Source organism: Ottowia thiooxydans, from assembly GCF_040548795.1.
GTDB classification, from domain to species: domain Bacteria; phylum Pseudomonadota; class Gammaproteobacteria; order Burkholderiales; family Burkholderiaceae_C; genus Ottowia; species Ottowia thiooxydans_A.
The window spans coordinates 1-56,991 of sequence record NZ_JBEPSH010000016.1 but is presented as its reverse complement, the minus strand read 5'-3'; the positions used below and the strand labels follow the sequence as shown (position 1 = coordinate 56,991).

Here is a 56,991-nt window from a genome sequence, read left to right as displayed (position 1 = left end):
TGACGCCCACCTCGCGCACCGCCACGCCCACCTTGTTGCTGGCCGAAGATATCGCCAAAAATGTCGCCAAAGGCTTCGGCGAAACCGCCAAAACCTTCCGGGCCACCGCGCATGTTGGGATCTACCCCAGCGTGCCCGTATTGGTCGTAGGCCGCCTTTTTCTGCGGGTCGCTGAGCATTTCATAGGCCTCTTTGACCTCCTTGAATTTCAGCTCCGCGCCCTGCGCATCGCCCTGGTTGCGGTCAGGGTGGTGCTTCATCGCAAGTTTGCGATAGGCTTTCTTGATTTCGTCGTCAGACGCATTCTTGGGTACGCCCAGTACTTCGTAGTAATCGCGTTTTGTAGACATGGCAGATGGGTCGATTGACTTAAGCGCTCTTGCGTTGGTGGATTGAATGGCTCATTGGGAGCGTAAAAGCCTCGACCGTTGGCGATCGAGGCTTTTCAAGCTGGCCAATGGCGCTGCTCACGCGTTGGTTACTTGCCGTGAGCAGTGACTGAAGTCACCCGCAATCAGTCTTTCTTGACTTCTTTGACTTCAGCGTCGACCACGTTGTCATCTGCCGCAGCAGATGGTCCACCCGCATTGCCGCCAGGCGCTGCGCCTGCCGAACCTGCGGCGCCTGCTGCTGCTTGAGCATCAGCGTACATTTTCTCGCCCAGTTTCTGGCTGGCAGTCATCAAGGCTTCGGTCTTGGATTCGATCGCGGACTTGTCTTCACCTTTGAGGGCTTCTTCAACGTCCTTGATGGCGGCTTCCACTTGTTCCTTCTCGCTGGCTTCGAGCTTGTCGCCATGCTCGGAGAGCGATTTGCGAACGCTGTGTACCAAGGCATCGCCCTGGTTACGAGCCTGAATCAGTTCCAGCTTCTTGTGGTCTTCAGCGGCGTTCAGTTCGGCGTCCTTGACCATCTGCTGGATCTCGGCTTCGGACAGACCCGAGTTGGCCTTGATGGTGATCTTGTTCTCCTTGCCAGTACCTTTGTCCTTGGCAGAGACATGAAGAATACCGTTGGCGTCGATGTCAAAGGCGACTTCGATCTGCGGCATGCCACGCTGTGAAGGTGGAATACCTTCCAGATTGAACTCACCCAGCATCTTGTTGCCAGTGGCCATCTCACGCTCACCCTGGAAGACCTTGATGGTCACTGCCGGTTGGTTGTCTTCCGCAGTGGAGAAGGTCTGTGCGAACTTCGTCGGGATGGTGGTGTTCTTCGTGATCATTTTGGTCATCACGCCGCCCAGGGTTTCAATACCCAGGGACAGGGGAGTGACGTCCAGCAGCAGCACGTCTTTGCGATCACCGCTCAGCACCTGGCCTTGAATGGCGGCACCCACTGCCACGGCTTCGTCAGGGTTGACGTCCTTGCGGGGCTCTTTACCGAAGAATTCCTTGACCATGTCCTGCACTTTGGGCATGCGGGTCTGGCCACCGACGAGAATCACGTCGTTGATATCGCTCACGCTGACGCCAGCATCCTTGATGGCGGTGCGGCATGGGCCGATGGTGCGCTCGATGAGCTCTTCCACCAGGCTTTCCAGCTTGGCGCGGGTCAGCTTGATGTTCAGGTGCTTGGGACCAGAGGCATCTGCCGTGATGTAGGGCAGGTTGATGTCTGTCGCAGCGCTGCTGGACAGTTCGATCTTGGCTTTCTCAGCCGCTTCTTTCAGGCGCTGCAAAGCCAGCACGTCTTTGGACAGATCGACGCCCTGGTCTTTCTTGAACTCACCAATGATGTAGTCAATGATGCGTTGGTCAAAGTCTTCGCCGCCGAGGAAGGTGTCACCGTTGGTGGACAGCACTTCGAACTGCTTTTCACCGTCGACATCTGCGATTTCGATGATGGAGATGTCGAACGTGCCGCCGCCCAAGTCATAGACAGCAATCTTGCGGTCACCCTTGGCTTGCTTGTCCAGACCGAAGGCCAGTGCAGCAGCGGTAGGTTCGTTGATGATGCGCTTGACTTCCAGGCCTGCAATGCGGCCTGCATCCTTGGTGGCCTGACGCTGGCTGTCGTTGAAGTACGCAGGAACCGTGATCACAGCTTCTGTCACAGCTTCGCCCAGGTAATCCTCGGCCGTCTTCTTCATCTTGCGCAGGATTTCGGCGCTGATTTGCTGCGCAGAGAGTTTCTTGCCACGCACGCCCACCCACGCATCACCGTTGTCTGCTTTGGTGATTTCATAGGGCATCAGATGGATGTCCTTTTGCACCTCTGGCTCGTCAAACTTGCGGCCAATCAGGCGCTTGACGGCGTAGATGGTGTTCTTGGGGTTGGTGACGGCCTGACGCTTGGCGGGCGCTCCGACCAGAACTTCGCCATCCTCCTGGTAAGCCACGATGGAAGGGGTTGTGCGAGCGCCTTCGGCGTTCTCAATCACCTTGGTCGTGTTGCCTTCCATGATGGACACGCAGCTGTTGGTGGTACCGAGGTCAATGCCAATAATTTTTGCCATATTTATTCTCCGCTTGGAAATTTTGTAAATTCAATGCTCAGGAGTTGGTGGAGATGTGCTTGTTTTTCAAGCCGGCCATCTTCGCGTTCCTGGCAATACTTGTGGTTTATTACTTGGGTGCAGCGACGGTTACAAGTGCTGGGCGCAGCACTCGGTCTGCGATGAGATAACCCTTTTGAAGCACGCTCACCACCGTGTTGGCTTCCTGATCTGCGGGCACCATGCTGATGGCTTGCTGCTGACCGGGGTCGAATTTGCTACCGGTGGCCGGATTGATTTCCGCCACCTTGTTGCGCTCCAATGCGCTGAGCAGTTGCCTGCGTGTGGCTTCGCTACCTTCACGCAGTTGCTCGGCGGTAGCGTGTTCAATCAGTAATCCGGCTTCAAGGCTGTCCAGCACTGGCAGCAGGCTTTCGGCAAAGCCTTCCACTGCAAACTTGCGCACTTTCGAGATTTCCTCGTCAGTTCTGCGGCGCGTGTTCTGAACGTCCGCTTGTGCGCGCAGTGCCTGGTCGGTTAACTCGGACACCTTGGCTTTCAAGGTTTCGAGTTCCGCCAGAGTGTTTTCCAGCTGGGTTGCGGCGTCGTGCTCATTGGCAGCGGCAGCAGCTTCCAGCTCTTCTGGACTGAACGGCGCATCGGCCGGGGTATGAGGGTAAGGTTTGGCTTGGTCAGACATGCGGTTCAAGAGAAACGGTATCTACTCGGCTTTAAAAGTTGGAGGGGGTAAGCGAATGAGGTGAAAGTTCGCTGGAACAAAAAGTCAGTTCAGAGTTTGTCTGGCAAGCAAGACTGGAGATCTCTAGTGAGGCCCCGAGCTTTCTCAAGCGCACCGGAGAGTGCTGACTGGCTGATGTGCTCAGTAAACTTTCAATTCATGGACGTAAGTGGGAGCCAACAGGGCAAATACAAGGGTAAAAGACGTCAAAAAAGCCGGTTTTTATGCAAATTCAGCTTGAAATGGCCTTTTTTGTCTTTGTGATTGGCGTCGGCTGGCGGCGCGAGCAGGCAAAAACCGATGAGGCCAGCCTGGGCAGGCGAGCCTAAAGATGGCTCACGCAACCCCAACGGGCTTCACAAGCTTGCTGGAAGTAGCGCCAAGCCAGACAGGACATGGCGCTATGACGCCGTAACGCCATAATGATTCAAGGCAAGCAGCGTGGCTCCGGGCTGGTCAACCAGCATCAATCCATTTAAAAGTCGAAGCCAGGCCCATTGTTCCCGGCGACTTTGATTGAAGTTCGGTCTACCCTGCCGTCAGCGCCAGACGGAAAAAGGCGGCCTCATGGCCGCCTGATCAGTCCAGACCCAGAAGCTCAACGTCGAACTTCAGCGTGGCGTTTGGAGGAATCACGCCACCGGCGCCACGAGCGCCATATCCCAACTCTGCAGGAATGATCAGCGTGCGTTGGCCGCCAATTTTCATGCCGGCCACACCTTCGTCCCATCCTTTGATCACGTGCCCAGCGCCCAATGGAAACTGAAATGGGTCGTTGCGGTCACGGCTGGAATCGAATTTGGCACCCTGCTGGCCATTGTTATAGAGCCAACCGGTGTAATGCACGGTGACGCGCTGACCAGGATGCGCTTCGGCGCCGGTGCCAAGTTGGGTGTCGGCGTATTGCAGGCCGCTAGGTGTAGTGTTCATTTCAAGCAGGAAAGGTTGAAGTAATCAGGCTGAATATAGCGGCCCAATGGCCTCATGGTCAGCAAGCCTGAGTTTAACTCTCTGAAAATGCGACTAGATAGGCACGCCATGGGGCCGAAAATACCCGCTCTGTGCTATATCCGCGCCATCGGGCTGCGCTTGATGGCGCCTATTTTTTCTTGGCTTGCGATGCGACCCATTTGGTCGCGAAGGCCTGCAGATCCGACAGGCGTTTGATCAGATCCGTGCCCGAGGGGGTCAGGCTGTAGCCATCGGTTCCATGGGTGACCAGGCCCGCTGCACGCAATTCCTTGAGGCGCGTATTGAGGGTATTGGGCGTGATGCCGCCCACGCTGTCTTGGAGTAGCCTAAAAGTTTGAGGATGCCCGTCTCGCAATGCCCAGAGAACACGAATGGCATAGCGGGCTTCCAACAAGGCTAAAAGCTGGCCAGTGGCCGCGTTTTCCTTGGAACTCATTTCAAGCTTCTCCTCAACTCTCTTCGGTATGTGGCGTTGAATATAGCTCAATTTACTTAAGCGCTACACGTTTAATAGCTTGATCGTCAGCCTGAGCGTGGGTTTGGTGCTACAAAATCCGGACTTTCCCGGATAAGACGCCTCTTGAGCCAGATGGCCGAGGTCAGGTTCTTTGTTTGATTTTTCAGGGCCGGGGTGAGCGTTTCTATTAAGGATGCGCCGCCGACCCTCACCCCGCCCTACGCAAAAATCTTAATAAATAACCGAATTTTTATGTCTAAATTTATATATGAAACTGACTTTCAATTTCAGCTAGTCCCCGCATGTCTCTTAACGTCTACACCTCCGTTTGCCCCGTCGTTCCCGGATGGCCGGCCATCCGGGGGATGACGGCGGAGAAGAGCGACGTAAGGTTGGTAGATGCCTCCACCCAAACCAACTCACAGCCCCGGTTCTAGGGCTCAAGTCGGCAGGCGCGCCTGCATCAGTCTCTCCCACAGGTGGGGAAGAGGTGAGAAGTCAGGAGCTAAAACGCGCATATGCTGCCCATCAAGGGTTAATTAGTCGCGTGATCTCCGCTTTTACGGTGAAACACGTGTGCTTCGAGTGATTGCGCCGATTAATCCCCATCCGTATGGGACGGCCCTATCCCGCGGGGCGGCCATCCGCGGGGCGGCCATCCGCGGGGCGGCTTCCGGGTGATGAGCAGACGCAATGAGGCGAGGACGCTGAATCCTCACGAGTCAGCCTGTCCCTCATAGACTTTTTGCAGCAACCGAATCAAAGTACGCCGCTCCGCTGCCGTCAGCGCGCCAGCAGCCTCGGCTTCTAGTTCAAAAGCCGCACGTTCGGCCAAGCGCATGCGCTCGTACCCGGATGCGGTCAGGTGAAGGCCCAGCGCCCGGCCATCAGAAGGGTGAGGACGCCGCTCCAGCACACCGGCCTGTTCAAGCGCACCGATTTTTCCCACCAGGTTAGGTGGCAGAAGGTCCAGCACCCTGCATAGCTGCTTGGAGGTAATGCCCGGGTTATGGCCAATGACGGACAAAATAGAAAAATCGACTGGTCTTAGCCCGAATTCGGCCATGCGAGGCACGAAAAGACTGATGACGGTGAGGGCCGCCCTGCGGGCGTTGTAGCCCACCAGCGTCTTCAGGTAACTGGTGTCCACCTCATCGTCCGAGATGGACACCTCTTGTGTCTTGGATGAAAGCATGGATCGAATGCAAGCTGCCGTCACTGGCTGCGGCGTGGGGTCGGGGCAGGCCAAGCGTGCGCCAAACCCCGATTTTCAGATCCCAGATTCAGTGAATCAGCGCTTGCAAATCCCTATTTACTTCTCGACCTTGAATTCGCCACCGGTCACTCGCATCATCACGCCGGTATCGGCGGTGTAACCCCAGTGATCTTGCGCGGTCCAGTTCAGCACGCCGTGGGCCAGTACAACGCGGCCCATGTTTTCAAAAGCGTCGCGCAAGGCAGCGCGGAACTCGGGCGTTCCAGGCTTAGCTTTTTGGAGGGCAATGGGCAGGGCCTTTTCCAGGATCAGAATGGAATCATAGGCATGGCCAGCAAACTGGTTGCGTGAAGCGGGTCCATACGCCTTTTCGTACTGCTGCACGAATTTGATGGCTTCGGCCTTCGAAGGGTGTGAATCAGGCAATTGTTCGGCCAGCACAGCGGGGCCGGAGACCACGAAACCGCCCTCTACCTGCTTGCCACCCACTCGCATCAGATCGCGCGTAGCGGCCGCATGGGTTTGGTAGATTTTTCCTTTGTAGCCCCGCTCGACAAGCGCCATTTGCGGCATGGCAGCGCCGGAGCCTGAAGCCACCACCAGCATGGCTTCGGGGTTGGCAGACACCAGCTTGAGGGCCTGGCCAGTGACGCTGGTATCAGCACGTGCGAAACGCTCTACGGCAACCACCTTGATGCCGGCCTTCTCAGCCTGTGGTCTGAAATCGGTGAGCCAGGTCTCACCATATGCATCGCTGTAGCCCAGAAAGCCCACAGACTTGATACCCTGGCGCTTCATATGCTCAATGATGGCGTTGCCCATGACCGCATTGGACTGAGGCAGGCGGAACATCCACTTGTCCTTGCCCGGGGGCAGTGCCACAGGAGACCAGGCCACTTGCGGCGTTGCAGATTCTTCGGCCACCTGTGCAATGGCAGCGGCCACCGGTGTGGCTACCGAACCCATGATGATGTCCACCTTGTCATTGGTGACAAAGCGCTTGGCATGCGTCACACCCTGTGTGGGGTCGCTGGCATCATCCATCAGGATCACGTTGATTTTTTCACCGGCAATCTGTTTGGGCCACAGCTTGACCTGGTTGCCTGCAGGAATGCCCAGCCCGGATGCGGGGCCAGTCAAAGGCGCGATCACGCCGATGGTGATATCCGCCATCGTGCTGCCTGCGGCCACCATCGCAATGGTGGCCACGAGAATGTGTTTCTTGAAGCGGGTCATGGTTTGTCTCCTTTTTGGCTTTGGTAAATGAATCGCACGTAAATCGGCAAGTAGATCGCAAGAACCCTGGGTATCGAGCTGAGAGACGTTTCCGTCTCAGCAGCACTTGTCCTTGATGAAATCAGGAACGGGTATGGCCTGCAGGCGGCCGCCTTCAGGGTGAATGCAGAACGCACGCGTTTCCCTGCCTTCGCACAGGATCTCATCGCCTTTCTTCACGATGTGCTTTTGGACGAAGGTCTTGGCGTTCCAGGTTTCGACGCTGGTATGCACGTGAATCAGGTCACCATAGGTGGCCGGGCGCATGAACTTGGTGTGAATTTCCAGTAACGGTGTGCCGATGATGCCGGTGGTCTTCCTCAACTCGCGCCATGGCAAGATGCCACATTGAACAAAGAAGTCGAGTGAAGACGCGTCCATCCACTTGGAAAAATTGGGAAAGAACACGATGCCGGCTGGATCGCAATCGCCGAACATCACCTTGACGTCGTAAATAGTGGTTTTGCTCATAGGCTTGCCTGGGTCGTTACTCATGAATGATGATGGCTTGCGGATACGCTTGGCTCACGCCACCGCCGGATTCTCCAGCAGCAACGCTATACCTTGGCCGCCGCCTACGCAAGCTGAGGAAATTCCGTACTTATGACCGGCGCGCTGCATCTCGCGGGCTACGGTGATGGTCAGGCGCACCCCCGTTGCCGCCAGTGGGTGGCCTAGCGCGATGGCGCCACCGTTGACGTTGAGTTTGGCCAGGTCCAGGCCCAGTTCCCTTGCAACCGCCAGCGTCTGGGCGCCCTGTGCTTCGTTGATCTCAAAGCAGCCAATGTCGTCGAGCTTCAGACCGGTTCGTTCAAGCAAAAGGCGAATAGCGGGGGCAGGGCCGATGCCCATGATTTCGGGGGGGACACCGACCGCTGCGGCGCCGACCACCCGTGCCAATGCCGCCTTGCCTGATGCTTTACGGTAATCCCCAGAAGCGACCACGGCAGCGGCTGCAGCATCCACCAGCGCAGATGAATTGCCACCGGTCTGAACACCATCTTCAAACACGGATCTGAGCTTGGCCAGCACTTCTACTGGAGAGATGCGCGGGTGGGTGTCTTTCGCCACTTCCGTCACCTTGCCTTGCAGGCGGATCCCGCGTGGCTTGTAGCCTTCAACTTCAAACTTCTCTGTGATCACAGGCACGATCTCGCCCGCCAGGAAGCCATTTTCCTGTGCAGCCACCGCCTTCGCGAACGAACTCGATGCAAACTCGTCAACCTGCTCACGTGTGATGCCGTACTTCCTGGCCAGGTTCTCGGCAGTCTGAATCATGTTAATGCCAGCCGCCGGGTCCTTGAGTGCTTCCCACATGTAGTCCTTGAAGCCCACGGGCGCGCCCAGCTTGAAGCCTGTACGGTTGTCGAAGGACGCAATGGGGTTTCGTGTCATGCTCTCTGTGCCAACAACCAAGGCAGCCTCACACGCGCCGCTTTGAATGTGTTCGCCAGCTTGCCGGAACAGCTCAAAACCGGTGCCGCAAATGCGCTGCGCCATGATGGCTGGCACTTCGACAGGCACACCCGCATAAAGGCCAATGTGGCGGGGCAGGAAGAACTGATCAAAGTCGCCTGGGGCCATGTTTCCGCAGACGACTGAGCCAATGTCGGACGCAGGAACCCCCGTGCGTTTGAGCGCTTCACGTGCGGCCTTGATGCCAAGATCTGTAGGCGAGATATGCCCGAGCACGCCACAGTAGTCCACCATGGGCGTACGCACACCGTCCAGTATCCAGACGTCGTCGAAGGCGTTGAAGAATCCCTTGTTTTTCATACAATTTTCCTGATGTTGCCCCTAGCCTAGGCCTTGCGTTTGATTCGTGCGACCCGCAGCGACCCGACTGTTTACGAATTTGCGCCAGGCTTGATGACAGTATGCGGGGTCGCGTCGTCATACAGCGCCTGGAGCAGGTCATCGCGCTCCTTCAGCACTGCCCGCTGGTTGATGCTTCCCTTGTCGGTGATCTCACCCTTGTCGATGGACGGCGGCTCGGACATCAGCATCAAGCGCGTTACCCTGTTGGCACTGCCGGTGGCGGTAAGAGAAAGATCGGTCACCAGGCTTTGGAATTTCGCCAAGACACGAGAGTCGCTCAGCACCTCGGAAAGCGGCGCGCTTGGCGGCAGATCGGTCAGGGTGCGCACCGCTTGCGTCGGGAAGACCAGGGCGCCAATTTCCTTGCGGTTCAGTCCCGCGATCACCACATCCTGGATATAGGGCGCACCACCTGCAATCACGCGGGCACGCAGCGGGCCTACGCTGACAAAGGTGCCTGTGGCAAGCTTGAAGTCTTCCGCGATACGGCCATCAAAGCGCAAGCCAGCATGGGGGTTGGCCGGATCAATCCACAGCACGGCGTCGCCTGTGCAGAAAAAGCCTTCATCATCGAAAGCTTCGGCGGTGGATTCGGGGGAGCGCCAGTAACCTGGGGTGATGTTGGGGCCGCGATAACGCAACTCCGTCTTGCCGTCTTTGGGGACCAGCTTGCATTCCATGCCGGGCGTGGGTAAGCCCAGATCACCTGCGCGGACGTCCGGGCTGGTTGGGAACAAGCCATAAGGGCTGGATTCGGTCATGCCGAAACCGCAAGTCATCACGATGCGCTGACCCACTTCGCGCTCGGCACTTTCAAAGAGCGCATTCCACACCGGCTGTGCCAGTGAAGCACCCGCATAAAAGAACATCTTCACGCGTGAGAGGAAGTTCTTGCGCAGCAGGTCATCGGTCTTCATCGCGTTGGCAATGGCTTCAAAACCGGTGGGCACGTTGAAGTACATGGTAGGCGCAATCTCACGGAGATTTCTGAGCGTCTCACCTACCAGAGCCGGAGTGGGTTTGCCTTCGTCGATATAGAGCGTACCGCCGTTGTTCAGAACCATTCCAACGTTGTGATTGCCGCCAAAGGTGTGGTTCCAAGGCAGCCAATCTATGAGAACGGGGCGCTCCTCAGTCAGTATGGGCATCGACTGGCGCATCTGCTGCTGGTTGGCGCACCACATGCGGTTGGTATTGATCACCGCCTTGGGCAGCTTGGTTGAGCCGCTCGTGAACAGGAACTTGACGATGGTGTCCAGCCCGGTAGCCGCCTGCGCTGCATCCACAGCCGGGGTGGGCTCTGTGGCCATCAAAGCCGCGAACGCAGTGCAAGGGCGGCCCTTTAAATGCGCATGCTCTGCGTTGCGGGACAGGACAACTTCAGCGTCTGCGGGCGCTGTCGCGGCAATCGCTGCGCCGTAGCGCTCACCATCGTCGGCCCATATCAATCCCGGCGTGAGCGTGTCAATCACATGCCGGAGCTTGCCGTAATCTTTGCTGATGGTGGAATAGGCGGGGGAGGCGGGCGAGTAGGGGATGCCGACGTAGAGGCATCCCAGGGCCAGCAAAGCGTGGTCCAGGCTGTTGTCGCTCAGGATGACCACAGGCCGTTCAGCACTCAGACCCCGATTGAGCAGTCCTTGGCCGATGCGGCGCGCAGCATCCAGTGCCTGAGCGTAGCTGATGTGGCGCCACGCACCCAGAGAGCCGTCGGTTGCGCGCTCGCGTTGAGCAATCAGCGTTTCGTCCGGGGTGGATTTCGCCCAGTGGATCAGGCGGTCGGACATGCGCTCGTCGAAAGTGTCCAGGCTGGCTTCTGCTGCCAGGTACTGGCTTTCGTTTTCCCCGTCTCGCAGGTTCACGCGGGTCACGCCGAAGGCAAGAGGGCGGTATGTCGGTTGGGCTGGAGCGGTTTCGCTGCCGGTCATGCTATGTCTCGCTGTCTATTTGTGTGAAATGCCAGAAGGCGCGGATCAGGATTTCTGCACCTTGCCGGCGCGGCCTTCCAGAAAGGCGCGAACGCGTTCCTTCGCCTCGGGTGCCGATTGCGCAATGGCTGACATCAGGGCCTCGGTAAAGAAGCCATGGTCGGCCGATTGTTCAGCAATGCGTGGCAGTGCGTGCATCAGGGAGTAGTTGGTAAGCGGCGCGTTCTGGGCCACGCGTGTCGCCAGTTCCATGGCTTTTTCAAAGGCCTGGCCCGCAGGTACCAGGTACTGGGCAAATCCCAGCTTTTCGCCGTCCTGTGCGTTGTAGACACGGCCCGTGAGCATCATGTCCATCATGCGCGAGGCACCGATCAGTTTGGGAATGCGCACGGAGCCGCCTCCGCCCACAAAAATCCCTCGCGAACCTTCAGGCAAGGCGTAGAACGTACTTTCGTCAGCCACGCGAATATGTGCGGCGCTGGCCAGTTCCAGCCCGCCACCCACGACCGCGCCATGCAACACGGCGATGACAGGCACCGGACCATGCTGAACGCACTCCAGGGCCGAATGCCACAGCCGCGAATGAAGCATGCCTTGGCCCGCGTCTCGCTCCTTCAACTCGGACAGGTCAAGGCCGGCGCAGAAATGCTCGCCTTCGCCATCAATGACCGCGGCTCGCACGGTGTCTGGCAGATTCTGGAAGGTGTCGCGGATGGCCAGAATGAGTCCATCCGACAGTGCATTGCGCTTTGCGCCGCGCGTAAGGCGAATCACAGCGACTTCGTTCTGTTCGCCACGGATCTCCAGTGACAGATCCAAGTATTGACTGGTCATTTCTATCTTCCTTTGCGTGCTGACAGCGTTGGTGGGGGCCGGGGGGCGCCCAAGGCGACGCCCAGGGTGATCTGTTGTGCGTCTTTTGCGGCTGTTTGACGCGATTATGGTTATAAACAATAACTAGATTCAAGCCGCAGAAGCAGTTTATTTCTAGGGGTTTACCCGTTTGGAGATCAGCTCTTCCACATCGTAGAGAGCGGTTGAATGCACCAGGTCCAAGCTCATGCAAAAATGATGTCGTCAACGTCATTAGGGCGTGTCATCCCAAAATAATTCAAAGGAGAGTTCCATGAGACGTCATTTCTTGATCGCGGGTGCGCTTGCCTGCACCGCTGTGCTTTCACCTCTTGCCGCATGGGCGCAGGCCGCTTATCCCAGCAAGCCAGTACGCATCGTGGTCCCCAATGCGCCTGGTGGCGCCGCTGACCTGACCGCGCGCACAGTAGGAGAAAAAATGGCCAAGGGTTTAGGCCAGCCCGTTGTGATCGACAACCGTCCGGGCGCCGGCGGCGTGGTGGCCGGGCAGGCCGTGGCCAGTGCCCCTGCTGACGGCTATTCGCTGCTCCTTATCTCCAGTGGCACAGCGGTCAGTGAAGCTTTGTTCAAGTCGCTTCCTTTCGACTCGCGCAAGGACTTCATCCCAGTGGCTCCTTTGGCCACCTTCGACTTGGTCATCGTGAGTTCGCCTACTGGTGAATTCAAAACCTTGGCTGAACTGATTACCTGGGCCAAAGCCAACCCCGGAAAACTCAATATCGGTACACCTGCCATAGGCACTACCCAGCATCTGGCGGCCGAGCTATTCAAGACTGCCGCGGGCATTGACGCGCAGGTGGTGCCGTTCAAAGGTACACCGGACGTCATCACAGCCATTCGCGGTGGCCAGATTCAGGTTGGGCTGGATATTCTGAGCCCGTTGCTCTCGCAAATTCAGGGCAAGGCGCTTCATCCGCTGGCGGTCACAGGCACCAAACGCTCACGCGTACTCCCCGATGTCCCCACAGCCCAGGAAGCGGGCGTCAAGAACTTGAACGCCGCCTCTTGGAATGGCTTGGCCGTTCCCGCGAAAACTCCGAAAGCGGTGGTAGACCGTCTGAGCAAAGAGATCAATGTGGCACTGCGTGATCCCGATGTACGCAAGAAGCTCGAAGCATTGAACCTGGACCCGCATCCTGGTACGCCGGCTGAAGCCGCCGCGATGCTTAACGGAGACATTCAGCGCTGGACTGAGGTGATCTCGCGCGCCAAGATCGAACGCCAGTAGTAGAGACACCTTCGCCAGAAGTTCACACCTTGCTTTGCAAACCCCTCATGGCGTCAAATGACCATCCTTGGGGGGAGATGCTGTCTGAGCCGCTTTGCTGCCAATAACCACGCTACGGGCGACTGGCTACTGGCGACATTCTCGCCTTGCAATGGACCTGTCATCGGCCTGCGCTTTTCGCTCAAGGTTTGAACACAGTCCTTAAACTTCGATCATCAGGCCGTACCCGTCGTCAGTTTTAATGACATGGGTGCCGCCAAAGTGTTGGCCTTCATCAACTTTGAAAGAGTGGCCTTCAAACTCGTTGATGTGGCTGATTTTCAAAAGAATGTCGACATGAAGCTTGTCAAGATCAAATTGAAATCGATAGTCTGTTAGGAATGGCTGAAATACCGGATGGCTATCCAGATTGAGTTCGACGTCATCGAAAAAATAGTACCTTATGCCAATCATTGTTCCATCGGCAGCAACAAGGTAGTCGTAAAAAAACCCTCCAAGATCCTCGTCGTCAGTGGTCACACAAGATGAACTCTCAGTCCATGAGGAACTGAGAGGAAGGAGGTAATGTTTCATAGTTATATGTCTCCCGGCTCCCTGGGAGGCTGCCGAACTTCCACCTGAAGCACCGAATTCGGTTGCACTCGGAATTTCTGCAACCTGATATTTTGGGCACCTTTTATCTCAGTTTTCAGACAAGTCTCTGCAACTGCTGCCCGCCCCGCTTACTAAGCTCCCGCGCTATCCTCCACGGCGCCCCACCTCCTAGGAGGGGCAACAACTTGCACGTCACATCGTCTTCGCTTCATGGTCAGCGATTCCTATGACCTGCGACGGCGAATCAGCCAGCCTCCCAAACTCAGAATCGAAGTTGCCAAGGTCATCAGACCGAGAGGTGAATTTGCGGGGACGGGGTGTGCTGGTATCGCCACCGGAGGGGCAGGTCGGCAATCCCCAATGATGGAGACATCGTCAATCGCAAAATCTGCACCATAGGGTGCGTTGGTGTTGTTGACTATTTCCAGTCGAGCGTTTGTCAAGCTCGGACTGGCTTGGAATGAAAACGAGTACTGTGTCCATGGCAACTTTCCATTGACGGGTCCGCTTGCAGAAGGAATGTTTCCTGTCTCTACACTGCTGACCACTGCGTCTGTGTCTGCATTGACAATGCGCACAGTGATGTTGGGCGCCGCATAGCCACCGACGTCATCTTCGGCAGCGGCATTGAAAATGTTCGCTATCCAAACGGATGCGCTGTAGCTAGACCCCGCGACGAGACCGCTGAACTCGTACGAATAAGCGACCGAACCCGCCATGTAGCCGTCATACATCAGAAAGTACCCGCCGGTATCGCCAGTATGGTCAGTCGCGTCCAGCCAGCCAGTCCACGATTGGTGATCTCTGGGGTTGGTCAAGCGGTAGTAATACCCCGCTCCGCGGATGATGGTGTTTGTCCCCGCGTCATACCCGTAGGGATAGGTAGATTCTCCTTCGCCGCTTGCAGCGAGTGCTGGGCCCAAGACTGCCGCGTTGGAGGTCGTCGTTTGAGGAAGAGATGTGCTGCTTCCGAAAGTTTGCACATATCGGGTTGAGCAGATCTGAGCTTCCTGAGCCGCTGCATCCCGGCTCCATATGAGCGCCGTGCTTGCCAATAGCAAAGCAAGGGAAATCTTATTGAACGATTGGGTTCGAACAGAGTAGATCTGGGCCTTCATGGTCTAGAGCTGGATGCGGCATGGTTGCAATCGTCCGACCTTACTGAGGGCCAATGAAAAGCGAAGGAATTAATTCACGTTTTGTAGATTTAATGCCTACTTCATTGCCAGCTCAGCGCGCAGGCAAAGGGTTAACCCGCGTAGTTCTGCAAGCGGGCGTAGAGGCCCCCCGCAGCGAGCAGTTCAGTGTGAGTTCCCTGTTCGGTAATCTTGCCGCGCTCCATCACCACAATTCGATCAGCGTGTTCAATCGTGGAAAGCCGGTGCGCAATCACCAAGGTGGTCCGCCCGACCATGACGCGCCGCATGGCCTGTTGCACCAGGCGTTCGCTCTCTGTGTCCAACGCAGAAGTAGCCTCGTCCAGAAGCAACACCGGTGCATCCTTGTAGAGGGCACGGGCAATCGCCAATCGTTGGCGCTGCCCGCCTGAAAGCTCGGTAGCGTTATGCCCCAGCACTGTGTCCATGCCCTGCGGCAGGCTTGCCACGTGGGCGGCGAGATTGGCATCTTCCAGGCAAGCAAGCACTCGGTCCCGATCTATGTGCGAGGCACCCAGGGCCACGTTGGCGGCTACGCTGTCATTGAGCATGGTCACATCCTGGCTAACCAGGGCAAACTGAGCTCGCAAGGCAGCAAGAGGCCAGCTTTTTGCGTCGACATCGTCCAGCAGTATCTGCCCGCCAGAAGACTGCACAAAACGAGGCAGCAGATTGACCAGCGTGCTTTTGCCTGACCCCGAAGGGCCAACGAGTGCCACGGTTTCACCGGCGTTGATGCGCAAGCTCACGCCATCAAGAGCGGGTGCAGCATCGTCGCGATAGCGAACGCTCACGTCGCGCAGTTCAATGTGCCCCTGCGCGCGTTGCGGAACCTGCTCGGCACCAGAAGTGTTGTCCACCTCAGACTCAACGCTGTCCATCAAGTCCAGGCCGCGCTCCAGGGCCGCCATGCCGCGTGTGATGGGGTTGACGACGTCGGCCAGCCGCCGGGTGGGCGCCACCAGCATGAGCATAGCCCCAATGAACGCGACGAATCCGCCCACCGTGATGGAGCGTCCATCGGCGCTTTGACCTTGAGAAAGTGCGATGCCGATCATCGTGGACAGTGCGACAGAGGCCACCAGCTGCGTCAGCGGCGTGGTAGCCGCCGAGGAGCGCGTGGCCTTGAGCGCCAAATCACGCAGGCGGCGGCTCAATGTTTCAAAGCGCTCTGCCTGTGCACCTTGCGCCCCATGCAGGCGAACCATGCGGTGTGCCAGAACGTTTTCTTCCACGACGTAAGCCAGTTCGTCGGTTGCTACCTGGCTTTGCCGGGTCACCTTGTACAGGTGGCGCGTCATGACTTTGAGTATCCAGGCCACGCAGGGCACCAGAACCAGCACGATCATGGTGAGCGACCAGTTAAGGTAGAAAAGATAGGCCAGCAGTGCAATGACGGTGAAACCATCTCTGGCCGCCGTGATGACCGCCTGCACCAACTGCGAAGCGCCATTCTGAACTTCGTAGACGATGGTGTTGGCCAATTGGCTGGCTGACTGCCGCGAGAAAAGTGTCAGATCCGCGGTCAAAAGGCGATCAAACAGCTGACGCCTGAGCACCAGCATGCCTTCTCCTGCAATTCGCGCCAGAGCGTACTGGCCGGCAAACTGTGTCAAACCTCTCAGCATAAATAGCCCGATCACGGTCACGGGAACCATCCAGATCGGCAATTCACCCTGCGTAAACCCACGGTCGAGCAGAGGTTGCAGCAGTGCAGGGATGGCCGGTTCCGTGATGCCCGTGGCCACGGTAGACCCAATGGCCAGGACCCATCCGGCCCGGTATTGCTTGAAATAGGACCATAGGCGCCGCAGGCGCTCTTTCATGGGGCGCTGGCTGGAGGGGCTGGGCTGGGGGTCGGGTGAGGCCATGGGGGAGGAGTCTAACTAGGAGGCTGTCGGACTTGGAGCGCCGTTAGCGAGAAAAGGCCCCAGCGGACAGTTTTTAGCGGGTGGCCGCCCCAGGGATTTACAGGCCCATAGCCAAGCTATGGGTCAAGAAGACCTTGAAAAATGGACCGCTGCGGCCATTTCGCAGCCGGCGATTTCCAAGTCCGACAGCCTCCTGTCGCGGAACCAATGGACCGAAGTCGTGTCGTATGAATGAATTTTGCAAGCGTGCGTCTGCGCGCTATACAGTTTGTCACGAGGGTTAATGCCGAGTGTGTAACATTCAACCCTGTATCTGGATCTCACAAGTTCACAATCGCATCGCATGAAACTTGACCCCCGTGTTGTTTTGTCTCCTGGGCTTCGCCGCCGCGGCCTTATTGTCGCCATGGCTGCAGCACCCAGCCTTCCGGCATTGGCGCAGTTTCGCGTTGAAGTCTCAGGCGTTGGGCTGACCCAGCTACCCATCGCGCTTGTGCCTTTTCGCGGAGAGGGGTCCTCTCCGCAAAAGATAAGTGCCATTATCCGTGCCGATCTTGAGCGAAGCGGTCGCTTCCGCTCTGTGGACACCACGGGCGACGCCATGGACGAAAATACGCGTCCTGACATGTCGATCTGGAGGCAGCGCAGCGCTGATTCCCTGGCCGGTGGCAGTGTGACGCTTTTGCCTGACGGCAGGTACGACGTTCGCTTCCGCCTCTGGGATGTCGTTCGCAACCAGGACCTGGGTGGGCAAGGTTACGTGGTTCCTCGCGCTGACCTGCGCCTGGCTGCCCACAAGATTGCGGATTACATCTACGAAAAGTTGACCGGTGAAAAGGGTGTGTTTTCCACCCGTCTGGCCTACATCACCAAGGCCGGCAGTCGGTATTCGCTCTGGGTCGCAGACTCTGATGGCGAAAACGCGCAAGCTGCACTCAGCAGCCCCGAACCCATCATTTCACCCAGTTGGTCACCCGACGGGCTGCAACTGGCTTATGTGTCCTTCGAGTCGCGCAAGCCTGTCATTTATGTGCACGACGTCTCTTCAGGCAAGCGCAGGCTGCTGGCGAACTTCCGAGGCTCCAACAGCGCGCCAACCTGGTCACCGGATGGCCGAAATCTGGCTGTCACCCTCTCGCGCGACGGCGGATCACAGCTGTATCTGATCAGTGCCAGCGGCGGCGAGCCCCGGCGCTTGACGCAATCGCAGAGCATTGACACCGAGCCTGTCTTCTCTCCAGACGGAAGCAATATCTATTTCGTCAGCGATAGAGGTGGCGCGCCGCAGATTTACCGTATGTCTGCCAGCGGCGGGGCTGCCCAACGCGTGAGCTTTAGCGGCAATTACAACGTTTCTCCTTCCATCAGTCCTGATGGCAGGTGGTTGGCCTACATATCGCGGGTGGGTGGAGCGTTTAAGCTTCAGGTCATGGAATTGGCCTCTGGAAATGTCGCGTCCATCACCGACACCACAGACGACGAAAACCCAAGTTTTGCTCCTAACGGCAAGCTCATCGTGTACGCCACCCGCCAAGGTGGCCGCGAAGCCCTCATGACGACTACGCTCGACGGCAAGATCAAAGCGCGTCTGGCAGGTCAGGGTGGCGAGCTTCGCGAACCCTCCTGGGGCCCGTTTCAGCGTTAATTTTTTTCTTCAGATTTCATCTCCAAGGAGTACCTTTCATGATCAAGCGTTATTTTGTGCTCGCTACAGTGGCCGCGGCGCTGGCGGGTTGCGGCTCCAGTGTCAAACTCGACCCTCCCATCCAGGACAGCGCCTCGTCAACCACCAGCGGCGCGGGCACGGGCGCTGGCACGTCAGGCACACAAGGGCAGGGCGCGGGCCAGAGTTCTGTGGCACCTGTTCAGGTGGATGCCAGCAAGTCTGATGTCGCCGGACCTACCGGGGTTGATCGCGTCATTTATTTCGACTACGACAGCTTTGTGGTGCAGCCTGCATTCCAGTCGGTTGTGGACCAGCACGCCCGTTTTCTTCAGGCCAATCGTGGCCGCAGCGTGGTGCTCGAAGGCAACACCGATGAGCGCGGAAGCCGTGAGTACAACCTGGCTTTGGGCCAAAAACGCTCTGAGGCCGTCAGGCGCGCTCTGACCCTGGTCGGCGCCAGCGATTCACAGATCGAGGCCGTCAGCTTCGGCGAAGAAAAGCCAGCAGTGTCGGGCTCTGGGGAAGACGCGTACGCCAAAAACCGCCGCGTTGAACTGCGCTACCGTTAAGCCTTGAACGTGTCCACATCAATGCCCTATTTTCGTGTCGCCGTTCTAGCGGCGGCCTGTTTCGCGGGAACTGCAGCGCAGGCGCAATTGTTTGGTGGCGACGATCAAGCACGTCAAGCCATTCTGGATCTGCGGCAGCGCTTTGACGCGGCCGTGAATGCCCAGAACCGCCTGGTAGACGAGAACACCCAGATGCGGCGCAGCATGCTCGATCTTCAACAGCAGATCGAAGCCATGCGCGCTGAGCTGGCGCGTTCGCGTGGGCAGGACGAACAATTTGCACGCGAGCTTTCCGAACTGCAAAAACGGCAGGGCGGTTCGCAGCAAGAGCTTGATGAGCGTATGCGCAAGTTGGAGGCTGCAGAAGTGGCACGTGCCGCATCCGCTGCCGCCGCCGCAACTTCACCGAGCGCATCGGATCCCGGTGCAACTCCGGGCGCGAACGCCAACGCCGCCGCATCGGATGCTGCGGAAAAGCAGGAATACGATGCGGCTTTGGCGGTGTTTCGGTCGGGTGATTTCAAAGCATCTCAAACGGGCTTTGCCAATTTCATCAAGCGTTATCCACGCAGCCAGCTGGCGCCCTCCGCTTTATTCTGGCTAGGCAACGCCCAGTACGCCACGCGCAACTACAAGGAAGCCATCACCAACTTCCGCTCGTTGCTGACTGCTGTGCCCAATCACACCAGAGCGCCTGAAGCACTTCTTTCCATCGCCAACTGCCAGGTTGAGCTGAAGGACACCCGTGCCGCACGTGCAACGCTGGAATCGCTGGTCAAGACCTATCCGCAGTCTGAAGCCGCCCAAGCAGCACGTGATCGCATCGCCAAGATGAAGTAATGCGTGTTGCTATCTCTTCTATCGCGCGGCCATGAGGCCATGAGGCCGTGCGATAGGAGCTGATCCATTGAATGTAGCTCCGCCTAGCACCATTGCTGTTCACTTAAGCACACAAATACCCGTTCGGGCTGAGCCTGTCGAAGCCGGGTACGACGCTTCGACAGGCTCAGCGCGAACGGACTGGGTTTAACTGAACAGCATTGCGCCTAGCGCGCGCCTTGCCCAGAGGCTGCAATCCGCGCTATAATCCCGAGTTCCCTTGCCGCACTCCATCTGACGCTGGAGGCGGTTTTTTGGTGGTTGGCAGCTTTGGTGTATCCAAGGCAGCCAGCACCGTATTCATCCACAAGGAGTTTGAATGCGTCATTACGAGATCATTTTGCTGATCCATCCGGATCAGAGCGAACAAGTTCCAGCCATGCTGGAGCGCTACAAAGGCATGATCACTGCCGGCGGCGGCAAGATCCATCGCGTTGAAGACTGGGGTCGCCGTCAACTGGCTTACCAGATCAACAAGCTGGCCAAAGCTCATTACCTGTGCGTCAACATCGAGGCTGATCAAGCCGTGATGGGCGAGCTGGAACACGCTTTCCGCTTCAACGACGCAGTGCTGCGCCATCTGACTGTGCAACGTCCCAAGGCTGACACCGGCCCATCTTCCATGATGAAGACGGTTGAGCGCGAAGAAGCTCGCAAGGCCCAGCAGGTCGAAGCCGGCAACTAAGCCCTAGCGGAAATAGTTGCGGGCGTGAACCGCACCGATCTCACAGCCTGCATCGTCGAACGCAGCGCACTCAGGTACACACCGGCAGGATTGCCGGCGCTGGATTTGAGACTCGAACACGAGTCAAGCGCTGAAGAAGCCGGTGTCAAGAGACAGGTGAAGGCCACGCTCAAAGCTCTTGCGGTTGGCGCAATGGCTGAGAGGTTGGGCAAGCAAGACGTTGGATCGCAGTGGCGTTTCACCGGCTTTCTCGCAACCCCCCGCAACGGCAAGCACGTAGTGCTCCATATCCAGGATTTTCAGCAAGATTTGTAAGGAGGCCCACATGGCCACGTTCAAGAAATTCAACAAGGACAAGCGCCCCAAGCGCAACACCCAGTCGCTGCTGTTCAAGCGCAAGCGTTTCTGCCGCTTCACCGTTGCTGGTGTTGAAGAGATCGACTACAAAGACATGGATGTCTTGCGCGATTTCATCGGCGAAAACGGCAAAATCATTCCCGCTCGCCTGACTGGCACGCGCGCCATTTACCAGCGTCAGCTCAATACAGCCATCAAGCGTGCACGCTTCCTGGCCATGATGCCCTACACAGACCAGCACCGCGTCTGAGGGAAAGAAGCACCATGCAAATTATTCTTCTCGACAAAATTGCTAACCTGGGCGGCCTGGGTGAAATCGTCAAGGTCAAGGACGGCTACGCTCGTAACTTCCTGATCCCTTCTGGCCGTGCTCGTCGCGCCACAGCAGCGAACAAAGCTGAATTCGAAGCCCGCCGTGCGGAACTCGAAAAGCAAGCCGCTGACAAGCTGGCAGCTTCTGCCGCTCAAGGCGAAAAACTGGCTGGTAAAACCATCAAGCTGACTCAAAAAGCTGGTGTGGATGGCCGCCTGTTTGGCTCCGTGACCAACAACGACATCGCTGACGAGCTGAAAAAGCAAGGCTTCGAAGTCCTCAAGTCGCAAGTTCGACTGCCTAACGGTCCTATCAAGACCGTTGGCGACACCACTGTTGCTGTGTCTCTGCACACCGACGTGGTGGTAGAGATCACTGTCTCCGTATACGGCGAAACAGCCTAATACTGAGTACGGTTCCGTCTCAGCCGCCACCCCACAAGGGTGGCGGTTTTTTTTTGACTTGTGCACAGTGTTTTGCACAGCATATGGGTGTCTTGTGCACAGTCCGTGCACTACTTATCCCCAGGCTATCCCGTGACACTGGGGTCTGGCCGGCGTAGTATGCGAAATCCAGGTTCAGTCTATTCATGTCATCTACCTTTCCCCCCAGCTTCCCAGATCTCAGCGACGACTCTCCTCGAGACCGTGACGTAGCGCAACTGCGCATCCCGCCTCATTCGATCGAGGCGGAGTCGAGCGTGCTCGGTGGCCTGTTGCTGGACAACAGTGCCTGGGATCGCGTAGGTGACGTATGCAAGGACACTGATTTCTACCGCTATGAACACCGCCTTGTCTACGCCGTATGTGGCAAGCTGATCAACGAAAGCAAGCCCGCAGACGTCATTACCGTCTACGAGGAGCTTCAGCGCCAGGGCAAGGGTGACGAAATAGGTGGTTTGGCGTATCTGAACTCGCTGGCGCAGTATGTGCCCAGTGCGGCCAATATTCGGCGCTATGCAGAAATCGTGCGCGAGCGCGCCATTTTGCGCAAACTGGTGACCGCCAGTGACGAAATTGCCACCAGCGCCTTCAACCCCCGCCAACCCGTGGCCAAGATTCTGGACGAGGCCGAATCCAAGATCTTCAAGATCGGCGAAGAAGGCTCGCGCATGAAGCAGGGCTTCCAGGCCATGGACACCCTGGTGGTCGACCTGCTGGACCGCGTGCAGGAGATGGCCGACAACCCTAATGACGTGACGGGCGTGCCCACCGGCTTCTACGACCTTGACCGCATGACCGCCGGTTTGCAAGGCGGAGACCTCGTCGTGTTGGCCGCACGGCCGTCCATGGGCAAGACGGCATTTGCCGTGAACATCGCAGAGCACGTGGCGCTCAACGAACAATTGCCCGTGGCCATCTTCTCCATGGAAATGGGCGCGGCTCAGCTCGCGGTGCGTATCGTGGGCTCGATTGGCCGCATCAACCAGGGCCACTTGCGCACCGGCAAGCTGACTGATGAAGAGTGGCCACGCCTCACTGAAGCCATTGAAAGCTTGCGCACCATCTCCTTGCATATTGACGAAACGCCAGGCCTTACCCCCAGCGAGCTGCGAGCCAACGCCAGGCGCCTGGCCCGGCAGTGCGGCAAATTAGGCCTCATCGTGGTGGACTACCTGCAGCTGATGAGTGGTAGCAGCAGCAACGAAGAAAACCGCGCCACTGTGCTGGGCGAAATCTCCCGCGGATTGAAGGCGCTTGCCAAAGAGTTGAACTGTCCGGTCATTGCGCTCTCACAGTTGAACCGAAGCGTGGAGCAGCGCACGGATAAGCGCCCCATGATGAGCGACTTGCGAGAATCGGGCGCTATTGAACAGGATGCCGACATCATCATGTTCATCTACCGCGACGAGTACTACAACAAGGATTCGCGTGAGCCCGGGGTGGCCGAGATCATCATCGGCAAACAGCGTAACGGCCCGACCGGCACCGTCAAGCTCGCCTTCTTGAACCAGCTCACACGCTTTGAAAGCCTGGCCCCAGGTAGTCAGGACGATTTTTAAACTAAGCTGTTTCTGGCTGGTATCTACCGTTTCTCCAACTAAAAAGCCGCGGCATGCCGCGGCTTCTTATTGGGTCATACCCCAAGGAAATCAGACGACCTTGGCAATTGACTCGCAGACGTAACCGATGTTCTTTTCGTTCAACGCTGCCACACACATACGTCCGGTGTCTGTGCCGTACACGCCGAATTCGTTACGCAGGCGGACCATTTGATCCTTGCTCAGGCCAGAGTAGCTGAACATACCGACTTGCGTGGTGATGAAGCTCATGTCCTGCTTGACGCCGGCGGCTTTCAAGCCTTGCACCAACGCTTTGCGCATGGCTTTGATGCGAACGCGCATGCCAGCCAGCTCTTCTTCCCACTGAGCGCGCAGCTTGGGGTCTTCCAGAACCATGGCCACCACCGCGCCGCCGTGTGTGGGCGGGTTGCTGTAGTTGGTACGGATCATGATCTTGAGCTGGGACAGCACGCGGTCTGCCTCTTCCTTGGTGTCGCAAAGCACAGACAAGGCACCCACGCGCTCGCCGTACAGGCTGAAGCTCTTGGAGAACGAGGTCGAGACAAAGAAGCTGAGGCCTGCAGCCACGAACTTGCCGACGACGGCGCCGTCTTCGGCAATCCCATCAGCAAAGCCCTGGTAGGCCATATCCAGGAAGGGCGTGAGACCGCGCTCTTTCACCACGGCAATCACTTGGTCCCACTGAGCGGGTGTGATGTCGTAGCCGGTAGGGTTATGGCAGCAAGCGTGCAGCACGGCGATGGTGCCGGGTGCGGCTGCTTTCAGGTCAGCCAGCATGCCCTCGAAGTTCAGCGCGCGTGTGGCGCCGTCATAGTAGCGGTACGTGTCCACCTCGAAGCCTGCCTGCTGGAACAGTGCGCGGTGGTTTTCCCAGCTTGGGTCTGAAATAAGAACTTTGGCTTCGGGCTTCAGCTTGCGCAGAAAATCGGCGCCAATTTTCAAGCCGCCAGTACCACCCAGGCCTTGGACAGTGGCCACGCGGCCAGCCTTGAATGGCTCGGAATCTGCACCGAAGACCAGTTTTTTTACAGCGGTGTCGTACGCCGCAATGCCGTCAATGGGGAGATAGCCACGTGGCTTGGGCGCGTCCATCAAGGCCTTCTCAGCCGCCTGCACGCACTTCAGCAAAGGCAATTTGCCGTTCTCATCGAAATAAACGCCTACGCCCAGGTTGACCTTGTTGGGGTTGCTGTCTGCGGCAAATTGCTCATTGAGACCCAGAATGGGGTCGCGAGGGGCCATTTCGACGGCGGAGAAAAGAGACATAGCGGAAAAGTCCTGTTGAATGCAAAGGCATCGAATCAGACGTATCCAAACGCGGCAGGACCGCATGCGGTACGCTGGAGGGGAAAACCCTCGAATTTTAGCTAGTAGCTTGAGGGACTTGCCAACTAAGATTGAAAATTGATTCAGATGTGCATGGTTTTTGCCGCGATTGGCCTCAACTATGTGGCAACTCGCTCCAAGCGCCGCATCTTCCAGGCGCCGCACCATCCAAGCGCAGCATCACCTTCCGAATATGACTTCTACTGCTGTGGCCGAAGTGCCATCCGAGGGCAAGTTCCTCAACTTTCCTGATTCCCCTTATCAGCTTTTCCAGCCTTATCCGCCTGCTGGAGACCAGCCAGCGGCCATTGATGCGCTGGTGGAAGGCGTGGAATCGGGTGAATCTTTCCAGACCCTGCTGGGCGTCACAGGCTCGGGCAAGACCTTCACCATGGCCAACGTCATTGCCCGGCTGGGGCGGCCCGCCATTGTGTTTGCGCCCAACAAGACCCTGGCTGCGCAGCTGTACAGCGAATTCCGCGAGTTCTTTCCCAAGAATGCCGTCGAATACTTCGTCAGCTACTACGACTACTATCAGCCGGAAGCCTATGTACCCCAGCGCGATCTTTTCATTGAAAAAGACAGCGCCATCAACGAGCACATCGAACAGATGCGCCTCTCTGCCACCAAAAGCGTGCTGGAGCGGCGAGATGTCGTGATTGTGGCCACGGTCAGTGCCATCTACGGTATTGGCGCGCCTGACGACTATCTGCAGATGCGGCTCATCCTCAAAGTAGGAGGCAAGCAGCCGCAGCGCGAAACCATCGCTCAGTTGGTGCGCATGCAGTACCAACGCAATGACACTGACTTCACACGCGGCTGTTTCCGTGTCCGGGGTGACACCATTGATGTGTTTCCTGCTGAACACAGCGAGCTGGCAGTTCGCATTGAATTGTTCGACGACGAAACCGAGAGCATTTCGCTGTTCGACCCTCTTACCGGCAGGGTTCAGCAGAAGGTGCCGCGGTTTGTCATCTATCCCTCCAGCCACTACGTCACCCCGCGTGAAAAGACCCTCGCTGCCGTAGAAACCATCAAGGCCGAACTCAATGAGCGCCTGAAATTTTTCGTCTCGGAGGGCAAGCTGCTGGAAGCTCAGCGCGTAGAGCAGCGCACCCGGTTTGACCTGGAAATGCTGGCGGAACTGGGTCACTGCAAGGGCATTGAGAACTACACCCGCCACCTTTCAGGCGCAGCACCCGGTGATCCGCCTGCGACCCTCACAGACTACCTCCCGCGCGACTCCATCATGTTCCTCGATGAGAGCCACCAGATGATCGGCCAGCTCAACGCCATGTATAACGGCGACCGAGCCCGCAAAACCACGCTGGTGGAATACGGTTTTCGCTTGCCCAGTGCCATGGACAACAGGCCGCTGAAGTTCGAAGAGTTCGAGCGGCGCATGCGTCAAGTGATCTTTGTCTCCGCTACCCCGGCGGACTATGAAAAGCAGCATTCCGGGCAGGTCGTCGAACAGGTGGTCAGGCCTACAGGCCTCATTGACCCCGTGGTCGAAGTTCGTCCTGCGGGCCACCAGGTAGATGATGTGCTGCAGGAAATCCGCATTCGAGCGGAAAAACACGAGCGCGTGCTGATCACCACGCTGACCAAGCGCATGGCTGAACAGCTGACGGAGTACCTGACAGAAAACGGGGTGAAGGTGCGCTACCTGCACAGCGACGTGGACACCGTGGAGCGCGTAGAGATCATTCGTGATCTCCGCCTGGGCGCATTTGACGTTCTGGTGGGCATCAACCTTCTTCGCGAAGGTTTGGATATTCCCGAAGTCTCACTCGTGGCTATTTTGGACGCCGACAAGGAAGGCTTCCTGCGAGCAGAGCGTTCCCTCATTCAGACGATAGGGCGCGCTGCCCGTAACGTCAATGGAAGAGCGATTCTGTACGCCGACCGCATGACCGAGTCCATGAAAAAGGCGATCAGTGAAACCGATCGCCGCAGGGCCAAACAGGTCGCTCACAATACCGAGCACGGTATTGTTCCGCGCGGAATCTTCAAGCAGGTGCGTGACCTCATCGACGGCGTTTACAGTGAGCGCAATGGCCGTGATGCCGAGCGTCTGCCCACCGGGCCATCTGCCATTAAAGAAGAGGCCTTGTCCGAGAAAGACCTGGCCAAAGAAATTCGCAGGTTGGAAAAGTTGATGATGGAGCACGCCCGCAACCTGGAATTCGAGCAAGCAGCAAGGACCCGAGATCAACTTGCCAAGCTAAAGAGCAGGGTGTTCGGCGCTGCTGGCGAAGGCAGCGCAGCCGCCTGAAGCGCCGAAAACTGATCAATCAGGCCCGTGCCTATGTGGGTCAGTTTCCTTTGCCTCCGCTTATGGGTCTTTTCGGGATACTTGGCAGCTACCTGCAGCTACCTGTAGCTAAACACCGCGCCTTCTATCGCGGTTCCGCATCTTGCTCCCTCTCCCGCATGCGGGAGAGGGCAGGGGTGAGGGCAAGCGAGGTCACCTTAACGCCGAAACTCGAGTGGCGTCAGCGGCTGACCCACCCCAATGCCTTAGACATTCAAGGCAACCCACAACCCAATTCAGCCCCGAACTTCCAGCATATTGCTGACACTCTTCACACCAGATACCCCTTTGGCGATAGTCTCAGCGCGCTCTTTAGCAGCAGCATTCGGTGCAGGCCCTTTGAGCGACACCACGCCATTGCTGGTATCCACATCGATCTTGATCGCACTCAGATCAGGATCCTTCATCAATCCGGCAGACACCGATGCGGTAATCGCAGCATCTCCAGCTGCGTCAGCAATGCGCGATCCAGCAGCGCTCGCGTCAGCACGCATCTCGGCTGCACCTTCCTTGATTTGCTCGCCGGTACGGGCAGCAGCCATCTTCGCTTCGTTGGCAGCAGCTGCAGCTTTCGCCTCAGCGTTTTCAGCACTCTGCTCCGTTTTCGCAATGGCCGAATCAAGTTGCTGGCCAGCGGTCCGCTCGTCATTCTTGTTGCAAGCAACCAAGCCTGTAGTGAGCGCGGCAGCGGTGGCCAAAATCATCAGACGGTTAAGACGTGTTTTCATTTGAGGTTTCTCCTACCTTTATTCATGAGCCGAATGTGCTCACTGGGTTCTAACTGTAGGCACCTCCCTTCGCCGAAGATGTCAGTGCTGGACGAAAGGTCTGTAGGAAAAAACCTGTTCGGATTGAAGGCGCCGCGGCGAAATTGAGCTTGACCCACGTCCATCTGCAGGCGCGGGAGGCCCTCCGCATGCACCTAAACGGTTCATCAGACGTCCAGGTGACCCGTCCTTGCGCCCCGAAAAACCTGAATTGCTTCAAGGCGTTACGTCATCAACCCCCTTATTCCAAATGTTTTGGCCTGTCAAGAGGGAGAATCAGTGTATACTTGATAAAAATACTCGGAATTAAATTGATCTGAGTTCCTGCAAAGGCTTAGGTCAATTTGGCTCCGGAAGAGCCTCTTTTGGGCTCCGGTATGGGGAATGGTCCCCGTCAATGTTCAACCCACGCTATCGAGGAGTTTGTCATGCGTCTTACAACCAAGGGGCGATTTGCGGTAACCGCCATGATCGACCTTGCATTGCGCCAGGATAACGGTCCGGTGACGCTGGCGGCTATCAGCCAGAGGCAGCAAATCTCGCTCTCTTATCTGGAGCAGCTGTTCGGAAAACTGCGCCGTCATGAACTGGTGGAGTCTACCAGGGGTCCTGGTGGTGGTTATTCTCTGGGCCGCAAGGCTGCAGACATCACGGTCGCTGACATCATTGTTTCCGTAGATGAGCCGATTGACGCCACGCACTGCGGCGGCAAGGAAAACTGTCATGGTGACGGTGGCCGTTGCATGACGCACGATTTGTGGACTTCGTTGAATGCCCGCATGGTTGAGTTTCTTGACTCAGTCACGCTGCAGAAACTGGTCAACGACCAGTTGGAAAAAGGCGTAGAAGTAGAAGACAAGCCTGCTACCAAGCGCGCTATCTCCAGCGCCCCGGTCGTCAAGCCCATTCGCGTGAACGCTCCCAACTCGGTCTTCGCGCTGGGTGGAATTGCTTCCAAGCACTGACCATGCGCTTGCGAGCGTGCAGTCACAGTTTTACAGATTTAACCTTTAGCCAGTCAAGCCAGCCATGAGCCAGACTCCTCACTTTCCTATCTATATGGACTACGGTGCTACCACGCCCGTAGACCAACGCGTCGTCGACGCCATGATTCCATGGCTGCGCGAACACTTTGGTAACGCAGCCAGCCGCAGCCATGCCTGGGGCTGGGAAGCCGAAGCCGCGGTAGAAAAAGCCCGTGGCCATGTGGCCGACCTGATCGGTGCAGATCCGCGTGAAATCGTTTGGACCTCCGGCGCCACCGAATCCACCAACCTGGCGTTGAAGGGTGCTGCGCAGTTCTACAAGGGCAAGGGCAAGCACCTCATCACCCTCAAGACTGAGCACAAAGCCACGCTTGACACCATGCGTGAGCTCGAGCGTCAAGGCTTTGAGGTCACCTACATGGATGTTCAGGAAGACGGCCTGCTTGACCTGGACAAGTTCCGGGCAGCCATCCGTCCTGACACCGTGCTTGCCAGCATCCTGTTCGTCAACAATGAAATTGGCGTCATTCAGGATATTGCTGCCATCGGTGCCATCTGCCGTGAAAAGGGCGTGCTCTTGCATGTAGATGGTGCGCAGGCCACTGGCCGTGTTGATATCGATCTCAAAGACCTCCCTGTTGATCTGATGAGCCTTACCGCTCACAAGACCTATGGTCCCAAAGGCATTGGCGCCCTGTATGTACGCCGCAAGCCTCGCGTCCGTCTGGAAGCGCAGATGCACGGTGGCGGTCATGAGCGCGGCATGCGCTCTGGCACGCTCGCTACGCACCAGATCGTCGGCATGGGAGAAGCCTTCCGTATTGCCAAAGAGCAGATGAAAGAAGACAACGCCCACGCAGCTCGCCTACAGAAGCGTTTGCTGGACGGCCTGAAGGACATCGAACAGGTGTTCATCAACGGTGACCTGGAGCGCCGTGTGCCTCAAAACCTCAACATGAGCTTCAACTTCGTCGAAGGTGAATCTCTCATCATGGGCATCAAGGGTTTGGCCGTGTCCAGCGGCTCAGCCTGCACCTCTGCCTCCCTGGAGCCCAGCTATGTGCTGCGCGCGCTGGGCCGCAGTGACGAATTGGCGCACTCAAGCCTGCGCATGACCATCGGTCGCTTCACCACCGAAGAAGAGATCGACTATGCGGTGGACACCATCCGCAAGAACGTCGCGAAACTTCGCGAACTGAGCCCGCTGTGGGAGATGTACCAAGACGGTGTCGACATCTCCACCATCCAGTGGGCAGCGCATTGATCAACGAACTCGGCGCTGGACATCCAGCGCAGCTTGTTCAACCAAGGAGAGAAACAAATGGCCTACTCTGAAAAAGTCATCGACCACTACGAAAATCCACGCAACGTCGGCAGCTTTGACAAGGGCGACGACACCATCGGCACCGGCATGGTGGGCGCGCCTGCTTGCGGCGACGTCATGAAGCTGCAGATCAAGGTCAATCCCGCCACGGGCGTGATCGAAGATGCTCGCTTCAAGACCTATGGTTGTGGCTCCGCCATTGCCAGCAGCTCGCTCGTGACCGAGTGGGTCAAAGGCAAGACGCTGGACGAAGCGGCTGAGCTCAAGAACAGCCAGATCGCTGAAGAGCTGGCGCTGCCACCTGTGAAGATCCACTGCTCCATCCTGGCAGAAGACGCCATCAAGGCAGCGGTCAACGACTACAAGCAACGGCACGCTTGAAACACGTGCGCTGGAACGCCAACGTCCAGTGCCGTTCAACTGTCGAACCCAGTCCCAGACACTCGTTAAAAGGCTCGGTCCCGTGATTTGTTAATCGTTCGTCATCAGCCTGCTCGCTGCCTGCCGAGGGTTTCGACTCTCGACAAGCCGAGTGCAGGCCAGCCCGAACGCCATTCAAACTTCATAAGCTCATTCTCCACATGTCCGTCTCCCTCACTCCAGCCGCAGCCCGGCACGTTAACAAGTATCTCGCCAAGCGCGGTAAGGGCGTGGGTGTGCGACTGGGCGTCAAGACCACGGGTTGCTCCGGCCTGGCCTACAAGCTGGAGTACGTGGACGATGTGGAACCAGGCGACGTTCTGTTTGAAGAGCAGGGCGTCAAGCTGATGATCGACCCCAAGAGTCTGGCCTACATCGACGGCACTGAACTCGACTACGTGCGCGAAGGCTTGAACGAAGGTTTCAGGTTCAATAACCCGAACGAACGCGATCGCTGTGGTTGCGGAGAGTCCTTCCGCGTCTAAGGCATTCATGCCTTAAGGGTGGAACAGGGCTCTATTTGCCTTGAGGCCAAGGCAAGGCGGCGCCTGCAACCGGCTGAAGCGGTCTTGCCCTTGGGGTTTCTCAGTTCGCTGAGAAGCGCTTTGCAAGAACAAGAAAGTAAGCCCATCTCCATGAACCTTCAGTCCACTGATTTTGAGCTCTTCGGCGTAGCCCCGCGCTTTACGCAGGACCTTGCGTACCTCGATGCGCGTTGGAAAGAGCTTCAGCGGCAGGTGCACCCAGACAAGTTCGCTACGCAGGGCGCAGCAGCTCAGCGCGTGGCGATGCAGTGGTCGGCGCGAATCAACGAAGCCTATCGCCGCTTGAAGAATCCACTCAAGCGCGCAGCTTATCTCTGCGAACTGAACGGCTCGCCCATCGAGGCAGAGAACAACACTGCCATGCCGGCGGCGTTTCTCATGCAGCAGATGGAATTGCGTGAAGGTCTGGACGACGCCAGCACGCCAGAAGAGCTGGCGCAAATTGCCAGCTTGTCTGAGTCCATGTGGAGTCAGGCGCTGGTAGATATTGAGCGGCAAGCAGATCTTGAGCAGGACTGGCCTGCTGCCACTCAAACCGTACGGGCACTGATGTTTCTCGAGAAGCTCGCCTCCGACATCTCGCGCAAGCGTGAGACACTCGCCGCCTGAGAATGGCTTTGCAAGATTTGAATTCGTAGAACATGGCGCTGCTTCAGATTTCCGAACCCGGCCAATCGCCCGATCCCCATCAACGGCGCATTGCAGTCGGTATTGACCTGGGCACCACCCATTCCCTGGTGGCTGCTGTCCGCCATGGTGCGGCGGAGTGCCTGCCTGACGATGACGGCCGTGTATTGCTGCCCTCGGTGATTCGTTACCTCGCGGGCGGCAAGCGCCAGATTGGCTATGCGGCCCTGGGCTCAGGCTCGGCAGAAGATGCCGAAAACACCATTCATTCTGCCAAGCGCTTCATGGGTCGTGCACTGGCCGACATTGAGCACAGCGAGAAGCTGCCCTACCGGTTCATTGATGAACCGGGCATGTTGGCCATAGACACCGTGCAAGGCAAAAAGTCTCCGGTGGAGATCAGTGCCGAAATTCTGGCCACGCTGCGCCAGCGCGCTGAAGACACCTTTGATGATGACCTCTATGGGGCCGTGATCACTGTCCCGGCCTACTTTGATGACGCTCAGCGCCAGGCCACCAAAGACGCCGCCCAACTGGCTGGCATCAATGTATTGCGGCTGATCAATGAGCCCACCGCCGCAGCCATTGCCTATGGCCTGGACAACGCCAGTGAAGGCATCTACGCCATCTTCGACCTGGGGGGCGGCACCTTCGACATTTCCATCCTGCGCCTGACGCAGGGTGTTTTTGAAGTCATTGCTACCGGCGGTGATTCAGCCCTGGGCGGTGACGATTACGATCGCGCCCTGGTCGAATGGGCATTGCCCCAAATCAATGCGCCCATGGATTCTGCGCAAGCCAAGGCTGCTTTGAAAGCTGCCGCACGCAGCGCCAAGGAAGCTCTGAGCAGTTCAGACGCCACGGTGTTCAGCGTCGCTTCAGGTTCGCAGAGCGTTGAGATACCGCTGACCAAGCAAGACTTTGAATCTGCCACTGCGCACCTCTCTGAACGTTGCATGAGTGTTGTGCGCCGCGCGCTGCGCGATGCAGGACTCACACCGCAAGAAGTGCAGGGTGTCGTCATGGTGGGTGGTTCTACCCGCATGCCACAGGTTCAGCGTGCCGTGGCAGAGTTTTTTGGCAAGCCACCCCTGGTCAATCTGAATCCCGACGAAGTGGTCGCCCTGGGCGCTGCGGTTCAGGCCAACCAACTGGCCGGAAACGACAGCGCGGGTGAATTGCTGCTGCTGGACGTGATTCCGCTTTCACTCGGTCTGGAGACCATGGGCGGCCTGGTGGAGCGCATAGTCCCGCGCAACCAGACTATTCCGGTCTCCATGGCTCAGGACTTCACCACCTACAAGGACGGCCAGACGGCGCTGGCGCTGCATGTCGTGCAGGGCGAGCGTGATCTGGTCCAAGACTGCCGCAGCCTGGCTCGCTTTGAGTTGCGCGGCATTCCCCCCATGGTTGCGGGCGCGGCGCGTATTCGTGTCACGTTCACGGTAGATGCCGATGGGCTTCTCAGCGTCAGCGCCAAAGAGCAGGCAAGCGGCGTAGAGGCCAGGATCGACGTCAAGCCTACCTACGGCCTGAGTGACGACCAGATCGCGACCATGCTACAGGAAAGCTTCACCACTGCAGAGTCTGACATCAAAGCACGCGCCCTGGCCGAAGCCAAGCTCGATGCTGACCGCATGCTGCTGGCTACCCAAAGCGCGCTTGAGGCAGATGGTGAACTCCTGGACGCTTCGGAGCGCGCCAACATAGATGCGCTCATGCTGTCATTGCGTGCCATTGCCGCCAACAGCACGGACGCTCAGACGATTGAGCAGGCGACCGAAGTTCTGGCTCAAGGCACCGAATCGTTTGCCGCTGCACGCATGAACCACAGCATTCAAAAGGCGCTATCCGGCAAGCGGGTGGACGCACTATAAGAAATCACATTCCCATGCCCGTCATCAAGATCCTCCCACACCCAGAGTACGCACCTCAGGGTACTGAAATCCAGGCCACGCCCGGCCATTCCATCTGTGAAATTCTGCTCGAGAACCACATCGAGATCGAGCACGCCTGTGACATGAGCTGTGCCTGCACCACGTGCCACGTCATCGTGCGGCAGGGGCTGGAGTCTTTGAACGAAGCAGAGGAAGAAGAAGAAGACCTTCTTGATCGCGCCTGGGGTCTGGAGCCCCAGTCACGGCTGTCCTGCCAAACCATCGTGGCGCAAAAAGATCTCACCATAGAGATCCCGCGCTACACCATCAATCACGCCAAAGAAAACCACTGAAGCATGTCCCGCCAGATCGTACTGGACACTGAGACCACCGGCCTTTCCGCAGAAGGCGGCGACCGCATCATCGAGATCGGTTGTGTGGAGCTTATCTCGCGCAAGCTGACCGGCAACAACCTTCACTTCTACATCAACCCTGAGCGCGACAGCCATGAAGACGCGCTGAAGGTGCACGGCATCAGCAACGAGTTTCTGCGCGACAAACCCAAGTTTGCGCAAGTCGCTCAGGACATTCTGGCCTACATCAAAGGTGCAGAAGTCATCATCCACAATGCCGCGTTCGACGTTGGTTTCCTGAACAAGGAATTCGAACGACTAGGCATACCCGGTATGGATGCCCATGTATCGCAGGTCACCGACACGCTGGCCATGGCCAAGCAGTTGTACCCCGGCAAGCGCAACAGCCTGGACGCCTTGTGTGATCGCCTTGAAGTTGACAACTCAGGCCGTACTTTGCACGGCGCCTTGCTCGACGCCGAGCTTCTGGCAGATGTCTACATCAACCTCACGCGCGGCCAAGACGCACTGTTGATTGATCTGGGTAATGTCGGCGAAGAAGAGAGCGGCGGCCAACCGCGTATGGATCTGTCTGTCTTCGTCTTGCCCGTGCTTGCTGCTAACGCGCAGGAGCTGGCAGCGCATGACGACATGCTCAAGCAGTTGGACAAAGCCAGCGGTGCAAAAACTGTATGGAGAAAAGTTGAAGCTGCTCCAGAGGCCCAAACAGTTGTGGCATAATCCCATCTTTCAGGTTTAGGCGATCAGCCTAGACGACGAAATCGGGTGATTAGCTCAGCGGTAGAGCACTGCCTTCACACGGCAGGGGTCGCAGGTTCAAACCCTGCATCACCCACCAAGAATATCAAGGACTTAGCAGAGATGCTAGGTCCTTTTTTATTGGCGGTCGGAAATATTCTTACGGGCATTGTCAGTAGAGCCATGCTGGATCTACACCGGGGTTCAATGGCTCACTCCGCTCTACGCAAAATCCCTTGATCGTACGTTGTGCAGGAAGTGCTGAAGTGAGGCTGCCTCACCCCGAGCTTGCTAACGATCAATGTCGAATTTCTGCGGCTTGGCAATGCTGATCTATCCCAGAGGGCTGCAACAGCTATGGGTTATTGCGATCTTCTTATACACGTATGACGGCTTTCGTCCTACAGAACCGGCGTGAAAGTGCGTTTAGTTTAGTACGTGGTGGTAACTTGAAATATTTACTCATCAATGTGATTGCCATTAATGAGGCTGGATTTGTACGATGAAAATTATTAATTCTGTTGAATTAATATTTATTCAAGTAATGGCTTTAATTTTTTGCTAAGTCTTATTTTGTGCACTGTCGAATGTTTGTCTGGCAAGAGAGAATTTATCAACTGGATGGCTTTTCATGAACTATGCTAGAGCGGATGCTCGTCGTCGCGGCCTACATCAGGAATTCACTCCTTTGAATCTTGCAAATGATTGGAGCGTTCCTAACTCTTTTAAGATCAGGTCCACTCGAAGCATGGTAATGGATGGCGCGCGTGATCTCAATTTATTTGGCTTTGAGATCAAGAAGGCCTACGGTGTGATTGAGCTAGTCGGAAGTCGCGCCGGGAAGCTAAGAACCGTCCTCGTTGCAGTTTTTTCCGATGATAAAAATGCCAACCAATCCGCGTTCAAGTTGAACGAAGAATATGTAGCGGGCCTATTGGCCTTGCCGGGTTCTTTGTTCGCGGCTGTACAGCAGCTAATAAGCGTGGACGGTGCATTTTTCCGAATTTGCAAAGATCCCAAGTTCAATGCCATATCCACCGACGCAACGTTTGGTGACGGCTCGTCCATCGATTGAGCGTTAGCTCCCTTCGTGGGGGCTCTCTCTTCTGCTCCTAATCTTTCGATCCACTCGTCCTTAAGCGCAGCCTGGACAATTCCGGTCTCCCCTGGGAGCGCCAAGCTCCAGCTTGGCAATTTCTGGCTCCCGCAAACGCCCCCATGCCAAGCTCCAGCTTGGCAATTTCTGAATCCCCGCAAACGCTGCCATGCCAAGCTGGAGCTTGGCGCTCCCAGGAGCAACAGCCTCTTCATCCAAGTTCACCCCCAACGTCGTTAAGCGCAGTGGGCAAGTCCGGTATCCCCTGGTACCGCCGAGCTCCTGCTCGGCAATTTCTGCACCCCCGCAAACGCTGCCATGCCAAGCTGGAGCTTGGCGCTCCCAGGTGCAACAGCCTCTTCATCCAAGTTCACCCCGAACGTCGTTAAGCGCAGTGGGCAAGTCCGGTATCCCCTGGGAGCGCCAAGCTCCAGCTTGGCAATTTCTGCACCCCCGCAAACGCTGCCATGCCAAGCTGAAGCTTGGCGCTCCCAGGTGCAACAGCCTCTTCATCCGATTTCACCCCGAACGTCGTTAAGCGCAGCGCGGACAAGTCCGGTATTCCCTGGGAGCGCCAAGCTCCAGCTTGGCAATTTCTGCACCCCCCCAAACGCCCCCATGCCAAGCTGAAGCTCGGCGCTCCCAGGTGCAACAGCCTCTTCATCCAATTTCACCCCCAACGTCGTTAAGCGCAATGGGCAAGTCCGGTATCCCCTGGGAGCGCCAAGCTCCAGCTTGGCAATTTCTGCACCCTCGCAAACGCTGCCATGCCAAGCTGGAGCTTGGCGCTCCCAGGAAGAACAGCCTCTCCGGCGAAGCCCCTCCTGAACGTCGTCAAGAGCAGCACGGCTAAGCCCGGTATCCCCCTGGGACCGCCGAGCTCCTGCTCGGCATCTTCAACCCTCACCAAGCCCCCATTCCAGACATGACCACAGGCTTCCGTCCGACACACCGTACGGCACGAGTACGACACAGATGTTTTCAGCGAAACCGCAGAGTAGAAATCAGCTGGCAACACTACCAGCGAACTTTTCCTAATCTCAAGTCAAAGGACTTTTTAAATGACTGCATCGAATCAACTGAAAACACTTCTCGCCGGTCTGGCCACAGTTGCCATGGTCGGTTCAGCGATGGCCCAGAGTACGCCTTCGACCACACCACCTCCTGGTGGGGTTCCCGCTTCCGGTGAGCAAACTTCCAGAGGCGCCACACCTCCTTTCGAAGCACCACGTGACAGCACAGGAAAAGCCCGCACAGAAACCAAAGCCAATGTGCCCGCATCAGGTGAACGCAATGCACGCGGAGCTTCAGGTATGTCTGGCGGCAAATCCACAAGCATGGATAAGCCGCGCACACCGACTGACGGCAAAACCCCCGCAGCGGGCGAGTCTCCTCAGTGGAGCAAAGACGGTAAAAAATAAGCCAGCGGGCTATGTGGTACCGATGACTGCACCTTGCCACAAACCTGAGCCCGTGTAGCCATCGCGTTCACCAAGGCAACGAAGCTAATCACATTCCAGCGAATTAGCCACACGCCTGCAGGCTTGGCCATCCGATCTGATTAGCCGTGCTCCGCTACCGTTGTAGCGCACGCCTAGAGTGTCCCAGCAACCACCCGCGTCGCATTGGCCGACCAAACGGGCTCGGTGGCGCAATGAGCGCTCTATGGCGGCGGATCTCCGATTCTCCGCATCCACTTCCGATGCGCTCTTGCCAGGCCACGGGTTGTATCCGCACACCCGACTAGCCTCCGCGCGATCATTGTCGATTTTGGTCGGAGTGGCCGAACCACTCTGCGTATTGGCATTGCGAATTGCCAGCCGGCATTCCGGTGAGTTTGCTGCGGCCGAACTGTTGCCCACACGTGCTGCCGGTGCCGTCACCGCGGGACTTCCTGTTTCCGTGGACTGCCGTCGGTGCTCCAGCAGATAGCGCTCATTCCTTTCCCGATCCATCTGGGTTTCTATAACGTTGTCATGCAACCGCACGACTCCACCAGAGTTGCTGGAAGCGCAAGGCGCGTCGCTGTAGACCGTCTTGCCATCGGCACCCTTGCACCTGTGAACCTGAGCATGAGAAGTACTGCTGGCCAATGTCACAAACATCACGGCTGCAACGCTCACTACAAGCTTCAGAAGTCCGTACAAACTGTTTGTCATCGCTCGCGTCCCTTACCTACATTGGTTCAAAAAAAACGGCACCCCAAAAGGTGCCGTTTTGCATGAGCTCACATCACAAGCAACTTACTTGCCCAGCGCAGCCCTGCGAGTTTCCTCCGCGGCCTTGAAGGCACCCGTCACCACCGTGAGCAACTCAGTGCGTGGAGTCAGTCGGTCCACCTGAAGGTTGCCGCCCTTGCCGCCGTAGTTGTCGGTGTACACCTGGCTGGCCGTGCGATCACCCAGCCCGATGGAATACAAGCCAAAGCCTTCTTCGTCCCAATATCTGTTGGGGAATGCGTTAGACGTAGGCGCGCCTTCCTGGCGGTCATTGCGGTTGTTGCCACCAGGCTGCTTCCACCATTCATCGCTCCACTCAAAGTAGAACATGCCGGTTACTGCAGGGTGCTTGAATGAAGCATTGATCAGTGGGCCCACTGCATTGGCAGTCGCTTTCACAGTCGCATCGTCAGAATAGATGGAGAGCCTGTCTCCATCTACACGGTGACCCGTGGCAGGAAGACCATACTCCGTCATGATGATGGGGCGGGCCGCCTCACCTTGCTTGGCTTTAAGCCATGGGTCCAGCGCGGTAGCCACTTGCTCGGCCTGGAACACGTTCACGCCGTAGTAGTCGATCGACTTTGCATTGTTCTTGCGGTATTCAATGGTCTTCTCTGCGAACACAGGGTCGTCGTTAAAGGCCCAACCAATCAACTTGTTCGGTGCGAGAGATTTGGCGCGGTCTGCGTACTTCTTCACCTGAGCCCAGTAGTGCACAGGGTAGGTGTGAATCTTCTCCCAGTACAGGGCCAGATCTTCAGGGCCTTCACACTTGCGCTCTTTCAAGGTGGTGGGCGCTGGGGGCACAGGGTCAGCGTAGTGGCAGGAGCCGCCCACTTCATTGAAGATCGTAAAGCCAATCACAGCTGGGTGATTCTTCATCTGCTCAATGGTGGCAGTGAAGTTCTCATCCCAGAAGCGGATTTCATTGGCCTTCTCAGGCAGATCAAACACAGACTTCACAAAGATCGTGTCGGGCATTGGAATGCCAACAATCACGTAAACAGGGTTCACGCCGTTGTTCCAGGCTGCATCCAGAAATTTCTTATGCTGACGCACCAGCAAGGAGCCCGGTGCGTTGACCTCTGCCGCTGATGGAATGGAGCCATCATTCTTGATGAAATTGGCAATCAGCGAATAGGTCCGCAAGGCGTTGAAACCGTGCGCGCGAATGGTCTCCATATCGCGCTTCCACACCAATTCAAAATCAAGAAAACCGCCCGGTGTGTCCCAGAAGACATCACCAAAGCTGGGGCCATCTTTATTGGACGAACCAATAGGTGCCGGGGAGTAGGCTACCCCCTTGGCCAGAAAGTCTTGGGCAGCCGAGCCGTTGACAGCAACCTTCAGGTTGGCCACGCCGGCGTCATCCATGGAAGCCGTCCAGTTGGTCGTAGAAGGCCCTGTTGCAGCTGGTACCGGGCTGGCTGAGCCTACAGCGCCATTCCACGCAATGGCTTCATCATCTCGCGCCAGCGCGTAGCCGCCGTTGCGCAGATAGTCCACCGTGGTGGACTTCGCGGTCAGCGGAACGTCTTGAACGGTCACTTCTGGCGCAGCCTGAACTTCCACCGGCCCATACACCACGGCGCCGTTTTCATCCAGAAACTTGATCTGCATGCTGTCCACACCCTCCGGTATGGCGGCTGCAGCTTTCTGCAAAGAGTCAGTTTTGCCTGAACTGAGGTGGGTGATCTTCACCTGACCTTTGGCAATGTCACCCGAGTCGCTACCGCAACCCGCCAATATGAGCACCGCCGCTGCCAGCGAAGCTGCCAGCAGGGAGCGCGGGGCTGAAAATCTGAGAGCCATGATGGTTCCTTGAAATGACAGTGCGCCCCACGAAATAACAATATGGTTCTGCGTTTAAAGGCGCGTTGTGTATCTCAATATATCAGCGCGGCGCAAGAGCGCCAATCCCTGTTAAACCTTGGTATTACTTGGTATTAATCTACCTTGGCGCCAGATCTCTTCACCACGGGCTCGTATTTGGCACGCTCGCGGGTCATAAAAGCGCCGAATTCCTCTGGCGTAGTGGCCACAGGCTCTGCCATGAGCTGCTCAAAGCGCTGCTGCGTTTCTGGCGCCTTTAACGCGGTGGTAAAAGCCGCGTTCAGCTTGTCAACCACGTCCTTGGGCGTACCGGCTGGTGCCACCAGGCCCCACCAGGTGTCTACTTCAAAGCCTTTGATCACTTCGCTAATGGCAGGCACGCCAGGCAACTGGGCTGAGCGCTTGGCCGTGGTCACGGCCAAAGGCTTGAGCTTGCCCGCCTTGATGTTGGCGGAGGCGGTAGACAGATTGTCAATATTGAAATCCACCTGGCCAGACAGCAAAGCCAACTGGGCAGGGTTGCCGCCGTTGTACGGAATGTGCACCGCAAAAATGCCGGCACCTTGCTTGAACATCTCACCTGCCAGATGGCCTGCAGAGCCATTGCCGCCAGAGCCGTAGTTCAGCTTGCCAGGGTTTTTCTTGGCGTAGGCAATCAGATCAGCCAGGGAATTGATTTTCAGGCGGTTGGCCGTTTCAGTGTTCATGACCAATACGTTGGGCACGCGCACCATCTGCGTGATGGGGGCAAAGTCCTTGCCTGCGTCAAACGGCATTTTGCTGAAAAGCCAGGGGTTGATGGCATGCGTGGCCACCGCTGCAATGCCGATGGTGTGGCCATCAGGCGCTGCCTTGGCAATCAAATCGCTGCCAATGTTGCCGCCGCCGCCCGGCTTGTTGTCGATGATGACAGGGCCGCCCAGCGAGTCTTTCACACGCTCAGCCAGCGCACGCGCAGTCACATCCAGCGGGCCGCCCGGTGCATAAGGCACGATCAGGCGAATAGGTTTGCCGGCTTGGGCAAAGGCGCTGGCAGAAGCTGCCAATGCGAGACTGGCCAAAAAGAGAGAACGTCGCTGCATGGTCTTGAACTATCTAAGAAAAATAAAACGGCCGAATTAAAGGCACAACCCGAAAAGTCTAATCTGCAAAGTGCGGGCGGCGTGATGAACACGCCGCCTTTTCGACTAAATCAATTCTTGAACCAGCTGAATCAGCTGAATCAGGCGCATCACTCTGGCTTGAAGCCCGAAGCCTTGATAGGCTGTTCCCAGCGCTTCAGGTGAGACGCCTGCATGGTGGCCAGGGCGGAGGCTGACGCATGGTTAGGCACCAGGCCAAATCCGTAGATTCTGTCTTGCACTGCTTGGTCCTTCAGGGCGTCTGCCACAGCGCGGTCAATTCTGGCCACCACATCGGCAGACATGCCGGGAGGCCCATAGAGGCCAAAGAAGGCATCTGCCACCATGTTCACGCCTTGTTCCTTCAGGGTAGGCACATCAGGCAAGGCTTTGGAGCGCTGGTCCCCCGTCACGGCCAAGATGCGCACTTTGCCTGCCTTGTGGTGTTCCAGCGTTTCAGAAGCGGTGTCTACCATCAGCGGCACTTGCCCGCCAATCAAATCCTGCGCCGCAGGAGCGCCGCCACGGTAGGCCACGTGCGTCAGCGGCACACCCGCCGCCTGGCCCAGCAACAAGCCCGCAAAGTGCGGCACGGTGCCGGCGCCGGACGTGCCGTAATTCGCTTTGGCGGGATTGGCTTTCATCCAGGCCAGCACTGTTTTCAAATCACCCGCCGGTGCACCTGGGCCTGCTGTTACGGCAAAGTCGAACGTGGTCACCCCGGAAATGGGCGTGAAATCCTTGATAGGGTCGTAGCCGATGTTGTTGTACAGCCAGGGCGCAATCACCATGGCGCCGCTAGGCGAGAGCACCAGCGTCTGGCCGTCTGGGGCGGCGCGTTTCAGTTCACCCAGCACCAGGCGGCCCGCGGCACCCGGCTTGTTTTCTACCAGCACGTTCTGCCCCAGAGAAGCGCGCATTTTTTCAGCCAGCAGCCGACCCACCACGTCCACCGACCCGCCTGGGGGGAATCCAATCAGAATCTTGATGGTTTTGTCCTGCGCAAAAGCCAGCGGCGAAGCGAAGGCGGAGGCGAGCGCAATAGTGGCTAAAGAGGCGAGGGCGCGGCGTTTCATCTGAAGTCTCCGTTGTAATGGTCTATTGTTCGCATAGTATCCATCAGCCACGAAATAAAGGAGAGAGACAAATGACCGTGATCGACGTCCACACCCACATGTTTACCCACAAGTGGATGGAACTGCTCAAAGCCAATGCCGGCATGTACAACGTCAAAACCCGCCCAGACGGCCAAAACGAGATCTTCCGCGGAGACACCCCGGTGGTGATCCCCCAAAAAGGCCACTTTGACTGGAAACTGCGCATTCAGCACATGGACCAGGCGGGCATTGATGTGTCTGTGGTGTCCCTCACTTGCCCCAACGTCTACTGGGGTGGTGAAGCCATCAGCCTGCAGGCCGCAGTAGAGGCCAATGACAACGTGGCTGACGCCCAGCGTGAATACCCAGACCGCATTCGCTGGTTTGCCTCATTGCCGTGGGAATACCCTCAGCGCGCCGTGGAAGAGCTGGAACGCGCCTGCGCCAAGGGCGCGGCAGGCGTCATGGTGCTGGCCAACGTGGCGGGCAAAAGCCTTACCGACCCCATGTTTGCCCCCATCTGGAAAGCCATAGACGACAAGGCGCTGCCCGTGCTGGTGCACCCCACCGACCCACCGGGCGTAGACGCCATGGACATGACCAAGTTTGACCTCAGCTGGTCAGTCGGCTTCATGTTCGACACCACGCTGGCCATCACACGCATGATCTTTGAGGGCTTCTTTGACCAATACCCCCATCTGAAGATCATCGCTTCTCACGGCGGCGGCACGCTGCCGTACCTGGTCGGCCGCTTTGAAAAAGGTGACGAGGTCGAGCTGCCCCAGCGCCGCCAGATGAAGCGCAAACCCACCGACTACCTGCGCCACATCTACTACGACAATATTACGTACAACCTCAACACAATGAAGTACCTGGTGTCTGTGGTGGGTGAAGAGCATGTCATGCTCGGCACTGACTGGCCCCACTGGGTGCACGACACCGCTGGCGCCCTGGCCCACACGGCACAGCTGCCACCGTCCCAGATGCGAGCCATTCGCGGTACCAACGCGTTGAGGGTGTTTGGGCTCTGAGTAGTCCAGTGAACAGAGAAGTCTGCACAGCCGATTTCTCTGTTTCACCGGGCAAGCCCCTCTATGTTTTTGAAATTAAAAGGTTTTCCCCATGCTGCTAGATGCCGATGATTGCCAACTGGTCCTGATTGACTATCAGGCTCGCCTCATGCCCGCCATTGACGGGCGTGAATTTGTGGTGGCCAACGCACTGAAGCTGGCGCGCATGGCCAGGCTGATGCAAGTGCCCGTATGGGGCACTGAGCAGAACCCAGACAAGCTGGGCGGCCTGGAGCCATCCCTGGCCGAGCTGTGCGACACCATCGTGCCCAAGATGGCGTTCAGCGGCGCAGAAGAACTGCTGCCCCTGCTGCGCCCGGCCCCCAAGCCCCAGCGCGGCGGCAACGCCCGCAGCATGCCCAAGCACCTGCAAAAACCCCCCGAGCCTGAAGCCCCCGAGCGCAACACCGTCGTTATCGCTGGCTGCGAAGCCCATGTCTGCCTCATGCAAACCGCGCTCACGCTGCTGGAAGAAGAGTGCGACGTCTGGGTAGTCACAGACGCCTGCGGTTCACGCACAGAGCGCAACCGCGACGCCGCCTACGACCGCCTGGCCGGCGCAGGCTGCGAGCTTGTCACCACAGAAATGGTCTGCTTTGAATGGATCCGCGCTGCCGATCACCCCGCATTCAAAGCCATGCAAGCGCTGATCAAGTAAACCGAAAGCAGAAACCCCAGAAGTGTGGAGCCCTTTTTTCTCCCTCTCCCACGTGTGGGAGAGGGCGGGGGCGCCCGGCTAGGGGTGAGGGCCGAGCTCGCTCGCTACAGCGCATCATCCACAGCCAGTCTCCTCCAACTCCAGCTATCCCACCTCGGTCAGCCTCGCGAAAGCATTCCGTCCATAATTATGAATTCAAAATGAAGTAAGCTTTGGTACTGAAGGCCCTACGAGCCGTTTAAAGTCGCGTCAGATAACCCTAAATTTCCCCTACAAAGCCCAGTCAAACCAGACAACTGGCCCAAAAGCCACGGAGACATTTTCATGACGAGCTATGCCGATTTCTATCGCCGTTCCATTGAGCAACGTGACGAATTTTGGGCTGAACAAGCCCAATTGATCGATTGGCATACGCCCCCGCAGACCATCTGCAACTACAGCAACCCACCCTTTGCCAAATGGTATGAAGGCGGCACCACCAACCTGTGCCACAACGCTGTAGACCGTCATCTAAAAGACCGCGCAAACCAAACCGCGCTGATCTGGGTTTCTACAGAAACCGATCAAGAAACCACCTACACTTTCCGCGAACTGCACGCTGAAGTGCAGCGCATGGCCGCCACCCTCATCAGCATGGGCGTAGGCAAGGGCGACCGCGTACTCATCTACATGCCCATGATCGCAGAGGCCGCCTTCGCGATGCTGGCCTGCACGCGCATCGGCGCACTGCACTCCGTAGTGTTCGGCGGTTTCGCCTCTGGCTCATTAGCCACCCGCATTGAAGACGCAGAACCCAAAGTCATCGTCAGCGCAGACGCCGGCTCACGCGGCGGCAAGTCCGTAGCGTACAAGCCCTTGCTGGACGAAGCCATCAAGCTATCCAAACACAAGCCCGGCGCCGTTCTCTTGGTAGACCGCGGCATGGTGCCCATGATTCTCGAAGCAGGGCGCGACCACCTGTGGGCCACAGAGCGTGAGAAAAACTTCAACGCCCAGGTCCCCTGCGAATGGGTAGACGCCACCCACCCCAGCTACACCCTGTACACCAGCGGCACCACTGGCAAACCCAAAGGCGTACAGCGAGACACCGGCGGCTACGCCGTGGCGCTGGCCGCTTCCATGAAGCACATCTTTGAAGGCAAACCAGGCGAAACCTATTTTTCGACCAGCGACATCGGCTGGGTAGTAGGCCACAGCTACATCGTCTACGGCCCGCTCATCGCCGGCATGTCCACCATCATGTATGAAGGCCTGCCCATCCGCCCAGATGGCGGTATCTGGTGGCAACTGGTAGAGAAGTACAAAGTCACCGTCATGTTCAGCGCCCCCACCGCCGTGCGCGTGCTGAAAAAGCAAGACCCTGCCTACCTCAGCAAATACGACCTGTCCAGCCTGCGTGCCCTCTACCTGGCCGGCGAACCGCTAGACGAGCCCACCGCCCAGTGGATCAGCCAAGGCCTGAACGGCAAACCCATCATCGACAACTACTGGCAAACCGAAACCGGCTGGCCCATCCTCACCGTCTGCAGCGGTGTGGAACCCATGGCCACCAAGTTCGGTTCACCCGGCAAAGCGGTCTATGGGTTTAACGTCAAACTGCTGGACGACCAAACCGGCGAAGAGCTGACAGAGCCTAACCAAAAAGGCGTGGTCGCCATTGAAGGCCCATTGCCCCCCGGCTGTATGCAAACCGTGTGGCGTGATGACGCCCGCTTTGTGAACACCTATTGGTCCAGCGTGCCCAACAAGCTGGTCTACAGCACGTTTGACTGGGGCATCAAAGACAAAGACGGCTACTACTTCATCCTGGGGCGGACAGACGACGTGATCAACGTCGCAGGCCATCGTCTGGGCACGCGTGAAATTGAAGAAGCAATCTCGGGGCACCCCAATATTGCAGAGGTGGCCGTGGTCGGTGTGGCAGACAACCTCAAAGGGCAGGTGGCCATGGCCTTCGCGGTGTTGAAGGACGCCAGCCAGATGGACGATCACGCCGCCATGCTCAAGCTGGAGGGCGAGGTCATGAAGGTGGTTGATGCATCACTTGGCGCAGTCGCCCGGCCATCGCGCGTACGATTTGTGACGGCTTTGCCTAAGACTCGAAGCGGCAAGCTGCTTCGCCGTGCGGTGCAAGCAGTTTGTGAAGGGCGGGATCCTGGGGATTTGACGACTATGGAGGATCCGGCGGCGCTGCAGCAGATTAAGGGGTTGGTGGTAGTGGGGGGATAAGTTGTTGGACCGCTGTAGGCTGGGCACGGTCGTTCGCCGTTCTAAAGCGAATGTCAGCGGCTGCCGGAACCGGTCATTGACCTTTCTCGTGCGAAGCGATTCCTCTCGCTGCCGACAACTCTCAGTCGGAATCTGTAGCCAGCCCGGTCGGCTCAAGAGGGAATGACCTTGGTCTTCGTGCAAAACTCCGTCACCAATCGTCCTATGTCATAACGTCACGCGCCAGTCCGACTGACGAGGGGTTTTCCTTAGAGCTTGTGCCCCTTGAGCAGGGGGCATTGCGGCCAAAGCGGATCGAGGATGAGCGTGTGGACTTTTGCTCTCGTGATGCCGACTCGAAGCACACGTCGGCTTTTGGGATACGGGGCAGTGTCGCCTCGCCAAACGAAAGATGATTCGACGGCGGGGCCGGTCCGACGAGCTTCGCGGACGAGGATGACTCCGTCGAACTGCTTGCCCTTGGCCTTGTGGAAATTCATGACTTGCAAGCCCATCGGCGGCTCCACGCCGTCGAGGATTTGCTCCTGTGCGAGAGCCAAGTCGAGGGCGGTGCGGGCATTGGTGTAGGCGCCGTCGCGAAGCCATTCACCAGAGAGGGCAGCCGAGATGCGATGTCCCCGACGGAATGCCACCAAGAAGTCCAACTGCGCAGCGACCCGCGTGAGTTCGTCCTGATTGGTCGCCCGCAGCTCATGTTTGACCGTGAGCCAGTCCTCGGCGGGATCGCCGCTGAAATCGTTGACTGCCAAGCCTGAGATCAGGCCGCGCAGCGCGTTGGCTATGTTGATGTTCAGGGCCTTGCCGCCCTTGATTTTGTTGGCCTGCTCCAAGAGTTTGGCGACTTCCGTCCGGCCCTGTCCCGTCGCGCGCCTCGCGGCGGCGATCATTTCCATGCTGGTGGCGACATCCGCCTCCAGTTGGGCGAGGTCCTTGGGTTCCAGCAGAAAGGCCGCGAAACGGGCTGACAGCAGCGCTTCGGCCTCGTCGAACAGCAGCTTGTGCCGAACCGGCTTCCCGACATTGGCCCCCAACGCGTTGAGGGCGTTGGACATCTTCAACGCGCTGCGGTTGTTGGTGACCAGTATCGCGATCGTCTCCACCTTCTTGTCGCTCTGAGCCCGAATTGATTTCAAGAGCTCTCCGAGGGCTCGGCGCAGCAGATGATTCCAGTTCGGCGGTGGCTTCTCGGGGCGGTAGGCAAGGGCGGATACGCCCTTGTAGGGTGCGCCGCGTGGCTTGGCCGTCAGGATGTCATTGCCGAACGCCAAGATTTCGGAGTCCGGGCTGCGGTGGTTCTGCGTCCCAAGGTCGATCTCGTGCGGCTTCAACGCCTGCCGGATGGCGATCACGCGCTCCGGGCCGACGCCTGGCAGGTAGTCGAAGATTTGCTGCTCGAGGTCTGCCAGGCAAAGCACCTGCGTGTGTGGCGCGAGCATCTGGATGCACTGCCACGCGTATTGGCCGGTGTCCTGGGCCTCGTCCACGATGATGATGGGATGCCGATGAGCGATCGATGCCAAAAGATGCGAGCTGCGAGCCAACAGAGCTGTCGCATTGGGCGCGAACAGATCAAACGCGATCCGCCCCTCTTCGCGAAACAGCCGCTCACGCTCGACGAGCCACTCGTCCCAGCCATCGTCTTCGTCGCCGAGGCCGCCCGACAGGGCCTTCTCGTCGTGTGGCAGCAAGATCGAGAGCCTATGCGGTGCCCCAAGCAGGTAGGCGTGGGCTTTGAGGATGTCCCAGAAGAACGAATGGAACGTCTGGATGGAGAGCTGCTCCTGTTCGGCTTTGGTGGACTCGAGCTTGGCGGCATCCAAGATGCGCGCCACTGCCGCCCGCGAGAAGCTCAGGAACAAGGCCGACTGACCCGAAAGCATGCCGTCGCGAATCCGCTTGACCGCCTTGCGCAGCGCGAGCGTCGTCTTGCCGCTGCCGGGGCCGCCGATGACCAAGGCATGGCCCTCGCAAGCCATGACGCTTTCGCGCAGCTTGCAAGGCTCGTTCATGGAGCGGCAGCAGCGGCGGCCGGCTCGGGTGTTGCTCCATCGCCGTCGTCGATCGGGGGTGGAGGTGGGAACAGTGCGAACACTGACGCCAGAAACTTCGTCACCGTGGCCGGCAGCTCGTGGAGCTCACACTCCTCGAACAGGCGCGCCGACCAGCCGGCGCCCTTGTTGCCGCCGAGGGCTTCTTTGGCGATGGCCTTGACCGCGTCGTCGTTCGGGCGCGCATCGGGGATGGCGACGTTGCCGTTCTCATCATTGGCTTTTAGGCCCGACAGGAAGGACCACAGCCGATCCACGGGCACCTCCGCCACGACGAGGTCTTCGAAGCCCTTGTAGGCGTGCTCGACATTGATTTCGAAGTTGTCCGCCAGAGCCTGCGCTTGCTCGGCCTTGCGCTTCTTTTTGTAGTCAAGGTCGTAGAAGGCGAAGGTGCGTAGCTCCAGCGTCTTGAAGAACTTTCCGAACTTGGGCATGTTCGACTCGCCATCAGCGTCGAAGAAGGCCACACCCGCGATGTCCAGCGGCTGCAAGTTGGGATCGCTCTCTTCCATGCGCCGCGCGACGACGGGCATCGCATGTAACTCGGTAACGCCTTCGACGACGATGGCTGCTCGTCCCAGCATGCATTCAGACAGGCCGGAGCGAGAAAAGCGCTTGTAGTCGTTGTCTTTGAGGCCGGTGGCGTCGGAGACCTTTCGCGCCGTGACCACGCCGGCATTGCGAGCCAGCAGCAGTGTCTTGGATGGCTCGAACTTCTCGATCACGAATGGCGAGTGGGAGGTCACGAAGGCCTGCGTCGTCTTGGTCATCAGGTATTGGGCGATGCGTCGCTGGGTGTGCGGCGGCACCGCGATCTCGGGCTCCTCCATGGCGAAGATGACCGTGTCGGGCTTGAGGTCGGCGATGAAGGAGAGCAGCGCGAGCACCAGCGTGTTGATGGTGCCCGTGCCGGCGTGGGGGAATGGGACGTGTCCTTGGTCCGCCGACAGCGCCAAGAAGAACGTCATCGTCTTGCGCAGATGCTCACGCGTGAGCTCCGAGACATGCAGCTTGGTGGCGTTGCCGGGCGACTCCAATGCGATGTAGCGGGCCAGCCGCCTCTCCACGGATCGCAGAACCGGCGCGATCTCGGCCGCGTCGGCTTCGATGTCGAGGCCGCGCAGGCGCTCAATGGTCTTCTCCCACAGGCTGGTGCGCACGCCCTTGATCCGCAGGATGATGTCGAGAAGCGATCCACGCTCCAAGCTCAGCGCCCGCGAGCCGGTGCGAAGCGCCCGCAGGTAGAGGAAACCAAACAGCCGCTTGATCGGCTTGGGAAGCTTGGTCAGCTCCCCGGGGGGGGCGTCGGGACTATGGGAGAAGTAGGTGCGTGCCTCGAACTCGTCTTCCTCGGGGTTGTATTGGCCGATGGTCTCGATCCGAAGGCAAGGGACGGCATGGGGCGGATTGGCCGCGTCGGCCTCTCCCGGCCCGAGCAGTCTTTGCTCGGCCACATGCCAAAACTCGATGTTGCCGCCGCACTTGGCTCCGATCTCGGCGCCGGGTTCAATGAGGACCGCCTCGATCCGAAGCGGAGTCGGCACCCGCTCCGCGCCTTCTTCTGCGGCAGGGGCCAGGTATTCAGCGTTGTAGAAGTCGAACTCATCGACCGGAGGGAAGCGGTTGAGCCGGTCGGGGCCCAAGACCAGGTCGAGGGCTTCGCAGAGCGTGCTCTTGCCGACATTGTTGGAGCCCACCATCAGGGTGTGCCCGTCGAACAGGAGCTCCGCCGACTTGATGCCGCGAAAGTTCGAGATGGTCAGCCGGACAACCTTCATGTCTTCTCCCGTATTGGCGTAAGCCTTAGTTTGATGGTGTGGTGGTCATCATAAAGAGGCGCGCATGGCCCGTCTGCTCAAGCCAGCCCGGAACGGCCGCTTTGTAGCAGTCAGCGTCAGTTGATCTCGCAGCAACGACTGACAGCAACCGCTGCAAAGCCGACATTGCATGGTTGGTGCCCTTGCTTGTCGTGGGCACTTAACTCCGATCATTGGCGGCGTTGGTAGGCCTTTCCAGGCGAAGAGTTGGCACGCTCATCTGCCAGTTCAAACAGGCATTGCATATAGGGCTGAACCTCCTCCCATTTCGCGCGCGCGTCATAGAACTGATAAAGATTTCTGGTCGCCACAACTGCATCGGGCCACTTATCTGCTGCGCTTAATCGAGTCATGGCCTCCCTGCTATCGTCATCATCATGCAGGCCTCCGTCTTGGGCGCCGTAAGTGTGGAACTCGACTATTCGCCGAGGCTGTGGAAAGTCCGCGTCTCTGCAGTCGCCTGCGGGCGCCGATTGCTCCCGTGAGACATGAGCGCCTGCAAATGAGTCCTGAACCGTGTGAAGAACCGATCCGAACGCCACGTGATGTAGATGAGGTAGCAATATGTCCTGGTGCCCCAGGATGTACAGATCGGAGACACGCCATTCTGAACAGCCAAAGTGTTCCTTGAACGTAGGGATATCGATGTCCCTGAGCACGGTATCGGGCTTGATCTCTCGCGAGAAAACCTTCCAGGCGAATTCAAGCCAATCCAGTACCTTTGCACGTGTCGCGCCGGGGTGAATTCCCTCCTCACTGGCCATGGCATGTAGAAACTGCAAATCTCCAAAGTGGGAACGAGTCATCAGGTTGCCCCTCATGCTGCCTTTAGCATTGCCGCAGCCTACGATCTTTAGTGTCTGAGCCTTTTTCTCCGCATCCATGAACAAGCAATACCAGCGCAGCGGTTGCGTAGAGAAGCGGATGGTCTGGTTGACGTTTTTCGACTTGCCTAGGAAGGGGCAGCCGCCGTCATTGTCTGTTTGCTTGAACGGAGGCAAGTCGTTCCAACGAACCCCGTAGATGACGTACGCAGACGCAAAAGGCCTGTCCAGAGCGCTGCAACTAAGGTCCTGAGTTAGGTTGCCAAGCTTTACCGGGCAACCCATCCCAATCTGAGTAATCTCTTCATGCACGCGGCCTTTAATCAGAATCCCAAGCTTTCCCGCCACAGCGGCCAGAGAGGCCTCGGATTCGTTAGTCAACTTGGACTCGAAAGCCGAACCAGTGGGCGCAATTTGGAAGGCGGCAGCGACAGTCGACAGGGCGAAAGCGCCCGCCAAAACTGCGACCTGTTTAATGAATCGCATGACTGCGAACGCTGCGCCCCGCGGACGCTTGGGCCGCTGTGCGATCCTGTTGCTTGCTAGAGGCATTTGTCTCCTCCTATACGTTCAATGTAGATGGCTTCTCAGTTTGGTCTCGTTTTTTTATGCCGCAAACTAAGATCTAAGTCAAAAGGTTGGCATAAATCCAAAAATATTGCAAAATGTTTCCATGTGGGGTGAGTTTAGAGGAGACACAGCAATGTTCATAAGAATAAAGACCGTAAGTTGCAAAAAGCTGATTGATCGGATTGGGACTGCAAGCCCACCTGTTTGCGTGTTGTCGTAGCGAGCAGTCGCAAACGTGCTGAGCGCGATGATCATGCGCGAGTTCGCAGTAGTGGGAAGCGATGCGCTTGACGTGCGAGTGTGCCCAATTGCTTCTGGCGGCGGTCGTGAAAAGTCGTACCTAATTCACTTCTTACGAGGCGCTTTTCGTCCCCATGTGAAGGGGCGGAAGGGTGTCTCTACGTTTTTCGCGATCTGCAGAGCGTAGCGCTATGGGATACGCCGCGCAGACACAGCCGTTTCGCAGCCGCTTGCTAGCAGATGGGTTTGTCGTGGCGACGGCACGGACTGGTGATCACGCGTTTTTCTCTCTAGAAGAGTTTGAGCAGTTTTGCCAGTCACCCGCGACTTTGCCGCTGCGCAGGCAAGCGGAACTTCGCTCCCGTTTTCTAATGGGGGAGGGGACTCTGTCGGTTGGTATGCGACGGTTGGCTAACTCTCGCATTTCCGCGAAACGCGAGACAGTGTCCTCGGGTCCATCGCTACACATCATCGTACCCACCCTACAGTGCGCGCATTCTTGCCGCTACTGTCAGGTCAGCCGTTCGTTGCATGACCAAGGGTACGCAATGTCGCCGTCGGACATAGATGCCGCCTGCGACTCGATTTTCGAAAGTACTTCTCCTACCTTGACGGTTGAGTTTCAGGGGGGCGATCCTCTACTGCGTTTTGACCTGATCGAGCGCGCTATTTTGCGCATACAGGCGCGCAATGCAACTGAGAGACGGCGGATACGGTTTGTCATCGCATCGACGCTTCATCAGCTCGATGAAGCGATGTGCGCGTTTCTCAAAGATCATGGCGTACACCTGTCCACCAGCATCGATGGGCCACGCGAACTGCATAACCGCAATCGTCCGACGTCGGGGCGCGATGCATATGAGCGAACGATCGCAGGCATTCAGCTTGCACGAGAACAATTGGGACCGGATGCAGTAGCAGCGCTGATGACCACGACAAAGGCATCGCTTGGCCAGCCGGAGGACATCGTTGACGAGTACGTCCGACTGGGTTTCCGAGAGATTTTTCTGCGACCGTTGAGCACCTACGGTTTTGCGAAGCGTAATCAATCTCTGCTCAGCTATACGGTCGAGGAATTTTTCTACTTCTATCAACGTGGCTTGGAACGCGTCCTCCATTGGAACAGGCAAGGGGTTGAGATTCGAGAGGTTTACGCCTCGATATTGCTAAACAAGATGCTCTCCACTTTTGATGCAGGTTACGTTGACCTGCAGAGTCCGACGGGCGCAGGCGCCAGCGTATTGGTCTACAACTACGATGGGTATGTCTACCCCAGCGATGAGGCTCGCATGCTGGCGGAGACTGGGGACACATCGCTTCGAATGGGAAAAATCGGTACGCCGCTTCCCGAGCTATTCGCGTCGTCGACTCGCATTGAGCTTGCCAGAGCCAGTGACGTTGATGAAGTCGCTGGTTGCCGTGAATGCCCATACAACTTGTTTTGCGCGCCGAATCCCGTGGATGCTCACGCGCAGTTTGGTACCCCCTTTGTGCCGGCGCATGAAACAGAGCACTGTCAACGCCACATGGGGCTGTTCGATGCAATGTTCATGGCTCTTCGTAGCGCCGACGAAGACGTGCTGGATCTGTTTCACCAATGGGCTCGGCCCATATTGGATTCAAAAGTCTGATGCGCAAGTTCAAGGCGGTTCTCCAACCCGGCTGTCAGCCTCTCGTGCACAGAGTCGTCGGGTATGCGGACATCGCCAACGATTGGGCGCCGGACCTCAGGTTCTTGGTACGGGTCGGGTCAGCTGAAGAGAGGGAGGGCGTCGAACGACTGCAGAACACTGGACTTACCAACATTTTCTGGGCCGAAGATGCAGCCTTGGAGGATGGAGATGTCGCAGTACCCAACCCGCACCAGGAAGAGGTTGTGGTGCTGTTCCGAGAGTCCGATACTCACCACTCACTGTTCATGACGAATCGCTGCAATAGCTATTGTCTGATGTGCTCGCAGCCTCCAACTGCTGCGGACGACAGCTGGCTCGTAGAGGAGGCTATTGACGCCGTCCGTCACCTACGTAAATCGCCTGATGTGCTGGGGCTCACCGGAGGGGAGCCTTTGCTATTGGGAGTAGGGCTAAGGCGCGTGCTCGATGCGGTGGCAGTCCATCATCCGAGTACGCGAGTAGAGGTGTTGACGAACGGTCGTCTGTTCGCCAACTCAAAGATTGCGTCGCAGATATTGGAAGACTTGACTGTATCGGTGAAATGGCTGATTCCACTTTATGGTCATGCAGACTTCGTGCATGACTTTGTAGTGCAGACGCCAGGAGCCTTTGACGAAACGCTGGCTGGCCTTCTACTGCTGCAAATGCATCGGCAGGAGATTCAACTCAGGGTTGTGTTGATTGAGCCCGTGCTGCAGGTGCTTCCGGAATTGGCGGGCTTCGTTGGTCGCAATCTGCCGTTCGTGCGTGAAATTGCGCTCATGGGATGTGAGCCCATCGGGTTCGCACTTGCAAATCGCGACCTGTGTGAGGTGGACTTGAGTGAATGGGCTTCCACGTTGGAGCTCTCTGCGCGCGTCTTGCGGCGACACGATATTCCCCATTTACTAATGAACGCACCGCTATGTGCGCTGCCACAGCGCCTGTGGCCGGTGGCGCACCGAAGCATTTCCGACTGGAAGAATGTTTACGCGCAGGAGTGCGAAAGCTGTGCAGTGAAATCCGATTGCGCTGGCCTGTTCGCATGGCATGAGAAGGGCTGGAAGCCCGCGCCTTTAAAAACCATAGAAGAAAGCGAGGTCGTCTCTTGAGCAAGTTCATCCGAAATATTTCTTTGTTTATCGCGGGACTGCCTCTGCTTACCACCAAAACTTTGTCGGCAGTTCCCGGGCCGCGTGTCGATGTTGAGCCCCTTGATGCTACTGGCGCCGTCCCATTGCAGCCGTTGAACTGGGATTCGGACAATCTTTTTGCAGGGCATCGCTCGCATTCCAGTCATCGTTCCCACTCAAGTCATAGCTCCCATTACTCAGGCTCAGGTGGTGGTAGCTCAAGCTATCGTGCACCGGTTTATATCGCGCCAAGCCCGGCTCCTGCACCTTCTTACGCGCCACCCAGTCCATCGCCGAGACCAGCGCCGCTCTATCAGTCCGGATCGCCTCCTGGTGCGGCAACTAAGTCTCTAGTTGACCCAACCAGTGCCACACGTCCAGGTCAAGCTGTGCATAACGGAAGTTCCGTAAACTCCGGGTTAAGGGATGATTTGACGAACTCTGAGAAGTTGCGACTACAGATCATGCGAGTACAGATCAAGCTTAAGCAACTCGGTCTTTACAGTGAGCAGGTCGATGGGGTGATGAACGAAGAAATGCGTCAGGCGCTACGCTATTTCCAAGACCTTAAAGGCTTGGAAAAGACGGGGACTATGACTACTTCAACGCTCAATGCCATGGGCATATTGGCCGTCAACTAGTTAACTACGAGGGGACCAAGAAATATGTTGAAGACCGTCACATTGCTGGTGGCGTCTTCTATCCGAATTCGAAAGACCGAATCTAACTAGTCGCTGACAAACGCCGCAAAGCAAGTTAGTGGACGAGTCCCATCATCACACCTCACGCATATCAAGTTTAAAAATTGCCGATAGACGCTTGACGACCTCAGCTTCAGTTGAACCCTCATCGGGGCCCTCACGAAAGACAGCGCAACTCGCCGTATCAGTACCATAAGCGCAGCGATAGATAGCCACCACGCTCCCCGGCCCAGCTCCGGTGTGGCCGCACACAGTCAGCCCTTTATCAACCCCGCCTTGCATCAGGCCGAGGCCATATCCAGGAGAAGTCCAGGGGCGTCCGGGGATCGGTCCGCCGAGGGTGCGGGCTGTTTGCATCTCCTGTAGCAACGAATCAGAAAGAAGGTGTCCGGCCATTAGTCGGTCCAGGAAAATCAATGCTTCCGAGAGAGGGCCGACAAGCAAACCGTGATAAACCCAACCGGGGTCATATGTGGATGCGGCCCCCATATGTACCCCGTCCAGATCAGCTTGCGTTTTTGCGACGCGAACTCGGGAGAGACCCATCGGCGCCAATGCCTGTTGCATCAGCGCTTCCTCAAGTGCCAGGCCCGTCACACGTTCGATAAGCCTCGCGACGTACATGTAGCCGACATTCGAATAGCGCCAACCGGCTCCAGGCTCATAACGCAACCTTGAAGCGTCAAGGCGTTGCAGCATTTCATCTGGTGACCAAGGTGAGTCTTCACGAGCAACGGCAGCGTGGTACTCGGCAAGTTCGCCGTAGTCTGCCAGCCCGGCTTCATGTCTAAGCAGTTGACGCAGAGTGAACGGACCTTCAGGAACCGTGTCATCGAGGCGAATCAACCCATCACGCACCAGTGAAAGTGCTGTTGCCGATAGCACTGTCTTCGTAAAGCTCCACCAGGGAACCACAACATCGTGCCCTTCTTGCTGTACCGGAGTGCCGTTCGATATGAGGGAAAAGAACATGGTGGAGTGCACTGAATTAGGGGATTGCCGAGTCTTGCTACTGAGCCAAAGTCTCATCCCTCAACGGGTATGGACTAACTGACAACACTCGCGCGCGACGGGCTTTTCCGCTGATCTCATTTCAACCGAAGCTCGACATGCACAAAGCCAGTGCTGTCTGGTAAATCCTTAACTTCCAAATATGCCTGAGCGCGGACGAGTTCGCTAAGCTTCTTGAATCCGTAATTCCTTGGATCGAATGACGTGTGGGTTTTTCCCAGAAGCGATCCCACCACGGAAAGCCTTGACCAGCCGTTGTCGCGGGCGGTCTCGCGTATGGCTTGGCGCAGTAACTCTTTCAAGTCTGGTACGTCGGGAATCTGTGCAAGAGCCTCGGACTCTATAGGTTTTCTGAGCACCTCGAAGAAAATGAACTTGTCGCATGCCGCGATGAACGGCTCCGGCGTCTTTCGTTCACCTAGTCCATAGACAGTCTTGCCGGCTTCTCGCAAGCGTGTCGCAAGTCGGGTGAAATCGCTGTCGCTTGATACCAGGCAAAACCCATCGACGTTGCCCCCATAGAGGAGGTCCATTGCATCGATGATGAAGGCGGAATCTGTGGAGTTCTTTCCTTGCGTGTAGGCAAATTGCTGGATGGGCTGAATTGCGTGTCTATGGAGGTGCCCCTTCCACCCCACGAGGTTCTGAGTCGTCCAGTCACCGAAGGCGCGCTTCACAGTTGCAGTCCCATACTTTGCGACTTCTTCAAGCAGTTCCTTCGCAACCGATGCGGATGCATTGTCTGCATCGATGAGAACCGCCAATCTGATAGTGTCGATATTCGCCATCTAGGCCTCGTCCAATTAGGAATCGTTGAAAGGTTGATCGTTCTCAGATCGCCCAAGCCGATCAACGCACCGATGGTGACATACCTTCGGCTCTCTAACTACAGGCACCGTTGACTATCTCGAACGAAGGGACGGATTCAAGAAGGCTTATCCAGAGTCCGAAAATCCAGCGTCCGCAGCAGCTTCGCAGTTTCTTGATATGGCTTAGGGCTTTGTCTCCCCGAAAGCAAAAGTCAGCGGGCCTTGCCGTTGGCTATGCAATATGAGTTGACGAAGGTTGCAGTGTGCTGCAAAGACTGACGTATATCCGGTTTGGCTATTCCATGCTTGTTGGCAAATTGCTCAAGCGCCGCAGTATCAAAACGAGTGGTCTGGATAAAGTCCAGGGCTTCGGCGCTTGTATTCAAGAACCGCGCGACGGGAGGAATCCTCAGTAGCAACTTCAGCAATCGGAGCGAAATGTGATGCCTGGGAGGCTTCAAGCCAATGGGTTGTGCCACCTGTACCAGGAGCTCTCGCAAGT

51 protein-coding genes, 1 tRNA gene and 1 pseudogene (1 of these 53 only partly in view) are annotated in these 56,991 nt (G+C 57.4%); 27 read left to right on the top strand and 26 right to left on the bottom strand.

Annotated elements, in window-relative coordinates; translation table 11 throughout:
• The 11 genes from dnaJ to ABIE13_RS26550 all read right to left on the bottom strand — a co-directional run.
• On the bottom strand, positions 1 to 350 hold the 5' end (the start) of the coding sequence (dnaJ, locus tag ABIE13_RS26600) for a molecular chaperone DnaJ (protein WP_354449172.1). 790 nt of this gene lie to the left of the window's left edge; the window shows 350 of its 1,140 coding nt (coding positions 1–350); the start codon lies at positions 348 to 350; its stop codon lies off the left edge, out of view.
• A gap of 164 nt (positions 351 to 514) precedes the next feature.
• The gene (gene dnaK / locus ABIE13_RS26595; RefSeq protein ID WP_354449170.1) at positions 515 to 2,458 is read right to left on the bottom strand and encodes a molecular chaperone DnaK; all 1,944 of its coding nucleotides are present in this window, start codon (positions 2,456 to 2,458) and stop codon (positions 515 to 517) included.
• A gap of 109 nt (positions 2,459 to 2,567) precedes the next feature.
• On the bottom strand, positions 2,568 to 3,137 hold the full coding sequence (gene grpE / locus ABIE13_RS26590; protein WP_354449168.1) for a nucleotide exchange factor GrpE: 570 nt from the start codon (positions 3,135 to 3,137) through the stop codon (positions 2,568 to 2,570).
• A 618-nt stretch (positions 3,138 to 3,755) separates the two neighbouring features.
• Entirely contained in the window at positions 3,756 to 4,106 is a 351-nt protein-coding gene (locus ABIE13_RS26585) for an FKBP-type peptidyl-prolyl cis-trans isomerase (protein WP_354449166.1), read from the bottom strand.
• A gap of 169 nt (positions 4,107 to 4,275) precedes the next feature.
• Entirely contained in the window at positions 4,276 to 4,584 is a 309-nt protein-coding gene (locus tag ABIE13_RS26580) for a winged helix-turn-helix transcriptional regulator (RefSeq protein ID WP_354449164.1), read from the bottom strand.
• Positions 4,585 to 5,320: 736 nt separating this feature from the next.
• On the bottom strand, positions 5,321 to 5,800 hold the full coding sequence (locus ABIE13_RS26575; RefSeq protein WP_354449162.1) for a MarR family winged helix-turn-helix transcriptional regulator: 480 nt from the start codon (positions 5,798 to 5,800) through the stop codon (positions 5,321 to 5,323).
• Between the two features lie 117 nt (positions 5,801 to 5,917).
• Positions 5,918 to 7,057: an ABC transporter substrate-binding protein gene (locus ABIE13_RS26570; protein ID WP_354449160.1), complete on the bottom strand. Its 1,140-nt coding sequence runs from the start codon at positions 7,055 to 7,057 to the stop codon at positions 5,918 to 5,920.
• 96 nt (positions 7,058 to 7,153) lie between these two features.
• Positions 7,154 to 7,567, bottom strand: a complete 414-nt coding sequence (locus ABIE13_RS26565; RefSeq protein ID WP_354449210.1) for an acyl-CoA thioesterase — start codon at positions 7,565 to 7,567, stop codon at positions 7,154 to 7,156.
• Between the two features lie 54 nt (positions 7,568 to 7,621).
• Entirely contained in the window at positions 7,622 to 8,872 is a 1,251-nt protein-coding gene (locus ABIE13_RS26560) for a thiolase family protein (RefSeq protein ID WP_354449158.1), read from the bottom strand.
• Between the two features lie 71 nt (positions 8,873 to 8,943).
• A complete protein-coding gene (locus ABIE13_RS26555; RefSeq protein ID WP_354449157.1) occupies positions 8,944 to 10,842 on the bottom strand; it encodes a feruloyl-CoA synthase in 1,899 nt (632 codons plus the stop codon).
• 45 nt (positions 10,843 to 10,887) lie between these two features.
• Positions 10,888 to 11,676, bottom strand: coding sequence for a crotonase/enoyl-CoA hydratase family protein (locus ABIE13_RS26550; RefSeq protein ID WP_354449155.1), 789 nt, complete (start codon positions 11,674 to 11,676; stop codon positions 10,888 to 10,890).
• 292 nt (positions 11,677 to 11,968) lie between these two features.
• Between ABIE13_RS26550 and ABIE13_RS26545 the strand changes: the two genes are divergently transcribed.
• Positions 11,969 to 12,943, top strand: coding sequence for a Bug family tripartite tricarboxylate transporter substrate binding protein (locus ABIE13_RS26545; protein WP_354449153.1), 975 nt, complete (start codon positions 11,969 to 11,971; stop codon positions 12,941 to 12,943).
• 201 nt (positions 12,944 to 13,144) lie between these two features.
• Here the strand turns inward: ABIE13_RS26545 and ABIE13_RS26540 are convergent, their stop codons facing one another.
• The 3 genes from ABIE13_RS26540 to msbA all read right to left on the bottom strand — a co-directional run bounded on the left by ABIE13_RS26540 (position 13,145) and on the right by msbA (position 16,565).
• Entirely contained in the window at positions 13,145 to 13,462 is a 318-nt protein-coding gene (locus ABIE13_RS26540) for a hypothetical protein (protein ID WP_354449151.1), read from the bottom strand.
• 299 nt (positions 13,463 to 13,761) lie between these two features.
• Complete coding sequence (locus ABIE13_RS26535; protein ID WP_354449149.1) at positions 13,762 to 14,655, bottom strand: hypothetical protein; 894 nt, start codon at positions 14,653 to 14,655, stop codon at positions 13,762 to 13,764.
• Positions 14,656 to 14,786: 131 nt separating this feature from the next.
• Positions 14,787 to 16,565, bottom strand: coding sequence for a lipid A export permease/ATP-binding protein MsbA (gene msbA, locus ABIE13_RS26530; protein WP_354449147.1), 1,779 nt, complete (start codon positions 16,563 to 16,565; stop codon positions 14,787 to 14,789).
• A 343-nt stretch (positions 16,566 to 16,908) separates the two neighbouring features.
• Between msbA and tolB the strand changes: the two genes are divergently transcribed.
• From tolB to dnaB, 8 genes are all read left to right on the top strand, one after another.
• The gene (gene tolB / locus ABIE13_RS26525; RefSeq protein WP_354449145.1) at positions 16,909 to 18,210 is read left to right on the top strand and encodes a Tol-Pal system beta propeller repeat protein TolB; all 1,302 of its coding nucleotides are present in this window, start codon (positions 16,909 to 16,911) and stop codon (positions 18,208 to 18,210) included.
• A 38-nt stretch (positions 18,211 to 18,248) separates the two neighbouring features.
• Positions 18,249 to 18,800, top strand: a complete 552-nt coding sequence (gene pal / locus ABIE13_RS26520) for a peptidoglycan-associated lipoprotein Pal (protein ID WP_354449143.1) — start codon at positions 18,249 to 18,251, stop codon at positions 18,798 to 18,800.
• Positions 18,801 to 18,809: 9 nt separating this feature from the next.
• A complete protein-coding gene (gene ybgF, locus ABIE13_RS26515) occupies positions 18,810 to 19,640 on the top strand; it encodes a tol-pal system protein YbgF (protein WP_354449141.1) in 831 nt (276 codons plus the stop codon).
• 358 nt (positions 19,641 to 19,998) lie between these two features.
• Entirely contained in the window at positions 19,999 to 20,364 is a 366-nt protein-coding gene (gene rpsF, locus ABIE13_RS26510; RefSeq protein WP_354449139.1) for a 30S ribosomal protein S6, read from the top strand.
• Between the two features lie 24 nt (positions 20,365 to 20,388).
• Complete coding sequence (gene priB / locus ABIE13_RS26505; protein ID WP_354449137.1) at positions 20,389 to 20,679, top strand: primosomal replication protein N; 291 nt, start codon at positions 20,389 to 20,391, stop codon at positions 20,677 to 20,679.
• Between the two features lie 10 nt (positions 20,680 to 20,689).
• Positions 20,690 to 20,971, top strand: coding sequence for a 30S ribosomal protein S18 (gene rpsR, locus ABIE13_RS26500; protein ID WP_354449135.1), 282 nt, complete (start codon positions 20,690 to 20,692; stop codon positions 20,969 to 20,971).
• A 14-nt stretch (positions 20,972 to 20,985) separates the two neighbouring features.
• Complete coding sequence (gene rplI, locus ABIE13_RS26495) at positions 20,986 to 21,438, top strand: 50S ribosomal protein L9 (RefSeq protein WP_354449133.1); 453 nt, start codon at positions 20,986 to 20,988, stop codon at positions 21,436 to 21,438.
• A 185-nt stretch (positions 21,439 to 21,623) separates the two neighbouring features.
• Positions 21,624 to 23,036, top strand: a complete 1,413-nt coding sequence (gene dnaB / locus ABIE13_RS26490) for a replicative DNA helicase (RefSeq protein WP_354449131.1) — start codon at positions 21,624 to 21,626, stop codon at positions 23,034 to 23,036.
• Between the two features lie 90 nt (positions 23,037 to 23,126).
• Here dnaB and ABIE13_RS26485 read toward each other — a convergent pair whose 3' ends face one another.
• Complete coding sequence (locus ABIE13_RS26485) at positions 23,127 to 24,323, bottom strand: amino acid aminotransferase (protein WP_354449129.1); 1,197 nt, start codon at positions 24,321 to 24,323, stop codon at positions 23,127 to 23,129.
• A gap of 253 nt (positions 24,324 to 24,576) precedes the next feature.
• On the opposite strand from ABIE13_RS26485, the gene uvrB reads away from it, so the two are divergent.
• Positions 24,577 to 26,661, top strand: a complete 2,085-nt coding sequence (gene uvrB / locus ABIE13_RS26480) for an excinuclease ABC subunit UvrB (RefSeq protein WP_354449127.1) — start codon at positions 24,577 to 24,579, stop codon at positions 26,659 to 26,661.
• A 275-nt stretch (positions 26,662 to 26,936) separates the two neighbouring features.
• On the opposite strand, the gene ABIE13_RS26475 is transcribed toward uvrB, so the two are convergent.
• The gene (locus tag ABIE13_RS26475; RefSeq protein ID WP_354449125.1) at positions 26,937 to 27,428 is read right to left on the bottom strand and encodes a BON domain-containing protein; all 492 of its coding nucleotides are present in this window, start codon (positions 27,426 to 27,428) and stop codon (positions 26,937 to 26,939) included.
• A gap of 467 nt (positions 27,429 to 27,895) precedes the next feature.
• Between ABIE13_RS26475 and iscR the strand changes: the two genes are divergently transcribed.
• The 11 genes from iscR to ABIE13_RS26420 all read left to right on the top strand — a co-directional run bounded on the left by iscR (position 27,896) and on the right by ABIE13_RS26420 (position 36,875).
• Entirely contained in the window at positions 27,896 to 28,432 is a 537-nt protein-coding gene (gene iscR, locus ABIE13_RS26470) for a Fe-S cluster assembly transcriptional regulator IscR (protein WP_354449123.1), read from the top strand.
• Positions 28,433 to 28,496: 64 nt separating this feature from the next.
• Positions 28,497 to 29,717 (top strand): IscS subfamily cysteine desulfurase, encoded by a 1,221-nt coding sequence (locus tag ABIE13_RS26465; protein ID WP_354449121.1) that lies wholly within the window; start codon positions 28,497 to 28,499, stop codon positions 29,715 to 29,717.
• A 57-nt stretch (positions 29,718 to 29,774) separates the two neighbouring features.
• A complete protein-coding gene (gene iscU, locus ABIE13_RS26460; protein ID WP_354449119.1) occupies positions 29,775 to 30,158 on the top strand; it encodes a Fe-S cluster assembly scaffold IscU in 384 nt (127 codons plus the stop codon).
• Between the two features lie 200 nt (positions 30,159 to 30,358).
• Entirely contained in the window at positions 30,359 to 30,682 is a 324-nt protein-coding gene (gene iscA / locus ABIE13_RS26455; RefSeq protein ID WP_354449117.1) for an iron-sulfur cluster assembly protein IscA, read from the top strand.
• Positions 30,683 to 30,832: 150 nt separating this feature from the next.
• Positions 30,833 to 31,351, top strand: a complete 519-nt coding sequence (gene hscB / locus ABIE13_RS26450; protein WP_354449115.1) for a Fe-S protein assembly co-chaperone HscB — start codon at positions 30,833 to 30,835, stop codon at positions 31,349 to 31,351.
• 32 nt (positions 31,352 to 31,383) lie between these two features.
• The gene (gene hscA, locus ABIE13_RS26445; RefSeq protein WP_354449113.1) at positions 31,384 to 33,246 is read left to right on the top strand and encodes a Fe-S protein assembly chaperone HscA; all 1,863 of its coding nucleotides are present in this window, start codon (positions 31,384 to 31,386) and stop codon (positions 33,244 to 33,246) included.
• A 14-nt stretch (positions 33,247 to 33,260) separates the two neighbouring features.
• Positions 33,261 to 33,599, top strand: a complete 339-nt coding sequence (gene fdx / locus ABIE13_RS26440) for an ISC system 2Fe-2S type ferredoxin (RefSeq protein ID WP_354449111.1) — start codon at positions 33,261 to 33,263, stop codon at positions 33,597 to 33,599.
• Positions 33,600 to 33,602: 3 nt separating this feature from the next.
• A complete protein-coding gene (dnaQ, locus tag ABIE13_RS26435; RefSeq protein WP_354449109.1) occupies positions 33,603 to 34,340 on the top strand; it encodes a DNA polymerase III subunit epsilon in 738 nt (245 codons plus the stop codon).
• Between the two features lie 43 nt (positions 34,341 to 34,383).
• A tRNA-Val gene (locus ABIE13_RS26430) sits at positions 34,384 to 34,458 on the top strand.
• 531 nt (positions 34,459 to 34,989) lie between these two features.
• Positions 34,990 to 35,433 carry a hypothetical protein gene (locus ABIE13_RS26425; protein WP_354449107.1) on the top strand — a complete coding sequence of 148 codons (444 nt, stop codon included), beginning with the start codon at positions 34,990 to 34,992 and terminating at the stop codon, positions 35,431 to 35,433.
• A 1,082-nt stretch (positions 35,434 to 36,515) separates the two neighbouring features.
• Positions 36,516 to 36,875, top strand: coding sequence for a hypothetical protein (locus tag ABIE13_RS26420; protein WP_354449105.1), 360 nt, complete (start codon positions 36,516 to 36,518; stop codon positions 36,873 to 36,875).
• Between the two features lie 84 nt (positions 36,876 to 36,959).
• On the opposite strand, the gene ABIE13_RS26415 is transcribed toward ABIE13_RS26420, so the two are convergent.
• The 4 genes from ABIE13_RS26415 to ABIE13_RS26400 form a co-directional block, all read right to left on the bottom strand.
• Complete coding sequence (locus ABIE13_RS26415) at positions 36,960 to 37,613, bottom strand: DUF4124 domain-containing protein (RefSeq protein WP_354449103.1); 654 nt, start codon at positions 37,611 to 37,613, stop codon at positions 36,960 to 36,962.
• Positions 37,614 to 37,697: 84 nt separating this feature from the next.
• Positions 37,698 to 39,488, bottom strand: a complete 1,791-nt coding sequence (locus tag ABIE13_RS26410) for a hypothetical protein (RefSeq protein WP_354449101.1) — start codon at positions 39,486 to 39,488, stop codon at positions 37,698 to 37,700.
• 134 nt (positions 39,489 to 39,622) lie between these two features.
• Positions 39,623 to 40,591 (bottom strand): Bug family tripartite tricarboxylate transporter substrate binding protein, encoded by a 969-nt coding sequence (locus tag ABIE13_RS26405; protein WP_354449099.1) that lies wholly within the window; start codon positions 40,589 to 40,591, stop codon positions 39,623 to 39,625.
• Between the two features lie 149 nt (positions 40,592 to 40,740).
• Positions 40,741 to 41,706: a Bug family tripartite tricarboxylate transporter substrate binding protein gene (locus ABIE13_RS26400; RefSeq protein ID WP_354449097.1), complete on the bottom strand. Its 966-nt coding sequence runs from the start codon at positions 41,704 to 41,706 to the stop codon at positions 40,741 to 40,743.
• A 71-nt stretch (positions 41,707 to 41,777) separates the two neighbouring features.
• Between ABIE13_RS26400 and ABIE13_RS26395 the strand changes: the two genes are divergently transcribed.
• The 3 genes from ABIE13_RS26395 to ABIE13_RS26385 all read left to right on the top strand — a co-directional run bounded on the left by ABIE13_RS26395 (position 41,778) and on the right by ABIE13_RS26385 (position 45,684).
• Positions 41,778 to 42,758, top strand: coding sequence for an amidohydrolase family protein (locus ABIE13_RS26395; protein WP_354449095.1), 981 nt, complete (start codon positions 41,778 to 41,780; stop codon positions 42,756 to 42,758).
• A gap of 91 nt (positions 42,759 to 42,849) precedes the next feature.
• Positions 42,850 to 43,455 (top strand): isochorismatase family protein, encoded by a 606-nt coding sequence (locus ABIE13_RS26390; protein WP_354449093.1) that lies wholly within the window; start codon positions 42,850 to 42,852, stop codon positions 43,453 to 43,455.
• A 318-nt stretch (positions 43,456 to 43,773) separates the two neighbouring features.
• On the top strand, positions 43,774 to 45,684 hold the full coding sequence (locus ABIE13_RS26385; RefSeq protein ID WP_354449208.1) for a propionate--CoA ligase: 1,911 nt from the start codon (positions 43,774 to 43,776) through the stop codon (positions 45,682 to 45,684).
• Between the two features lie 248 nt (positions 45,685 to 45,932).
• Here the strand turns inward: ABIE13_RS26385 and ABIE13_RS26380 are convergent, their stop codons facing one another.
• The 3 genes from ABIE13_RS26380 to ABIE13_RS26370 form a co-directional block, all read right to left on the bottom strand.
• Complete coding sequence (locus ABIE13_RS26380) at positions 45,933 to 47,693, bottom strand: ATP-dependent helicase (protein ID WP_354449091.1); 1,761 nt, start codon at positions 47,691 to 47,693, stop codon at positions 45,933 to 45,935.
• Positions 47,690 to 49,510, bottom strand: a complete 1,821-nt coding sequence (locus tag ABIE13_RS26375) for an ATP-dependent nuclease (protein ID WP_354449089.1) — start codon at positions 49,508 to 49,510, stop codon at positions 47,690 to 47,692. Before ABIE13_RS26375 ends, ABIE13_RS26380 begins: the two co-directional genes overlap by 4 nt.
• 209 nt (positions 49,511 to 49,719) lie before the next feature.
• Positions 49,720 to 50,925 (bottom strand): hypothetical protein, encoded by a 1,206-nt coding sequence (locus ABIE13_RS26370; protein ID WP_354449087.1) that lies wholly within the window; start codon positions 50,923 to 50,925, stop codon positions 49,720 to 49,722.
• A gap of 449 nt (positions 50,926 to 51,374) precedes the next feature.
• On the opposite strand from ABIE13_RS26370, the gene hxsB reads away from it, so the two are divergent.
• Genes hxsB through hxsA form a run of 3 tightly spaced genes read left to right on the top strand, consistent with a single transcriptional unit; the run spans position 51,375 to position 54,609 of the window.
• Positions 51,375 to 52,814 carry a His-Xaa-Ser system radical SAM maturase HxsB gene (gene hxsB / locus ABIE13_RS26365; RefSeq protein WP_354449085.1) on the top strand — a complete coding sequence of 480 codons (1,440 nt, stop codon included), beginning with the start codon at positions 51,375 to 51,377 and terminating at the stop codon, positions 52,812 to 52,814.
• Complete coding sequence (gene hxsC, locus ABIE13_RS26360) at positions 52,814 to 53,947, top strand: His-Xaa-Ser system radical SAM maturase HxsC (RefSeq protein WP_354449083.1); 1,134 nt, start codon at positions 52,814 to 52,816, stop codon at positions 53,945 to 53,947. Before hxsB ends, hxsC begins: the two co-directional genes overlap by 1 nt.
• A complete protein-coding gene (hxsA, locus tag ABIE13_RS26355; protein ID WP_354449081.1) occupies positions 53,944 to 54,609 on the top strand; it encodes a His-Xaa-Ser repeat protein HxsA in 666 nt (221 codons plus the stop codon). The genes hxsC and hxsA overlap by 4 nt, the downstream gene beginning before the upstream one ends.
• 135 nt (positions 54,610 to 54,744) lie before the next feature.
• Here the strand turns inward: hxsA and ABIE13_RS26350 are convergent, their stop codons facing one another.
• From ABIE13_RS26350 to ABIE13_RS26340, 3 genes and pseudogenes are all read right to left on the bottom strand, one after another.
• Positions 54,745 to 55,641 (bottom strand): serine hydrolase domain-containing protein, encoded by an 897-nt coding sequence (locus ABIE13_RS26350; protein ID WP_354449079.1) that lies wholly within the window; start codon positions 55,639 to 55,641, stop codon positions 54,745 to 54,747.
• A gap of 116 nt (positions 55,642 to 55,757) precedes the next feature.
• Positions 55,758 to 56,468, bottom strand: a complete 711-nt coding sequence (locus tag ABIE13_RS26345; RefSeq protein ID WP_354449077.1) for an NYN domain-containing protein — start codon at positions 56,466 to 56,468, stop codon at positions 55,758 to 55,760.
• A gap of 233 nt (positions 56,469 to 56,701) precedes the next feature.
• Positions 56,702 to 56,991: pseudogene (locus ABIE13_RS26340) on the bottom strand (SDR family oxidoreductase); the annotation flags it as partial.

What these genes read in the sequence shown, in the direction of transcription:
- ABIE13_RS26370 (WP_354449087.1), bottom strand. Translation starts at nt 50,925, where the DNA reads ATGCCTCTAGCAAGCAACAGGATCGCACAGCGGCCCAAGCGTCCGCGG.
- ABIE13_RS26580 (WP_354449164.1), bottom strand. Translation starts at nt 4,584, where the DNA reads ATGAGTTCCAAGGAAAACGCGGCCACTGGCCAGCTTTTAGCCTTGTTG.
- hscB (WP_354449115.1), top strand. Translation starts at nt 30,833, where the DNA reads ATGAACCTTCAGTCCACTGATTTTGAGCTCTTCGGCGTAGCCCCGCGC.
- ABIE13_RS26405 (WP_354449099.1), bottom strand. Translation starts at nt 40,591, where the DNA reads ATGCAGCGACGTTCTCTCTTTTTGGCCAGTCTCGCATTGGCAGCTTCT.
- ABIE13_RS26585 (WP_354449166.1), bottom strand. Translation starts at nt 4,106, where the DNA reads ATGAACACTACACCTAGCGGCCTGCAATACGCCGACACCCAACTTGGC.
- ABIE13_RS26535 (WP_354449149.1), bottom strand. Translation starts at nt 14,655, where the DNA reads ATGAAGGCCCAGATCTACTCTGTTCGAACCCAATCGTTCAATAAGATT.
- ABIE13_RS26375 (WP_354449089.1), bottom strand. Translation starts at nt 49,510, where the DNA reads ATGAAGGTTGTCCGGCTGACCATCTCGAACTTTCGCGGCATCAAGTCG.
- iscR (WP_354449123.1), top strand. Translation starts at nt 27,896, where the DNA reads ATGCGTCTTACAACCAAGGGGCGATTTGCGGTAACCGCCATGATCGAC.
- rpsR (WP_354449135.1), top strand. Translation starts at nt 20,690, where the DNA reads ATGGCCACGTTCAAGAAATTCAACAAGGACAAGCGCCCCAAGCGCAAC.
- ABIE13_RS26415 (WP_354449103.1), bottom strand. Translation starts at nt 37,613, where the DNA reads ATGACAAACAGTTTGTACGGACTTCTGAAGCTTGTAGTGAGCGTTGCA.
- fdx (WP_354449111.1), top strand. Translation starts at nt 33,261, where the DNA reads ATGCCCGTCATCAAGATCCTCCCACACCCAGAGTACGCACCTCAGGGT.
- ABIE13_RS26560 (WP_354449158.1), bottom strand. Translation starts at nt 8,872, where the DNA reads ATGAAAAACAAGGGATTCTTCAACGCCTTCGACGACGTCTGGATACTG.
- ABIE13_RS26565 (WP_354449210.1), bottom strand. Translation starts at nt 7,567, where the DNA reads ATGAGCAAAACCACTATTTACGACGTCAAGGTGATGTTCGGCGATTGC.
- ABIE13_RS26555 (WP_354449157.1), bottom strand. Translation starts at nt 10,842, where the DNA reads ATGACCGGCAGCGAAACCGCTCCAGCCCAACCGACATACCGCCCTCTT.
- ABIE13_RS26390 (WP_354449093.1), top strand. Translation starts at nt 42,850, where the DNA reads ATGCTGCTAGATGCCGATGATTGCCAACTGGTCCTGATTGACTATCAG.
- ABIE13_RS26345 (WP_354449077.1), bottom strand. Translation starts at nt 56,468, where the DNA reads ATGGCGAATATCGACACTATCAGATTGGCGGTTCTCATCGATGCAGAC.
- iscA (WP_354449117.1), top strand. Translation starts at nt 30,359, where the DNA reads ATGTCCGTCTCCCTCACTCCAGCCGCAGCCCGGCACGTTAACAAGTAT.
- hxsB (WP_354449085.1), top strand. Translation starts at nt 51,375, where the DNA reads ATGGGATACGCCGCGCAGACACAGCCGTTTCGCAGCCGCTTGCTAGCA.
- ABIE13_RS26475 (WP_354449125.1), bottom strand. Translation starts at nt 27,428, where the DNA reads ATGAAAACACGTCTTAACCGTCTGATGATTTTGGCCACCGCTGCCGCG.
- ABIE13_RS26575 (WP_354449162.1), bottom strand. Translation starts at nt 5,800, where the DNA reads ATGCTTTCATCCAAGACACAAGAGGTGTCCATCTCGGACGATGAGGTG.
- ABIE13_RS26485 (WP_354449129.1), bottom strand. Translation starts at nt 24,323, where the DNA reads ATGTCTCTTTTCTCCGCCGTCGAAATGGCCCCTCGCGACCCCATTCTG.
- rpsF (WP_354449139.1), top strand. Translation starts at nt 19,999, where the DNA reads ATGCGTCATTACGAGATCATTTTGCTGATCCATCCGGATCAGAGCGAA.
- rplI (WP_354449133.1), top strand. Translation starts at nt 20,986, where the DNA reads ATGCAAATTATTCTTCTCGACAAAATTGCTAACCTGGGCGGCCTGGGT.
- dnaK (WP_354449170.1), bottom strand. Translation starts at nt 2,458, where the DNA reads ATGGCAAAAATTATTGGCATTGACCTCGGTACCACCAACAGCTGCGTG.
- ABIE13_RS26350 (WP_354449079.1), bottom strand. Translation starts at nt 55,641, where the DNA reads ATGTTCTTTTCCCTCATATCGAACGGCACTCCGGTACAGCAAGAAGGG.
- ABIE13_RS26380 (WP_354449091.1), bottom strand. Translation starts at nt 47,693, where the DNA reads ATGAACGAGCCTTGCAAGCTGCGCGAAAGCGTCATGGCTTGCGAGGGC.
- ABIE13_RS26570 (WP_354449160.1), bottom strand. Translation starts at nt 7,057, where the DNA reads ATGACCCGCTTCAAGAAACACATTCTCGTGGCCACCATTGCGATGGTG.
- ABIE13_RS26400 (WP_354449097.1), bottom strand. Translation starts at nt 41,706, where the DNA reads ATGAAACGCCGCGCCCTCGCCTCTTTAGCCACTATTGCGCTCGCCTCC.
- uvrB (WP_354449127.1), top strand. Translation starts at nt 24,577, where the DNA reads ATGACTTCTACTGCTGTGGCCGAAGTGCCATCCGAGGGCAAGTTCCTC.
- ABIE13_RS26420 (WP_354449105.1), top strand. Translation starts at nt 36,516, where the DNA reads ATGACTGCATCGAATCAACTGAAAACACTTCTCGCCGGTCTGGCCACA.
- ABIE13_RS26550 (WP_354449155.1), bottom strand. Translation starts at nt 11,676, where the DNA reads ATGACCAGTCAATACTTGGATCTGTCACTGGAGATCCGTGGCGAACAG.
- hscA (WP_354449113.1), top strand. Translation starts at nt 31,384, where the DNA reads ATGGCGCTGCTTCAGATTTCCGAACCCGGCCAATCGCCCGATCCCCAT.
- dnaB (WP_354449131.1), top strand. Translation starts at nt 21,624, where the DNA reads ATGTCATCTACCTTTCCCCCCAGCTTCCCAGATCTCAGCGACGACTCT.
- iscU (WP_354449119.1), top strand. Translation starts at nt 29,775, where the DNA reads ATGGCCTACTCTGAAAAAGTCATCGACCACTACGAAAATCCACGCAAC.
- grpE (WP_354449168.1), bottom strand. Translation starts at nt 3,137, where the DNA reads ATGTCTGACCAAGCCAAACCTTACCCTCATACCCCGGCCGATGCGCCG.
- ABIE13_RS26410 (WP_354449101.1), bottom strand. Translation starts at nt 39,488, where the DNA reads ATGGCTCTCAGATTTTCAGCCCCGCGCTCCCTGCTGGCAGCTTCGCTG.
- pal (WP_354449143.1), top strand. Translation starts at nt 18,249, where the DNA reads ATGATCAAGCGTTATTTTGTGCTCGCTACAGTGGCCGCGGCGCTGGCG.
- hxsC (WP_354449083.1), top strand. Translation starts at nt 52,814, where the DNA reads ATGCGCAAGTTCAAGGCGGTTCTCCAACCCGGCTGTCAGCCTCTCGTG.
- ABIE13_RS26545 (WP_354449153.1), top strand. Translation starts at nt 11,969, where the DNA reads ATGAGACGTCATTTCTTGATCGCGGGTGCGCTTGCCTGCACCGCTGTG.
- tolB (WP_354449145.1), top strand. Translation starts at nt 16,909, where the DNA reads ATGAAACTTGACCCCCGTGTTGTTTTGTCTCCTGGGCTTCGCCGCCGC.
- ABIE13_RS26425 (WP_354449107.1), top strand. Translation starts at nt 34,990, where the DNA reads ATGAACTATGCTAGAGCGGATGCTCGTCGTCGCGGCCTACATCAGGAA.
- ABIE13_RS26465 (WP_354449121.1), top strand. Translation starts at nt 28,497, where the DNA reads ATGAGCCAGACTCCTCACTTTCCTATCTATATGGACTACGGTGCTACC.
- ABIE13_RS26395 (WP_354449095.1), top strand. Translation starts at nt 41,778, where the DNA reads ATGACCGTGATCGACGTCCACACCCACATGTTTACCCACAAGTGGATG.
- msbA (WP_354449147.1), bottom strand. Translation starts at nt 16,565, where the DNA reads ATGGCCTCACCCGACCCCCAGCCCAGCCCCTCCAGCCAGCGCCCCATG.
- dnaQ (WP_354449109.1), top strand. Translation starts at nt 33,603, where the DNA reads ATGTCCCGCCAGATCGTACTGGACACTGAGACCACCGGCCTTTCCGCA.